A 51,424-nucleotide genomic window follows, 5' to 3' on the forward strand; every position below is an offset into this window, starting at 1 on the left:
CGCAGCTTTGTCGTCGCTGACGCCCTCGGCGCCGCCGCCGTTCGACGCCATCACCGCAAGCCCCTCAGTGAACCATTGCGGCGGACGCGGCGCGGCCAGCGGCCGCCAGCTCGAGAAATGCACATGCGACAATTCATGCGTGAGGACGCCTTGAAGACGATCGCGCTCCTTACTGCAAAGCGTCGGCGACAAAAGCGCGGCGCCAGCGCGCGTCACGGCGGCGATGCCGGGATCGTCCATGCCGTTGGCGTTCGCGTAATTCTCGAAGGACGCGTAGACGCCCACCACAGGCGGGCGTGCGAAAGGCCTTCCGTGCGCGGACTCGATTTGCGCAATGGCGCGTGGCGCTAAGCGCGCAACGGCTTCGGCGCAGGCTCTCGCTTCAGGCTCGTAACGTATGCGCGCATCGTCATTGAAAGCGGGAAACAGGCGCGGATCGTTCCAGGCGGCGCGCGCGGCGAGGCGAAGCTCAGGTCGCAAAGCCAGCGCCAGCACGGCCGCTGCGATGAACGCAAGCCCGAAACCCCAAGCCCTAGCCATGATACGCGGCATGCCTGTCTTGCGCCTTCTTACGCAAATTTATCGTCTGGCCGATATTCAAGAATGTCGCCCGGCTGACATTGCAGAATTTCGCAGATTTTTTCGAGCGTGTCGAAGCGGACGCCCTTCACCTTGCCGGATTTCAGGAGGCTCACATTCTGCTCGGCGATGCCGATCTGCTGGGCGAGATCGCGCGAGCGCATTTTGCGCTTCGCCAGCATCACGTCGAGGTTGACGATGATCGGCATCAGACGATCTGCGAATGTTCGTCGGCGATGTCCGCCGCGGTTTTCTGGACATGCGCGAGCGCGAGAAGCGTCGCGAGCAGCATGAGCGTCGAAAGATCCTCAGGTCGCAAATAGACGGACACCATATGTGCGCCCGCCGCCTTATGCGCCGTGAGGATCAGCGACATCACCGGTCGAGCGGCGATATCGACGAGCGCTGCGCTGAGGCCCATCAGCGCAAGAGAGCGCAGCCATCCCGAAGCATCAGGCGTGAAGATGCGCCCCTCAAGATAGCCTGAGAATAATCTCCAGCCGGCGTAGCAGGCGACGACGAGCAACGCCCAGATTGCGAAGCTGAGGCCGAAGGCCGCGAGGCGCTGATAGACCGACATGCCTTCGACATCGACCTTGAGCGACGCAAATCGCGAGATGATCTGCGCCTCGTCGTTCCAGAATCTCACGATCGTAAAGAGTATCCAGAGGCAATAGACGACGAGCGCGAAGCGCAGCGCCTGGCAAAGCCAGCCGATGCGGCCGCGCAGCGAGTCGAGACGGCGGTCGTCGAGTGAAAGGACTGAATGATGGCAGTCGGTCATGTTGGTTTCTCCTTGAAGCCCTGACGTTGACACACGAAAAATTTAATGTCAAACATTAAAAAATAATCGATAAACATGAGTCACTCCATGTCGCGCATCGTCTGTCGCTTCTCCGCCATTGCATTCGCCGTATCCCTTGCCGCTTGCAGCCATGTGCCGGTCTCGACGATGTGGGCGCTGCGCAATTTCGACGCCGCCTCGGTTGACCCGACTGTGCTGCGGGCGGCGGTGCGCCTGCCCGAAACTTTCGAGCCGCAAAAGGGCGGCGTGACTTTGAAAATCGGCTGGTGGCGCGACGGCGAGGAGAAGGCGAAGCATGAGATGAGTTTCGCGCTTAAGGAAACTACGGCGCCCGAAGACGTCGCGCCGCTCGCTGGCGAGACGAAGGCCGGAACGCGCATTTACGCCTATCGCGTCGACCCGACTGATTATGCGGCGATCCGCGCCCGGCAGAGAGAATTTCTCGAAGAGAAGGCGCGCAATCCCGGCAAGACGCATGGTTCCTTCGGAGTCGGCGCCGAGGCCTGCCGACGCGGCGCATTCCCCGAAGGTCCGCTGCTGACGACAACTTTTCTGCGCACGCAGCCCGCCGGCGATTATCTCACCGTGCTCAGGAATGCCGACATGCGCGAGGCGGCGACCAAGGAAAAGCCGCTCGATGAACTCGTGCCGCTCTGCGTGTAATTCGTAAACAGAGCGCCGAGCGCTGTCACCACGACAAACTGACCATTCTCAGAACATCGATGCAAGCGGCTGCGGCAGTAGGTCGAACTCGACAGCAAGCAGCGCGATAAGAGTGGCAATCAGCGCAAAGTAGATGCTTTGACGCACGCGCGGCCGGAATACCCGAGCGAGTTCCGGACTTCCCTCAGGATAAATTACCTCGACAACGGCGTCGCGCGGCAGCCATGGCAAGCTTTTATACACACCGTCGACGAAGATGTGCTCATTTCCGGCGTCGTCAGCAAATTGCACGATCATGCTGTATGTGTCGCCGCTTTCGTTGCCTTGAACACGATGACCGCGCACCTCGCCAAATACGGTTCGAGTAGCACGGCCAACCCAACGCAAGTCCTGCCACGTAATATAGGCTAGCGTTGCAGCTACCAAAAAGGCGAAGACGCCCGCTGCGGTCACGCCGCCCGCGCCTTCTCCATCATCTCGACGAAGCGCTTAAAAAGATAGTGGCTGTCCTGCGGGCCGGGCGAGGCTTCGGGATGATGCTGCACCGAAAAGGCCGGCCGGTCGGTGAGCGCAATGCCGCAGTTTGAGCCATCGAAGAGCGAACGATGCGTCTCGACGGCGTTTTGTGGCAGGCTGTCGCGATCGACCGCGAAGCCGTGATTCATTGAAACGATCTCGACCTTGCCGGTGGTGAAATCCTTCACCGGATGATTGGCGCCATGATGGCCCTGCGGCATTTTCTTGGTCTTCGCGCCGACCGCGAGCGCCATCATCTGATGGCCGAGGCAAATGCCGAAGGTCGGAATTTTCGCTTCGAGCAAATCGCGGATCACCGGCGCGGCATATTTTCCGGTCTCGGCCGGATCGCCGGGGCCGTTCGAGAGAAAGACGCCGTCGGGCTTTAAGGCCAAGATTTCCTGACTCGTCGCCGTCGCGGGCGCGACCATGACTTCGCAATCCTGTTCGGCAAGAAGGCGCAGGATGTTGCGCTTCACGCCATAGTCGATCGCCACGACGCGATATTTGGGCGCGCCATTGCGCGCGCCATAGCCGCCGCCAAGACGCCATGTCGTCTCGCGCCAATCATAGCGCTCCTGTGAGCCGACGCTCGGCACGAGGTCCATGCCGTCGATTCCCGGCCAGGCGGCGGCCTTGGCTTTGAGCGCCGCAATGTCGAAGCGGCCATCCGGCGCATAGGCGATGACGGCGTTCTGCATGCCGCGCTCGCGAATAAGCGTCGTCAACGCGCGCGTGTCGATTCCGCAAAGGCCGACAATGCCGCGCGACGCGAGCCAATCGGCGAGGGGCGTCTCGGCGCGGAAATTCGAAGGATCGGTCGCCGGCGCGCCGAATATGGCCCCGACCGCGCCGGCGCTTCTGTCGAGATCGACGGTCTCGATATCCTCTTCATTGGTCCCGACATTGCCGATGTGCGGAAAGGTGAAGGTGACGATCTGCGCGGCGTAGGACGGGTCCGTGAGGATTTCCTGATAACCGGTCATGGCGGTGTTGAAGCAGACTTCGCCGACCGCTTGGCCGACGGCGCCCAGGCCATAGCCTTCGATCACCTCGCCGCTGGCGAGAACCAGCACGCCGGTGTGTATAGGTTTCTTCCAGCCATTATCTTGATCGAGGGTCATAAAAGGTCTCAGCGCTCCGGCGCGCCGCTCGCTTGACAGCGCTCTCGCCGCGCGTCATGGCCGGACTTGATCCGGCCATCCATGCCTGCGGCCTTACGTGGATGCCCGCGACAAGCGCGGGCAGAATGCGTTGGCTGCGGATGTAACGCATTGGCCCCAAAAATGGAAACCCCCAAGGATACAACATGCGCGAGAAGATTGCGGCGGACCTCAAGACGGCGATGAAGGCGGGCGAGCGCGCCAAGGTCGACGCGCTGCGGCTCATCAACGCCGCCTTAAAGGACAAGGACATCGAGGCGCGCGGCTCCGGCAAGACGCTCGGCGACGACGACGTGCTCGCGCTCCTGCAGAAAATGATCAAAAGCCGGCAGGAGTCGGTGGAAATCTATGAAAAGGCCGGCCGCACCGATCTCGCGGACAAGGAGAAGGGCGAGATCGCCGTTATTTCCGCCTATCTGCCGCAGCAGCTTTCGGAAGATGAAGTCGCCGAGGCGGTGAAGGCGGCGATCGCCGAGGTCGGCGCGACGTCGATCAAGGACATGGGCAAGGTCGTCGCCGCGCTCAAGTCGAGATACACAGGCCGGATGGATTTCGGCAAAGCCAGCGCGGCGGTGAAGGCGGCGCTGTCGGGGTAATTGCTAGCGCCACAGAGCATAAAAATGATGCGGCGGGCCGCGGCCGTCGCCGAGGCGAAGGCTATCCGCAGCTTCAAGTGCGCCTTCGAGCCAGACTTTCGCTGCAGCGATGGCGTCGATGAGCGGCGCGCCCTTGGCGAGTTCGCAGGCGATGGCGGAGGACAGGGCGCAGCCCGTCCCATGGGTGTTGCGCGTCGGAATGCGCCTCCCGCGAAAAATGCGCTTTTCGCCAGTCTCGAAGAGAACGTCGATCGGCTCGCCCTCGAGATCGCCGCCCTTGACCAGCACGGCGCGCGCCCCGGCCTCGCAAAGGAGACCCGCCTGCGCCGCCATCTCATCCGGGGTTTTTGCGAGCGGCGTTTGCGTGAGCGCGCTCGCCTCATGGAGGTTGGGCGTCACGAGTCGCGCAAGGGGCAGGAGGGTATCGACCAGCGCGCGCTCCAGCCCGGCCGAGGCGAGGGTGACGCCTTCAGTCGGGACAAGCACCGGATCGAGCACAATGTTGCGGGCCTCGTAACGTGAGAAGGCCTCAGCAACCGCATGCGCGATATCGGGCGTCGCGACCATGCCGATCTTGATGGCGTCGGGCGGAATGTCCGACAGCACCGCGTCCATCTGCGCGGCGACAATGTCAGGCGCGACAGGGTAGGCGGCTGTCACGCCGCGCGTGTTCTGCGCGGTTAGCGCGGTGATCGCCGCCATGCCGTAACAACCGAAGGCGGAAAACGTCTTCAGATCCGCCTGAACGCCGGCGCCGCCCGAGGGATCCGAGCCGGCGATAGAGAGAAGACGAGGGATTTTGGGCATATTCGTCACCTATCCGCCGTCATGGCCGGGCTTGGCCCGGCCATCCACGCCCATCGTGGCGGCAACTACTGCACCTATATGCAGCGTTCGTTCTTTTTCTCATGTGCAACGTTTTGGCGTGGATGCCCGCGACAAGCGCGGGCATGACGCTTCCCTAGGGCGGGCAGTCACCCCTTCGGCAGCGTCAGCACGCCGGCGTCGCCGTTTTCCGCGCCGAAGGCGAGCCGCGCGCCCTTCTCGTCCCAGGCGAGCGCGCCGATCCGCGCCTGGTCATGGTCCTGCGCGGGGCGGCGAACCAAAATTTCGGACCCGTCGGAAAGGCGCGCGAGCATGACGAGACCGTCGTCATAGCCGATCGCGACGACCAGAGCCGCGGGATGAAACGCGACGCGCGTCACGGTCGCCGAGTGGACGCCGCATTCGCGCGGCGCCTGGCCCATCGGCCCCTCCTTGCCCGAGAATGGCCAGACGATGCAGGCGTCGGCGCCTGACGTCGCCAGCCATTTCCCGTCATGCGACCAGGAAAAGCTGCGAGTCTTCCCCGGATATCCGGCCATGCGCATATTTTTGCCATCGGCGAGGCGCCAGCCATGGAGCGCATTCTCCTGCATGGAGGTCACAAGAAAGCGCCCATCGGGAGAGATGGTGGCGTCGAGGTGCGAGCCTGCCCAGGCGAGCGCTTCCGGCTTGCCAGCGTTTGGAAACCACAACGTCGCGCCGCCATAATGGGCGATGGCGAGCCGATAGCCCTTGGGAAAGAAGGCGAGGCCGCGCGAGGTCGAAGGCAGATCGAGCGATTTCTCCTCGCCCTTGGCTGAGCGCGCCCGCGCCGTCTTCCCAGCCGTCCAGGCGACCGCGCCGCCATGCGCGGCGAGGGCGTCGATCCATTTGCCTTTTTCGTCGCCGACGATCTCCATGACGCCATTGGCGTTGGTCGCGACGACGCGTCCGTCATCGCCGCCGGTGATGAGCCGGTCGCCGTCCTGCGCCGCGACGAGTATGGCGGCGTCCTCATGCGCCGGAATGCGACGTCCCTCGACGCCTTCGCCGAATTGGAGCGTCCCGTCGGCGAGCGCAAAGACAGGCTCGCCGCCGAGGAAAGCCGCGGCTGCGACGGGCTCGCCAAGCCCGATCGTTTCGACGTTGTCGGTGAGCGTCGATGACAGCGCCACGGCTATGGGCTGTCCTCGGCAGGCGCGCCCCAGCCGATGGGCAGACGCGGGCGACGTTTGCGGAACTGGCCGCGCATGACCAGCGCAAAGGCTATGGCGTCGAGACCGGCGAGCGTCAGCCACCAGAGCTGCTCGGCCGCCGGGCCGAAGAGACAGATCGCGAAGCCCGCGCCGAGCCCTCCGAGAAGGAAGGGCGCGAGCGCCGGACGCGACTCGCCAACGAAAAGACTGATGCGGGCAGCGACGAGGGCCGCGGCGGCCGCGCCGAGCACGCCGAGATCAAACCAGATTTTGAAGATGAGGCTGCGTGGAGTCGCTGGCGTGAGATAGCCCCCGAGCACGCCCCAGGTCGCCGAACCGAAGCCATGCCCGATCAGCGTGCGCCAGCCGTCGGCCTCAATCATCTGACCCCACAGCGCGAGATGCCTGAAAAAGCCGGGGGGACTCTCGGGCCAAGCGAGATATGCCCCATACGCGGCGAGCGGCGCGAGCAGCACGATCGCCGCCATTAGCACGGCAAGAATAATGGACATCGGCCGCGCGCGGCCAAATGCAGCCGCGAAGACCGCCGCTCCCGTGGCGAGCGCCGGCATCGCATTGGGGGCGCGCGAGAGATAGCAGGCAAGCGCCGTAGCGACGGCCAGCGCCGCAGCTGAATACCACCGGCCGCGGACGGCAAGCGCCCCCATCGCCGGCCATACGAGCAGGGCTAGCCCGAGGCCGGCGCGCCCCAATGGGCCCACATCGAGAATATCATCGAGCGTATACCGGGGCTTCAGCAGCAAAGTGACCGCGGCGAGCGCGATCGTCGCCGCGGCGACTCCGATGGGCAGCAGATTTAGGTTCGACGTCTTGGTGCGCAGTGGGAGAAATCCGGTGGCGAGCGCGACCAAAGCGAGCGTTGCGGCGATTTTTGCGAAACGTTCGGTGGGGCCCTCAAACGGAGTCCAAAGCAGCGATAGCGCCGTCCAGGCGGCAAGCAGTAGAGCCGCCAGGAAGGGCGGAGACAGTAGGATGGAGCGCATCGAACGCGCAGGGCCTTCCTCTGGCGTGATCGTCGCCGCGACGAGCAGCAGCGCCGCCCCGACCGGCAGCAGCACATAAACCGTCTGACGCGCCAAAATGGGCAAGGTCAGCGAGATCACGAACAATAAAAACACGCCGATCCGCAGCAGGAGGCGCGAGGCCTCCTCTGCGGGTTCGTCATTGTTGCGGCGCGAGAGGACAGACATGGGTAGGATGGGTCGAGATCTTATTTAGAGATTAGAACGAAATCGTCGCGGAGTAGCCCGCCGCACTGCAGTAAATCCGGGAAACGGCGCAATTTTTCGGCGACTGTGGCGCTTTTGCTATTGTCTAGGCCGCTTGGCGCCACTCCTGACGAACGATCTCGTCGGCTTCGCTCGCCAGTCTCTGGAGACGGAGTTCCGCCAAACGCGCTGGCGCCAGCCTGCCGAGCGCCCAGATGGCGGCTCCCCGGACGATAGCGGCGGGTTCTTCGACCAGCCGCTCGGCCTCGGCGGCAAGCTGCGGCCGGTCTGAATTGCCGATCGCGATCAGAACATTGCGCAAGAAGCGGTCACGCCCGACGCGTTTGATCGGCGAGCCGGCGAAGAGCGCTCGGAACGCTGCGTCGTCGAGCCGCGCCAATTGGGCAAGCGGCGGAGATTCGAATTCCGATCGCGCGGCGAGCTTCGCTTCGCGTCCCGCGCTTGCATATTTGTTCCAGGGGCAGACCGCGAGACAATCGTCGCAGCCGTAGATGCGATTGCCAATCTTGGCGCGAAATTCGAGCGGAATAGAGCCCTTGTGCTCGATGGTGAGGTAGGAAATGCAGCGCCGCGCATCAAGCTGATAGGGCGCTGGGAAGGCGGCGGTCGGACAGACATCGAGACATTTGTGGCAGGAGCCGCAATGGTCGCGTTCCGGCGGGTCGGGCGCAAACTGAAGACTCGTGAAGATTGCGCCAAGAAAGAGCCAGGAGCCGAAATCGCGCGAGACGAGATTGGTGTGTTTGCCTTGCCAGCCGATTCCGGCGGTCTGGGCGAGCGGCTTTTCCATCACGGGCGCCGTGTCGACGAAAACCTTTGCGTCGCCCGCGCCAGCGCGCCTGAGCATGAATCCAGCGAGCTGTTTCAGCCGACCCTTGATGAGGTCGTGATAATCGCGGTTACGCGCATAGACGGAAATGGTCGCGCAATCCGGCTTCATGAGAGACGCGAGCGGATCTAATTCGGGCCCATAGTTTAAGCCGACCATCACAACGCTTGTCGCTTCGGGCCAGAGCGCGCGTGGCGCTGTGCGCCGCTCAGCCGTCTCGCGCATCCAGTGCATGTCGCCGTGCGCGCCGTCCTGCAGCCATGTGCGCAGCCGATCGCCGTGCTCGGTCGCCATGTCCGCGCCCGTGAAGCGGCAGATGTCAAAGCCGAGATCGAATGCCTGAGCGCGGACCGCCTGCTCAAGCGTTTCCGTCGAAGGTCGTCGACAACCATGACCTGCCGGCGATGAGGCGTTCGAGACAGGCGCGTGCATGTCAGGAGGACCCTTGCAGAGGAATCGAGACGATGAACTCCGCGCCAGGATTGCGCCTTTTTATTTCGATCGTTGCGTTGAGCTGGCGCGTAAATGACGAGATGATCCGCATGCCGAGCCCTTTACGGTCGCGGGGATCAATATCGTCAGGCATTCCGGCGCCCTCGTCGCGCACTGACACGATGAAATTATTCTCGTCGGCCCGTGCGACCTTCACCGCGATAACGCCTGAATGGTTTTCATAAGCGTATTTCGCCGCATTGGCGATAAGTTCGTTGACGATGAGCGCGGTGGAAACAGCACGGTCTGTCGGAATGACAATGCCTTCGTCGATTTCAGTGCGCACGTCGCATTGCGCGACGCTTTCATCTAAGTCATGACAGAGCGCTTCGATGTATTTACCGATATCCATGCGCTCGACGTCGGAGCCCTGAGATAGCTGATCATGCGCCTTTGCGATGGCGTCGACGCGGTGTGACGCCTTATTGAGAAGTTCGGCGACCTGCCCGTCGTCGGCGTCATTCGCTTGCAGGCGAAGCATGCCGCCGACGATGGAAAGGCTGTTCTTCACACGATGATTCATTTCCTTGAGCAGCGCTTCGTTGCGCGCGAGCGCCGCTCTGAGCTTGCGCTCTTCGCGCTCGCGTTCGATCGCCATGCCTAGAATATTCGCGGCGCCCTGCAGAAAGGCGATGTCCTGCTCCACGAACTCTGTCTGTGAGCGGCTAGCGACCTCCAGCACGCCGAAAGGTTTCCCATCTCCCTGCAAGATCACATTCATGGCGCGGCGTACGCCGTGCCGATGCAGTATTTCAGGGGTCTTGAACCGCGTCTCGCTCTCGAGATGATTGGAGATGACCGGTTTGCCGCAGCGCAACGCGTATCCGGCGGGCGAATCAAGATTTGCGCTAATTTTGGCGACGCCGACGACGCCGGGACTCCAGCCCACGCCGGCGCGCACGCGAAACGTGTTCTCGGAGGGAAGCAGCTCCAGCACTTTGCAGAATTCCGTCTCAAGTCCTTGCGCCGTCAGCCGCACCGTGTCGTCAAGCAGCTGATCGAGCGAAGCCCTTTGAAGGGCGGTGACGCCAAGCTCCGCTAGTATCTCCTGCTGCCGAATGCACTGCTGTAGTCCGCGCGCTGGATCGCACCCTTCAGCCGCCTTCGACTGAACCTTTTCACTCCTGCGCTGGCTGGGTGCGCTCATACGATGGTCCCAGTTGGACGTTTACTTGCCTCATTCCACGAAATGCTTGTCAAGCGCGGCCACACATGGCCCATTGCAACAGCGGCGACTGAGCCGTTTGATCGACTGCGGGCAATCAAAAATCCAATTCCGCGTAAAAGCGGCCAGGCGTGAGGCCCGGCGCTCGGTAGGCCAAAAGCGGGCGAAAAGCGGGACGCGACTTGATGCGCTGATACCAGTGTTTCGCTGCTTCATCTTCCTCCCACGGCGCGTCGCCAAGATAGTCGGCGCACGAAATATGTGCAGCCGCAGCGAAATCGGCGTAGGTCAAACGATCTCCCGCGAGCCAATTGCGCGTATTAGTCAGATAGCCGATGTAGCGCATATGGTGACGAATATTGGCGCGCGCTACCCGCACCACGTCCATGTCTGGCGCTCCGCCGGAAGGAGCGTATCGTTTGTAAACTTTTTCAGTCATCAGCCAGTTGGTGACCTCGTCGAAAAACTTGACGTTGAACCAGTCGACGAGGCGACGCGTCTCGATGCGCGCAGCCATTTCCTGCGGTAGGAGCCTTTGCGAGCCGCGTTCGGCGCCATAGGTCTCGTCTATATATTCGGCGATGAGATTGGCGCCTGGCGCGACGGCGCCGTCATCGTCGACAAAGACCGGCGTGCGGCCAGCTGGGTCGAGCGCGAGAAATTCAGGTCGGCGGTCGCTCGCGCGCTCTTCGATGAGCGTGGCGTCTATTCCATATTCGGAAAGAATGAGCCGGATAAAGCGCGAATGAGGGCAGAGCGGGTGATGATAAAGCGTAGGCATGAGACTTTATTCGAGAGGGCGCGTAGCGACGATCGTGCCGCACTTCTGTATGATGTTTGGATTAGCGCCGCTAGCCGGCGGTTTTGCGGCTTTGATAAGCTCTTTGCCGCTCAGCTTTTTCTTGGATATGCCATGATTCGTTCACTCTTCGCACTTTCGCTCGGCCTGATGCTGTTCACGGCGGCGGCCGTCGCCGACACGCTAAAGGACGGCGTCCCAAATCTCTCTGTAGTCGGCGAGGCTTACGAAGACGTTGCGCCCGACGTGGCGGTTCTGCGTTTTGGCGTCGTCACTGAAAGGCCTTCCGCCGCGGACGCGACGGCGGAAAATGCGCGCGCGGTCGACGCTGTTCTTGGGGATCTGAAGAAAATGGGCGTCCCGAACGCCGAAATAGCGACGCAGGGCGTGACGCTCGCGCCGGTAACAACGGAAGAGCGGGATCCCAAAACCGGCAAACTCAAGGCCTCCCAAAAATTTTTCCGCGCTCGAAACGATTTGCGCGTGAGGGTGACGCCAGTTGAGAAGGCTGGCGAAATCGCCGGCAGTTTAATCGAGAAGGGCGTCAACAGCTTCGAAGGAATCGATTTTGAAATCGCTCATCCCAGGGAGAGGCTCGACGCATTGCGGCGCGAAGCGGTCAAAGATGCGGAACGCCAGGCGAAGATCTATGCGGAGGCGGCTGGGCTGCGGCTCTCCCGCGTGCTGGAAATTCGTCCGATTGAGGAGAGCGAGGTGCGCCCGCGCGCCTTCGCCGCGAAGGCCGCCGCGCCGTCCGGAACCATGGAAATCCCTCTGCGCCCAGGCCTCCAGCGCCTCTCGGCGCGCGTAAACATCGTCTGGGGACTCTCGCGTTAGATTGCGTTTGCCTCCTCAAGCGGCGAAGCGCCCGCAATTTGCTCGATTGAGGCCATTTCGCGCTGCACAATTTTGCGCTAGGCTCTCGTCAGCGACTGGTGGGCGCTGTGAGGGGTCGCGGATGGCTCACGTCATTTTCTATGAAAAGCCGGGCTGCGCTGGAAACGCGCGGCAGAAGGCGCTGTTACGCGCCTCAGGACATGAGGTCGAGGCGCGAAACCTCCTGACCGAGCCCTGGAGTCCGTCTAGCCTGCGCCCTTATTTCGGGGCCAAGCCAGTGCCGGAGTGGTTCAACGTCTCATCGCCGCGCATCAAATCCGGCGAAATCGATCCCGACAAAGTCACCCCGCAAGAAGCGCTGGTGATGATGATCCTCGACCCGCTGCTCATCCGTCGGCCGCTCATGCGCATCGGCGACCATTGTGAGGCGGGTTTCGATCAAAAGGCTGTCGATCGGTGGATCGGACTGAAGCAGACCGACGAGGCGGTTGGCGATGACTGCGTGCGCTCAATCGCGAGCGACGCCGCCTAGCCTGATTAGCCATAAACGAGCGATCAAAGGTTGTGGCGCGGGACAAACGCGCGCCTTCAGGCGTTCGCGCGATGGCTCCAAGAGGCGCACGAAGCCTATGCGCGAGCGGCCGCCAACTTATTGGCGACTTCGCTAGGCGTGCGTAACGCGTCTCCGGGGGCAAATCTGGGGACGATGGCGACTTCGCCGGCTTCGCCGCGCTTAAATGGCTGATTTCTTGGTGGGCCGGGCAGGACTCGAACCTGCAACCAGACCGTTATGAGCGGCCGGCTCTAACCATTGAGCTACCGGCCCCGAGACGGGGACGCCCCTCCTATACCGCAACAAGAGCGCGTGCAATATCGCTTGCTTGGCCGGCCGCTTGTCATTCGCCGCGTCGCGCCTGTAAGGCTTCTCGCATGAACGAGCGCGACGAACGCGCGGCGATCGTCGACGCCGCGCAGGAGATGGAGCGGCTGGGGCTAAATCACGGCTCGGCAGGCAATCTGTCGGTGCGCGTTGGCGACGCGGCGCTCGTCACGCCGAGCGGCGTTCCAAGCCGCGAACTCTCGCCAGAATTGATCGCGCGCATGCCGCTTGCGGGCGAGGGAGACTTCGACGGGCCGCTGCCGCCGTCGAGCGAGTGGCGCTTTCATCTCGACATCTATCGCGCCCGGCCGGACGTGAACGCCATCGCGCATATGCATTCGCCCTATGCGACGACGATCGCAACCTTGCGGCGCGAGATTCCCGCCGTGCATTACATGATCGCGGCTTTCGGCGGTCCGACGGTGCGCTGCGTCGATTATGCGCCCTATGGCACGGCGGAGCTGTCGCGGCTCGTTGTCGCCGGGCTTAAAGATCGCGACGGCGTGCTCCTCGCCAATCACGGCGCCATCGTCACCGGCGCGAATATGCGTAGAACCCTGTGGCGCGCCGTTGAGCTCGAAGCGCTTGCGCAAGTCTTCTACCTTGGAGCGCTTGCTGGCGAGCCTGTCGTGCTTTCCGATGATGAAATCATGCGCACGGTGGAGCGCTTCAAGAATTATGGAACGCGCGAGACATTGAAATAGTGGCCGCATGTCATTCCCGGCGAACCGGAGGTTCGATCGGAAATCGGGCGGCGCTTTGTTCTGGATTCCGAGCGCGTTACGCGCGTTGGGAATGACAAATTCGAGCGTCGATGACAGCTAACCGGCAAGATCGGGAAACAACCCCTTGAGACCTTCCTCGGTGGCGGCGCAAACGCCGCGCTCGGTGATCAATCCCGTAACGAAACGGGACGGCGTCACGTCGAAACCGAAATTGCGCGCTGGCGAACCGTCTGGCGTGAGCTGAATTTCGATCGGCGCGCCGTCGGCGCCGCGGCCGCTGATATGGGTGACTTCTCGCGCGCTGCGCTCTTCGATGGGAATATCGCGTATTCCGTCGGCGATACGCCAGTCGACGGTCGAAGACGGCAGCGCGACATAAAACGGCACGTCATTGTCGTGCGCCGCGAGCGCCTTGAGGTAAGTGCCGATCTTGTTGCATACGTCGCCGGCGCGCGTCGTGCGGTCGCTGCCAACGATGATGAGATCGACGAGGCCATGCTGCATCAAATGGCCGCCGGCGTTATCGGCGACGACAGTGTGCGGGACCTCTTCGCCTAAGAGTTCGAAGGCCGTGAGGCTCGCGCCTTGATTGCGCGGGCGCGTCTCGTCGACCCACACATGAATCGGCGCGCCCTGCCGCGCGGCGGTGTAGATCGGCGCGAGCGCCGTGCCCCAATCAACCGCGCACAGCCAGCCGGCGTTGCAATGAGTGAGAATGTTGACGGGGCCGTCGCTGCGCCGCGCTTTGTGGATGAGCTCGGCCCCCGCGCGGCCGATGGCCTGGCAGGCGGCGATGTCTTCTTCCGCGATCTTAGCGGCTTCGGCATAGGCGAGATCGGCGCGGTCGGAGACCGGAGCCGCGAGCAGAAGCGCACGCAGCCGGTCCAGCGCCCAGCGCAGATTGACGGCTGTCGGCCGCGTGGCGAGCAGCGTGGCATGGGCGCTCTTGATGGCCGCGTCGCTCGGATCGCGCCATGCGGCGAGCGCCATGCCATAGGCGCCGGTGACGCCGATCAGCGGCGCGCCGCGCACTGTCATGTCGCTGATCGCGGCGGCGGCGTCTTCGCAACTCGCGAGCGTTCTGGTCTCAAAACGATGCGGCAGGCCGGTCTGATCGATGACATGAACCCGCCGCCCGTCCGAGACGGGCCAAATTGTTCTGTAGTCGCGGCCGTTGATTTTCATGCTTCTCGCTTTTTGTCTGCTCAAAAGTCGCGCTTGGCGGATTTCGCCAGCCGCGCCATGTTAGAGGGCGCCGCGACGCCATGCTAGAAGGCTTTAAACCGCGGCTGCTTCACTGGACACATGACGCATAAATTTTTGGCGCAAAGATTTTCGGTTCGATACGCCGAATCGCTCGGATCGATTACGGCAAAAGACTGGGACGCCTGCGCGAATCCGCGAGGCCCGCCGGATTCGGTCGGCGAGCGATACAATCCTTTCGTCTCGCATGCGTTCCTGCGCGCGCTTGAAACGTCAAAATCGGTCGGCGGCCGCACTGGCTGGACGCCGGCGCACGCGCTCGTCGAGGATTCGCTAGGGCGTCTTGTCGCCTGCGCGCCGGCCTATATCAAGACGCATAGCCTCGGCGAATATGTCTTCGACCACAATTGGGCGCGAGCCTATGAGCTCGCCGGCGGGAGCTACTATCCGAAAATTCAGGTCGCGGTTCCCTTCACGCCGGTGGCGGGGCGTCGCCTGCTGATTGCGAAGGATGCGCCCGACGGCGCGCGCGAGGCGCTGATCGTCGCCTTGCAGGGATTGCGGAAAGCGAGCGGCGCATCCTCCATCCATGTCACATTCTGCACCGAAGATGAGCGCGTCGCCTTGAGCGGCGCCGCGTTCGTCTACCGCGCCGGAGAACAATTCCACTTCGTCAACGAAGGTTACGGCGACTTCGAGGATTTCCTGTCTCGTCTCACTGCGCGCAAGCGCAAGGTTATCAAGCGCGAGCGGCGTGAAGCGCTTGGCGATGATATCGCGATCGATCTTCTTACCGGCGCTGACATTCGTTCAGAGCATTGGGACTCGTTTTTCGAGTTCTACATGGACACTGGCGCGCGCAAATGGGGCAGCCCCTATCTGACCCGCGCCTTCTTCGACGAGATCGGCGCGCGTATGCCGGACCGCATCTTGCTGGTGATGGCGCGACGCGGCTCCCGGCACATCGCCGGCGCGATCAATTTCCTTGGAGACGACGCGATCTATGGGCGGAATTGGGGCGCTGTAGAGGAGGTCCCATTTCTGCACTTTGAGGTCTGCTACTATCAGGCGATCGAATTTGCGATCCGACACGGCTACAAGCGCGTCGAGGCCGGCGCCCAGGGCGAGCATAAAATCGCGCGCGGCTATCGGCCGGTGATCACCCATTCGGCCCACCACTTCGCCGACTCTCGCTTCGCCGAGGCGGTTTCGGACTATTTAGCGCGAGAGCGCGAGGCGGTGACGGACTGGGCCGCCGAGCACACGGCCGAGCTTCCTTATAAAGTCGAGAATGGCGGCTGATTTTGTCGCCCTGTGGCTCCGCCGCACTTGTGCCCTGGCCTGAAACTTGTAAGTCCTGGACCGTTTGGCGCGAACGGCTGCGGAATCATATGACCTATTGTTGCGGCATTCTCGTGCGCGATGGACTGGTGATGATCGCCGATACGCGCACCAACGCCGGGCTCGACAACATCTCGACCTTCCGCAAGCTGTATCTCTTCGAGCGGCCGGGCGAGCGCGTGCTGATGCTTGCCGCCTCGGGCAATCTCTCGGTGACTCAGGGCGTCGTCAATCTGATCAGCGACGGAATCGAGGATTCCGAGAGCGGCGTCGTCGAAAACGTCATGAACTCTCCCAACATGCTGCATGCCGCGCAGCTCGTGGGGCGCGCCGTGCGCCTGTCGCGCGCCCAGACGGGCAGCGCAGAGGGGGAGCCAGCGGCGCAAGGCGTCAATTTCGACGTGTCGCTGCTGCTCGGCGGTCAGATTGCCAGCGGTCCGCTCCGTCTCTTCATGATCTACACTGCCGGCAACAGCATCGAATGTACTCCCGACACCAACTATCTGCAGATCGGCGAGCACAAATATGGAAAGCCCATTCTCGACCGTGCGGTCACCTATGACACCGACATTTATGACGCGCTGAAGATTGGGCTCATTTCCATGGATTCGACCATGCGCTCGAATCTTTCGGTCGGCATGCCGATCGATATCGCGCTGCTGCGTCGCGACGCGCTGCAGATCGAAGTCTCGACGAGGATCAGTTCGGACGACCTCTATTTTCGTGACTTGCGGAACAGCTGGTCGAAGGCGCTGCGCGAGGCGCATATGGCGATCCCGAAGCCGCCTTATCGCGGCCACAACGCGTGACAGTCGTTTTGCCGGCCGACGCCGCAGCGATCGCCCGCGCCGCGGCGATCCTGCGTGAGGGCGGGCTGGTCGCCTTTCCGACCGAGACCGTCTATGGCCTGGGCGCAGACGCCACGGAGGCATGGGCGGTCGCAAGGATCTATGACGCCAAGGACCGGCCTTCGTTCAATCCGCTGATCGCTCATGTCGCCGATCTCGACGCCGCGCGCCGGGAGGCGGCGCTGCCTGAGCCCGCATTGCGTCTCGTCGAGGCGTTCTGGCCGGGGGCGCTGACGATCGTCGCGCCTGCCGCGCCGAGCGGGTCGGTCTGCGATCTCGCCCGCGCCGGCCTGCCGAGCGTCGCGGTTCGTATTCCCGCACATCCTGTCGCGCAAGCGCTGTTGGCCGCGGTGGGCCGGCCGATCGCCGCGCCGTCAGCCAACCGCTCCGGCCATGTCAGTCCGGTGACGGCCGCGCATGTCGCCGAAGACCTTTCGGGCAGGGTCGACATGATCCTGGACGGCGGCCGTACCCCGGCGGGATTGGAGTCGACGATCGTTTCGTTCTGCGAAGATTCTCCCGCTCTGTTGCGCCCCGGCGCGGTCGCGCGGGAGGCGATCGAGAAAATCCTCGGCGAGAAGCTCGCGGCGCCGGAGCGCGCTGAAATCCTGGGGCCAGGCATGACGCCCTCCCATTACGCGCCGGCTGCGCGCCTGCGGCTTGAGGCTCACGAACTCGAAGAAGGCGAGGCGGCGCTCGATTTCGGCGGCAGACTTGCAGCGCGCGCCCAGGCCGGCGTTTTCGTTCTCGACCTCTCGCCATCGGGCGACCTCGTCGAGGCGGCGGCCAATCTCTTCGCATATTTGCGGGAATTCGACGCGCGCCGCATCGCCAATGTCGCCGTCGCGCATGTGCCTGAGCGAGGACTGGGCGAGGCGATCAATGATCGGCTGCGGCGCGCCAGCGCGCCGAGGCTCGATTAGATCAGCTGCGTTGAGGCGGAATCGCCTAAACGCAGCGTGATCGATTTCAAAAGCTTAGAGCGCGCTCTAGGCCGCGAGCGCCGTCGGCGTCGCCGCGCGCAGGCAGAAGTCCTGCGTCGCTGGCGTCGGCTGACCCTTGACATAGGGGCACTCGTAGCCGCGCGCCGCGAAGTCGCCCGCGCCAACGGCGCACATTTCCACTGCTAGCCGCGTCAGGCGATTAAGCACGGGCTCGCGCACCCATGAAAACCGCGGCGCATCGTGCGAAACCGCGTGCATCGCCGCCTTGCGGCTCACGTTATTCTCATAGCTCATGCGCGCCTGCCAGCCAGCCTGCGGCTCCTGCCAATCGTTGACGACGATGACGGGTCCGCGCAGAACGCGCGCATCGCGTTCCGTGCGCTCGATCAGCGCCATCTCTCCGCGTCTGACGCCCGCGAGGGTGAAGAGCGTCGGACGCGCGAGAGGCGCGCTGGCGATGCAATCGACGGCCTCGTCGAAATTCGCGCAATTTTCAAACGCGTAGCGCAGCAGATGGTCCGACGGCCAGCCTTCGCTTGCAAAGGCGTCGTGGAGATTAAGCGCGGCGTCATAAGCGAAGCCGAGCGCGCCTTGAGTGCGCCGCTTCATCGGCGCCTGATTGATCGAGGCGCAAAAGCGGCCAGGCGCCATGGCGCTGAGCACGCCGACGGCGCCAGGCCAGGTGGCGTTATAAAATTCGCCGGCTGCGCCAGATTGCCAAGCGATTTCGACAGCCTTGCCGAGACCGTGGAATGGCCAGTCGAGCGTCCGGCGCAGGCGCGGCAGACCGCGTTCATCCTCATAGGCTTGCGTGGTGCAGGCGAAGAGATAGGACATGTTCAGCGTCATCGCGCCGGGAAAGCCGAGAATGGCGGCGATGCGTTCGAGTTCGGCGCGATAAGCGGAGGCGGAGCGCTTCAGCCAGTTCGCCGCAATACGGTCGATCGGCGAAAGGCAAACTCGGCTAACCGGCGCGACCATGCCAAGACAGGCCTTGCGAAGCGCCGCCGCCGCATCAATCCGCGCCTGCGCATGGGCGACCGGTCCGCCGTCACGCACGTCGAGGAAGGGAATCGCGTCCATGGTCGTCCTGCTGTCAGAAAAGCGTCATGCAACGGATATGGATTTCACATCCCGCTGTCACAATACAGTAAAAATTTAGGGGCCGTCGCCGCGCTGTAAAGAGGCGGTCTTTGCTGTCGAATCTGTTACAAAACTTGCCGAGGATGCTGCTTGCTTATCGAGAAACGAATGTCGGACGCCGTTGCCGTCGCTTTTGACGCATTGAAATTTCACGCCTCCGCTTTGGAGCGGACGCGGACGCTCGATCTCTTTGCTGAAGACCCGACACGCTTCAAAAATTTCAGCGTCAAGCTCGATGATCTTCTCTTCGATTTCTCGAAACACCGAGTGACTCGCGAGACGATCGCGCTGCTGATTTCATTGGCCAAGTCACGCAACCTCGACGCAAGGCGCGAAGCGCTATTCTCTGGCGAACCCATCAACAATACCGAGAAGCGCGCCGCCATGCATATGGCGCTGCGCGATCTCTCGCCTCGCCCGCTTCTTGTTGGCGGCGAAAATATGCGCCCGCTGATCGAAGCTGAGCGCGAAAAAGTTTTCGCCTTCGCGCGCGCGGTTCGCGCTGGCGAGGCGCGCGGCGCGACGGGCGAGGCATTCAGCGACGTCGTCAATATCGGGATCGGCGGTTCTGATCTCGGCCCTGCGATGGCCTCGCGCGCGCTCCCGCCCTTTTCGGGCGAGGGACCGCATATGCATTTCGTCGCCAATGTCGACGGCGCCGATCTCGCCGACACGCTGCAAGATCTCGACCTTGCGCGCACGCTGTTCGTCATCTCGTCGAAAACTTTTACGACGCAGGAGACGATGGCGAATGCAAGAAGCGCGCGCGCCCGCGTGGTCGCGGCGCTTGGCGAAACGGCGGTGAAAGCGCATTTCGCGGCCGTCTCGACGCGGCTCGACAAGGTCGCCGAATTCGGAATCGATCCTGCGCGCGTTTTCGGGTTCTGGGATTGGGTTGGCGGGCGCTATTCGCTTTGGTCTTCGATCGGCCTTGCGCTCGCTATCGCCGTAGGGCCCGAACACTTCCTGGGGTTTCTGCAAGGTGGCAACGATATCGATAGGCATTTCGTAGAAGCGCCGCTGGAACAAAATATCCCCGCGCTGATGGCGCTGCTCGGCGTTTGGCACAGGAACGTTAAGGGGCGCGGCGCGCATGCGGTCATCCCCTATGATCAACGTCTCGCGCGCTTTCCTGCCTATCTGCAACAGCTCGACATGGAATCGAACGGCAAGTCGGTGACGCGCGAAGGCGCGCCCGTCCGCTATAAAACCGGCCCCGTGATTTTCGGCGAACCGGGCACAAATGGGCAGCACGCGTTCTTTCAGCTTCTGCATCAAGGAACCGATATTATTCCGATCGATTTCCTTGTCGCCGCAGAACCGACCGCTGCCGATGAACATCATCATGAACTGCTTTTCGCCAATTGTCTGGCGCAGGCCGAAGCCTTTATGCGCGGGAGAACTCTCAAAGAAGCAAAGGCGCAATTGCGCGGGCAGGGGCTGAGCGAAGAAGAAGTCGATCGGCTTGCGCCGCACAAGGTTTTTCCGGGCGATCGTCCATCGAGCGTGCTGCTCTATCGCCGGCTCGATCCGCGCACGCTTGGTCGCCTCATCGCGCTTTACGAGCACAAGGTCTTCGTTCAGTCGGTGATCTGGGACATTAACCCTTTCGACCAGTGGGGCGTTGAACTTGGCAAGGAACTCGCCAACCGTCTGGCGCCGATCATCGAGAACAAGGACGAATCCACGCAAGGGCTGGACGGATCGACGGCCGGGCTAATCGAGTGGCGGCGTTCGCACTAAGCCAACCATCATTGCGCCTTCGCCTTGAACTGGATTCCCGATCGGGCCTTTGGCCTGCCGGGAATGACATTCCAGTAGTTGTCATTTCCGACGCACGCAAAGCGCGCGATCGGGAATCCAACTCAAGAGCCTCACACCGCCTTAGCGACGAGGATGCTTGCAAGGGCAGGCAGCGCGCTGCGCAAGAGTCGAAACTGGCCAAAGCCTGCTTCGCGCAGCAGCGCCTCGATCTCTTCGACACGGCGCGGCTCGCCGCGGCCCATCGCGAGCGTGTAGAAACCGTAATAGGCGTCGAGCGGCTCGGCGCCTTTGACGCCTGACATGCCTTCGATGATGAGCAGCGTCGCGCCGGGCGCGAGCGCCTTCCGCATATTGCGCAGGAGCTTGAGCGCGGAAGCGTCGTCGTGGTCGTGCACGATGCGGATGAGCGTCGCGACGTCGGCGCCTTCCGGCAGAGGATCGTTGAGAAAGTCGCCGCCATGAATGTCTGCGCGATCGAGCAGGCCGACCTCTTCGAGTCGCTCTTTTGCGCGCGCCGCGACGGCGGGAAGATCGAACAAAGTGAGCTGCAAATGCGGCGCGCGCGCGGCTGCGGCCGCGAGAAACACGCCTTCGCCGCCGCCGATGTCCAAGAGGCGCCGATGACGCGAAATATCGTAGGCGTCGAGCGCTTCCTGCGCGACCATCGGCTGCGTCGCCGCCATGAACGCGCTGTAGGGCGCGACTTGCTGCGCCGATAGCGTTTGGGGCGCGTCGCCATCGGAATAGGGCCAATAGTCGGCGAGCCGTCCGCGCTTTTCTTGGCGTAGCAGCGCGACGGGATCAATAAGATCGGCGTAAAGCAGCGGCTGGTGTTCGATGACGGTGAGCGCCTGCGGATTGCCGGCGAAGGCCGCGCCGAGCAGACCAAGCCCGTATGTATCGCCTTTGCGTCGTTCGGCGAGACCGAGCGAAGCGGCGGCGTCGAGAAGGCGGCGCGTCGCGGGTTCGGAAAGCGCAAGTTTCGTCGCGAGCGCGTCGACGCTTAAGGGGCCGTCGCGCAACACGTCGAAGAGCTTGAGTTGCGCGCAGGCGACGAGAACCTGCGAATAGACGAAGCCGGCCGCGAGATCGAGCCCGGCGCGCGCGCCGCGCCGCGCCAGCGGGCGCGTGACTGGATTCTTCAGCGCCCAGCGTTGAAATTGCGGATTGGCCACAATCCTGTCGCGCGCGCTGCGCAATTGTTCGAGCCATTGGTCGAGAAAGTTCAAAGCGCTCCCCCAAAGGTGACGGTCTTCGCCTTAGCACGGCGCCGAGGGCTCGTCTCAGGGCGAGGGTTTCGTCTTAGGGCTCGAGCGGCGTTGCGGCGCAGCGGCCGTTCCTGTAGAAAAGCTGCGCGCCTGCGCCCGTAGCTCAGCTGGATAGAGCGTTGCCCTCCGAAGGCAGAGGTCAGAGGTTCGAATCCTCTCGGGCGCGCCATGCGGCTTTGCAGCGTCACAGCTTGTAATTTTGCCCGTCTGCATTAAGTGTAACGTATCGAGTTTTCGGCCGAACGATCTTGCTTTCGCTCCCTTGGCGCGCCGGCTCCTGACTTCCTCTCCAGAACTTCGATCCTGAAGCGCTACGCAAGTCGTGTGGCGTAGACGGCTTGTTCTTGAAAGGACATGTCATGCAGACCGGTACAGTAAAATGGTTCAACGCCCAAAAAGGCTTTGGCTTCATCCAGCCGGAGTCCGGCGGACCGGACGTATTCGTCCACATCAGCGCGGTTGAGCGCGCCGGCCTGATGGGCCTCGCGGAAGGCCAAAAGCTCAACTACGAAATCGCCATCGATAGGCGCAGCGGAAAGTCCTCGGCGGACCAGTTGCAGATCGCCGCCTAGCCATTGTGAACCCCTGACGGTCCATCCGTCAGGGGTTCAACTTTTTTGCCTTGCAGAAGCGCTTCGAGCATCGGTGCAAGGAATTACAGCCGGGCGGTGGCGCGAAGCCCAACATATGAGGGGCGAGGTATGGCTAAAGGCCAACGGCGCAGCAATCGCGAAGCAAAGAAACCGAAGAAAGACAAAGCTCCTGACGCGGGTTCCGCAGCCGTCAAGGGCTCGTCTTGGCTGACCGTCGAAAAGCTCCAGGCCCGCGAAGCCGGAGCGAAGCGACGGAGGTGATTAGAGCGCGGCGCGCTTTGGGGCGACGACGCGTTCACAGCAGCTCAAGGAGCGCGTCCAATGACGAATGACAACGAAACAAGCCGGCGCTTTCGGCGTCCGGCGCCACGGCTTGCTGCCGTCCCTTCACATAAATTTCCCATCGGCGTCCGCGTGATCCAAAAGTTCGGAGCGGCCACCGGCACGGATTCGTTCCACGTCACTCGTCATCTCCCCGACGCCGGCGCCGGACTGCAGTATCGGATGAAGAGGGATCGCGACGGTCAGGAAAGGGTCGCCGTAGAGTCCGCTCTCGAACGCGTCGCGGGGGACGATTTGATCCAATAGCTCCTGGAGGCGGAAGATGGACGCGAAAGATTATAGAAACGAAGCTGTCCTCTTTTTTTGCAAGGCGACAAATTCAAAATCCAAGTCGCTTATTTTCAGGCGCTTCCCCCACGCCTCGGACGCCATTCGCTACGCGGTAGAGGAACTTACACCGAAAGCGCTCGCAAGTTGTTCCTTGGAAGTGGCTGAGCAGCACTTTTTCGGCAGCGAAATTCGACCTCTTTACGATAGCTCCGACTACCCATTGCGCCGCCGGTCAATGAAGGCGCGCCCATAGCGCGTGACGGCGCGAAAAATCTAGATCAGCTAAGCTCGGGGCGGCCCTTGGCAAACGCTGCTGGGAGGCGCCAGGTCCGCTCGCTTCCCTTTTTGGCGAGCCGCGCAATATTTGATCTTGCAGGCGCAGTCAGGCGAAAAGCCTGAGCGCAAGCGAGGATCAGAAAATGGCCGAGACAAGGAAAGTGGCCAGGACATATGCCAGGAATGTCGTCCACGGGACGACTCCACTCGCATTCGCCGGAATTGGCGCCGCGCTCGCCGCAGGTTTGGGCGTCGCGGCTGCAGGGATATCCGTCGCATTCGCAGGCGCCCTCGCCGGCGCGATAGGCGGAACCATCCTCGGCATGTGGTTAGACCGCCGCTGAGACGACTCTTGCTCATGCCGAGCAAATCGCGTCGCGTGCGGATTCGCACATTCGCTCGGCTACGGAACCGGTAGCGTTCTCTCCATCAAACAGGAGGACGTTATGTCGAAGTTCACCAGCACGATCATTGGAGCCATCATCGGGTCGGCCATTTTCCTTGGAGTCGGCATTGGCCTGGCTCATGCGCATACTGCGCCTCAGCAGACGGGCGTCGTCGTCTACGTTGACGAACCCTGAGATTCCCAGGCAAAGGCGAGCGGCAGCTAAGGCGACCGACGCCGAAACAGCAGATGGTCCAATGATAGTGCGCCGGGTCCGCGAGCGATCAAAACGATGAGAATCGCCGCCCAATAGGCGTGGACGGTCCACCATGCGTCAGGGAAGACGAAGATCTGAATGACCAGCGTCATCATCAGAAGTCCGAGCGCCGACAGGCGCGTCAAAAGACCGATGAAGAGCAGCAGCGGCAGAATGAATTCCATGGCGCTCGCCATATAGGCGGAGACCGTCGGCGAAATGAGCGGCACCTTATATTCATCGGCGAACAAGGCGAATGTCGCGTCGCGGATCGCTGTCGGGATCTGGAACGACATATCGACGCCTAAAATCTCGCCGCCGATCGTCGGTCCTTCAATCTTGGTCTGGCCGGAGACGAAGAAAGGATGCGCGGCGACAATCCGTAGAAAAAGCGCGATCAGAGAGTAGGGGATCGCATCCAACCACCCTGCAGTTCTTCTTATGATGTTCATGAGGCCTCAAGCTCCATCAGGATCGGGTAGGCCGCGGCTATAATTGTTCCTCTTCCATCAATGCGCGACCCTAATGGCGACGAAAGCCTCGGCCAAGATCAACTCGCGCAGGCAGGCTGTCAGATCAAAATCCGTCGCTACGGCGGTTGCCGCATTCACAGCCTCGCCGAACGTTTGTCTGTCCTGAAGCGCGTCCACGAAGACTGCGCCGCCCGCGGGGAGCGTTGACACTCTGATCTCCAGCTCAGGCCGAACGACAAGCGCCTCTTCGCCGCGATTCAAATCAAGGGGCGTCATCTCTTCACCCGACATGTGTTGTCGCCAGATTGAAACAATCGGATATGTCGACGCGATGACTTGGGTCGAGGGATGCAGGGTCGCCGTTGCGTTCTCCAGCCGATCAGGAGGAAGGGCGCGTACGGATCCTATTGTCAGCGGCGCGGCGTCCTCGGCGTGATAGGCTTGGCCGACGGCATATTCCAGCCGCGCGACATCCGACAGATAGGAAAGCTCGCGCGCTGGCTCGAACTGCGAGACAAATGTCGCGAAGCCCCCTCCATACTCAAATAGCATCGGCGCGCAGGGAAGGAATTCGCGCATATAGCAATGCGCCATGGCTCGGAAAAACTCTTCTCCAACCAATTGCCAGCAAACCGGAAATCGTTCGGATAGCGCGTCGACGAGTCCGACGCATACATTGTTGCGATAGACCGCGAAGCGTTTCTCCGGCGAAAAGCCGCGGGGCGTTTCGAGCCCGTTCGGCGGCGGCAGCTCGGGATCAAGCAACGCGCGGACAAATGCGCCTTGATCGAAGTCGGCCGGCGCCGTCATTGGATCGCCGCCGATATCGAGTTGTCCTCGACGGCGGATCGCCGCCTCGCAAGGAATGATTCCGCGCGCATGGCTTGCGCAAAGAGAACCTTCCACGGCGGAACGTCATTGTCCCATTCGATCAGAGTCGCGACTGGGCGGCATCGCGAGAGGGCATGAACATAGAGCCGCCAAACCCCTTCTTGGACTGGCGCGCAATGGGCGTCGATCAGGAGAGGATCGCCGACCTCGTCGGCATCCTCGGCATATCCGGCGAGATGGATCTCTTCGACAAAGGACATCGGAAAGGCGTCGATATAATCCTCCGCCGAGAAGCCGAGATTCGTCGCGCTGATATAGGCGTTGGTAACGTCGAGCAGCAGCCGGCAGTCCGTGCGGCGGACGACCTCTCGCAAGAATTCGATCTCGGAATAATCCGAGGATTGGAAGCGGAGATAGGCTGCCGGATTTTCGATGAGGATGGGTCTGGCAAGCGCCTCTTGAATTTCATTCACATGAGCGACGACATGCGTCAGAGTCGACGCGTTGTAGGGCAGGGCGAGCAAGTCATTGAGAAAGCGGCCGCCCTGCGTCGACCAGGCGAGATGTTCGGAGAACGCGGCGGGCTTGTAGCGGTCGACAAGAGTTTTCACGCGGGCAAGATGCTCGCGATCGAGTGGCTCGGCGCCGCCGATCGAGAGTCCGACGCCATGAATTGACAGCGGAAAGTCGCGGCGCAGCCGCGTGAGCTGTGCGTGTGGAGCGCCTCCCGCGCCCATGTAATTCTCGGCGTGGATTTCGAAGAAGCCGACATCGGGCGCCGAGGCCTCGATGTCGGCGAAATGCACGCTCTTAAATCCAACCCCCGCGCGAGCAGGCAGCGAGGACGCCGCATGCGCGCAGCTATGAGCGGGAAGGGAAGGCGCTCCCATATGGCTCTAGTTCGGGAGCGGCTCGAGGCTGCCCTTGCCTTTGGGCGTCACGATCGCCGAGCAAGTGCCCTTTGGGACATATTTCCATGCGCCGCCCTGATAATCCGTCTTCGACGTTCCGGCGCAACTGGTTCCCGGCCCCGCCGCGCAATCATTCTTGCCCTTCAAGGACACGCCAAAGCACTTCTCCTGCTCGGCCTTTGCGGCTTTCGCGGTTTCGGCCAGGGTAACGGCCGTCGCGAAGGCGCCCGCGATAGCGATGGCGGCGCGAAGCTTCTTATCTGACATTCTGATCTCCCTCTGCTTTCCATCAGGTTATTCACAAGAACAGGCAGTCGGTTGAAAATCTGACGTTTTCGGAGCGTTGATCGAGTTGACCCCCGCAGCTTTAAGGGTCAATTCGTCATGACGGCGGCAAAGGTTACAACCAAAGGCCGCAGACTGGACAGCCCAAAGCCCGAATAGGAAAGATGGCGCGTCGACGCCTAAGTGACTAGAACTGGCGTCGTCAACTATGCGCTCCGGCCTAGTCCGAAATCGGGCTGCGGAGCGTCAGAGCCAAGCCAAGCAGATTCGCAAGCGGACATGGGCGAATTGGGCGATACGTCGAACGATCGGGAAAGTCGCTGGCGCGCGCTGATGGCGTCAGCGCAGGACGGCGATCACGCGGCCTACGGCGAGCTTTTGTCCGATCTCTTTCCCGTCTTGCGGCGCTTCGTCTTGCGAAGATGGCCGAATGCGCATGATACGGAAGATGTGGTGCAGGAAATCCTGGTGTCTATTCATACCGTGCGCCAGACATACGATCGTCGGCGGGCCTTCACGCCCTGGCTTATGACCATCGCCGCGCGGCGCGCCGCCGACGCCGCGCGAAGGCGTTATGCGCGAGGCGCCAATGAAACGACAGTCGATGTTTTGCCTGAAACCTTTTACGGCGACGGCGCGAAATCCGAACAGGAGACGAGCGACGATCAGGAGGCTATTCGTCGAGCCATGGCGCTTCTGCCGGCGGGCCAGCGCCAGGCGATTGAACTGGTCAAGATCCAAGGTCTCTCGCTGGAGGAGGCGTCTCAGGTCACGGGGAAGAGCGTCGGTTCTCTGAAAGTCGGAGTCCATCGAGCAATCAAAGCGATGCGGCAGGCGTTGGAGCGGAATTGCTAGGCGAATGTTGAAGGAAGACCTGATCCGGACCTTGACCGAGAATTGCGCGCCCGTACGCCCTCTTGCGCATCCCGCATGGCGCGCGCTCGTTTGGTTCGCGGTTTCTCTTTGCTATGTCGCGGTCGTGGCGGCGGTCATGGGGATCAGGCCAGATTTGCTCGCCAAGATCGCCGACCCGCGGTTTGCGACGGAACTGGCTGCGGCGTTCCTGACGAGCGTCGTGGCGGCGGCTGGCGCTTTCAGCGCCGGCTGTCCTGCGCGCCCGGTCTGGGAACGATTCGTCTTCGTATTTTTCTTTCTGATCTGGGCCGGCGCTCTCGCCGTCGGATGCTGGAGGGACGTCGAAGCCTTCGGACTGACTGGCCTCTTGTCTCATTCGGACATTTATTGTTTGCCGACGATCCTCGCCATCAGCATACCGACGGCGCTTTTAATCCTTTCGATGGTCAAACGCGGCGCGCCTATCGCGCCATTCGTGACGATCGGACTTGCGGCGCTCGCATCCACCGCCTTGGCGGCGGCGGCGCTGCGTCTGTCCTTCAGAGAAGATGCGGCGGCGTCAGTCTGTATCTGGCAATTCGGCTCCGTCGTCCTGCTGACGGGAATCGCATCGCTTTTCGGCCGAGTGCTGCTGCACTGGACGATGCGCGAAGAGTTGATCGCCTCTTTTCAAGCGCATCGGCGTTGATCACGCCTGCGCGGCCCTTCTGCGGCTCAGGAAATTCGCAAGGAGCGGCGCGGATCAGACCAAGAGAATGATCCGTCCGCGCCGCTTTGATCACATCTCGACGACCTTGCCGCCCTTCTCCTCGCAAGCTTTTGCGGATTTTTCGGGCAGCCACCCCTGACCCTTGCAGGAGTTCATGCCTTTGCAGGAGTTGTTCGCCGTTTTGCAGGCGCTCGTCCCCTTGCATGAATTGATTCCGCTGCAATGGACAGTTTTGCTCATTTTTTTGGCAAGCGCCGGCGCTGTCGCCGCGCCGCTGATAACCAGAGCGATCGCCGCGGCGGCCACCGAGGCGCCTGAAATGATTTTGGCGTTCATTTTTAGTCTCCTTACAAATCAGCTCGCCGGGCGAGCGGGTTGGGGCCTCTTGGGAACCCGCTCACGCTATTCGTCGCCATTATAAATAAGGTTACACTGCGAACCGCTTCAGGAACGGGCATAATCGGCCTGCAGTTTAAATCCGCCGCTGCGGCGACTTGCAGTTCGACCGCACAGCGCCGTCGCATTCCGCGCCAGGCGAAATACGAACGCATATTTTTAGCGGCGAATTCCGCTCTTCCTGAGCTGCGAAGAATAAATAAGCTGCGTAAAGAGCTTACTGCTTCCCATCCCAGGCGTCAGTCTGCGTATTTCGACAAGGCTTGGTCGGGCTGACAAAAAAGCTCCGCGCGCGATTTGCCTTCTGACGGCGCTGATCTTACTTCGTGTCTGCGTGTTGCGCCGGTCAAAAATGACAGGTTCAATGCGAATGTCGAAACCGGAGGTGAGATGACGTTATTGGCTTTTGTGGCTGCGCGCGGCGGCGACGGTCACGGGAGAGTCGTCCGCATACTGCACAAAACATTCGTGGCGTTGCTGATTTTCGCGCAGCCGTCCGGGGCGCGCGCCGAAGGTCCGACTCCGGAAGTGGTGGTCTCCCGCCCTCTCGCCAAGACGATTCCGCATTGGGAAGAATATACGGGCCGTTTCGAGGCCTTAAAGCAGGTCGAGGTGCGCGCCCGGGTCTCAGGCACTCTAGAGAAGATCAATTTTACGGACGGGCAGTTCGTCAAAGCCGACGACGTTCTTTTCGTCATCGATCAGCGCCCATATCAGATCGCTGTCGACAGCGCGCGCGCGGAACTCGCCAGGACGCAAGCGCAGGCCGCGATGTCGACCCGCGACTACGCGCGCGCGCAGGAGATGACTCAGGGGCGGACCATCACCGCACGCGACGTCGATCAGCGCAAAGCGAGCAGCGAGATCGCCAAGGCGCAGGTTGCGAGCGCAGAAGCGGCGCTTCGAAACGCCGAGCTCAATCTCGAATGGACGCAGGTTCGCGCGCCCATCTCCGGGCGGGTGTCCGACCGCCGCGTCGATCCGGGCAATCTCGTCCAAGGCGGACAGGCCGGCGCGACCTTATTGACGACGATCGTGACGCTCGATCCCATCCACTTTGTCTTCGACGCCTCGGAAGCGGATTACATCCGCTATGCCCGCGGGTCGGAAAATCAAAAGAAACCGGAGCGCGAATTCAACAATCGCGTTTCCGTGCGGCTCGCCGACGAGACGGAATGGACGCGCAGCGGCGTCATGGACTTCCTCGACAATCAGATCAATCGGCGCTCTGGCACAATCCGCGGCCGAGCCGTCTTCGACAATAAGGATTACTTCCTCACGCCCGGCGCCTTTGGTCGTCTGCGCCTGTTCAGCGGCGACGTCGCCGCGTTGCTCATTCCCGACGCCGCGATCGTCTCCGATCAGACGAGCAAGACCGTGCTCGTCGTAACGGACGACAATAAAGTCATCGCCAAATCGGTGGCTCTCGGTCCCATCCATAGGGGCTTGCGCGTGATCCAATCCGGCCTTGACGCCAAGGATCGCATCGTGATCGGCGGACTCGCGAACCCGATGGTTCGGCCCGGCGCGTCCGTGCGGCCGAAAGAAGGCGAGATCAAAGAAGCGCCCGTCGCGCTTGGCGGCAGATAGACTCCAGATCCAGGGACGCCATGCGCATTTCGCATTTCTTCATCGAGCGGCCGATCTTCGCGACAGTGCTTTCCGTTCTTCTGATGCTTGCGGGGGCGATCGCGCAGGGCGCCCTCCCAGTTTCGGAATATCCGGAAATTGCGCCGCCGACGGTCAATATCAGCGCGACCTATCCAGGCGCCTCGGCGGACGTCATCGCCGAGACTGTAGCCTCGCCGATCGAGCAGGAGGTCAATGGCGTCGACAACATGCTCTACATCACGTCGCAATCGACAGGCGACGGACATGTGTCAATCGACGTCGTGTTCAAGCCGGGCGTCAATATCGATCTCGCCCAGGTGCTCGTCCAGAACCGCGTCGCCATCGCCAATCCGCGCTTGCCGGAAGAGGTGACGCGCTTCGGCGTCGTCGTGAAAAAAGCCTCGCCGGACCTGATGATGGTGGTTCACCTGCTGTCGCCGGATGGCTCGCGCGACCAGCAATATATTTCAAACTACGCGACGCTTTACGTGAAGGACGCGATCGCTCGAATAGATGGCGTCGGCGACGCGCGCCTCTTTGGCGCGAGAGACTATTCGATGCGCGTCTGGCTTGATCCGGCGAAAGTCGAGGCGCGCGATCTGACGCCGGGCGACGTCGTCGCCGCCCTGCGCGCCGCCAATCTGCAAGTCGCCGCCGGCGCGGTCAATCAGCCGCCCGCGGCCTCGGCGGGCGCCTTTCAGCTTTCGGTGCAGACGCTCGGACGGCTCAGCACGCCGGAGCAATTTGGCGATATCGTTATCCGCGCCGACGCCGACGGCGAGATTCATCTGCGCGACCTCGCGCGGATAGAATTCGGCGCGCAGGACTACACGCTCAACGCCTATCTCAACCACGACGTCGCCACGGCGCTCGGCATTTTCCAGCGTCCCGGCTCAAACGCCTTGCAGACCGCTGAAGCCGTCAAGCAGGAGATGGAGCGGCTCAAGAAGAATTTTCCCGCCGGGGTCGATTACACGGTCGTCTATAATCCAACGGAGTTCATCCAGCAGTCGGTGGACGAGGTCGTCCACACGCTGCTCGAAGCGATCGTCCTCGTCGTTCTCGTCGTCATTCTGTTTTTGCAGACATGGCGCGCGGCTATCATTCCTGTGGCGGCGATCCCGGTTTCGCTCATAGGCAGTTTCGCCGTGATGAAGGTCGCAGGGCTGAGCTTCAACACGTTGTCGCTCTTTGGTCTTGTGCTCGCGATCGGCATCGTCGTCGACGACGCGATCGTCGTCGTTGAGAACGTCGAGCGCTATCTCGCGCAGGGGCTTTCGCCGAAAGAGGCCGCGCACAAGACTATGGATGAAGTCGGCGGCGCGCTGATCGCGATCGCGCTGGTGCTTTGCGGCGTCTTCATTCCGGTAGCCTTTATCAGCGGCTTGCAGGGCGCCTTTTACAAGCAGTTCGCGATCACCATTGCGAGCGCCACGATCATCTCGGCCTTCGTTTCGCTGACGTTGTCGCCGGCGTTGGCGTCGATCTTGTTGAAGCCGCATGACGCGGAAGAGAACGCGAACCATCGGCTGGGCTGGGCGCATGCGCTTCTGCGTCGCTTCTTCGACGGCTTCAACGCCGGCTTTGACCGGCTCTCGACATCGTACGGCGCGGCGACGGCGCGTCTTGTCCGCCTGGGCGTCGTCATGCTCGCCGTCTATGCAATTCTCATCTTTTTTGCCTTGGATCTGTTACGCCGGACGCCGACGAGCCTCATCCCGCAGCTCGATCGCGGCTATGTCATCGCCGCCTTTCAATTGCCGCCGGGCGCGACGCTCGACCGGACCGACAAGGTGATGCGCGAGGCGACCGACATCATCCTGAAACGGGACGGCGTAAAGGACGCTGTCGTTTTCACCGGCTTCGACGGCGCGACATTCACCAATGCGCCTAACACAGGCGTGATCTTTGTCACGCTGGAGGACTTCGAACAACGCGCGAAAAAGGGGCTGACGTCGGACGAGATCCAAGCCGATCTTTATGGACAATTGTCGAAACTGACCGATGCCTTCTCCTTTGTGCTGGCGCCGGCGTCGGTTCCCGGCATCGGCACTGGCGGCGGTCTCAAGGGCTATGTGCAGGACCGCGCTGGTCGGGGACTTCCAACGCTTGAAGCCGCGACGTGGACGCTTGCAGGCGCTGCCGGGCAATCGGGCGAATTCACCCAGGCGTTCACGTTGTTCAACACGCGCACGCCGCAAATTTTTGCCGACGTCGATCGCACGAAGGCCGAGCTCATCGGCGTGCCGATCTGGCGGGTGTTCGAGACGCTGTCGATCTATCTTGGCTCGACCTTCGTCAATGACTTCAACGTGCTTGGACGCACCTACCGCGTCATGGCGCAGGCGGACAATCCATATCGCCTTACCTTGCGCGACATCGCCAATCTCAAGACGCGCAGCGCCTCGGGCGCAATGGCGCCGATCGGCGCCGTCGCCACATTCCGCGACACCACGGGCGCGTTCCGTGTGCCGCGCTACAATCTGTATCCGGCCGCAGAGGTTCAACTCAATCTTGCCCGCGGCGTTTCTTCCGGCCAGGGCATTGCGTCGGTCGAAAAGCTCGCATCTGAAAAACTGCCGCAGGGTTTCGGCTTCGAGTGGACCGAAATCGCCCTGCAGGAAAAGCTTGCCGGCCACACCGCGGCGGTCGCCTTCGGCCTCGCGGTGGTGTTTGTGTTTCTGCTCCTCGCCGCGCTTTACGAGAGCCTGCTGCTGCCGGTCTCAGTAATCCTCATCGTGCCGATGTGCATTCTCGCGGCGATGCTCGGCGTCGTGTCGCGCGGCATTGATCGCAACATTTTGGTCGAGATCGGTCTCGTCGTGCTGATCGGATTGGCTGCGAAGAACGCGATTCTCATCGTCGAATTCGCCAAGCAGGCGGAGGACGCCGGCCAATCCAAGTTTGAAGCGGCGGTTACCGCCGCCCGGACGCGTCTTCGCCCTATTCTGATGACGTCGCTCGCCTTCATTCTCGGGGTGCTGCCGCTCGCCGTCGCTCAAGGCGCGGGCGCTGAGATGCGTCAGTCGATCGGCACCGCCGTGTTCTTTGGCATGTTGGGCGTCACTCTGTTCGGACTGATCTTCACGCCGACCTTCTACGTCATCGTGCGCATTCTCGCGCGGCATCTCCCTGAGAGCCTTAGGAGACGCGTCGCTCCTGCAACCGCAAGATCAGGCGACGGTTTCGCGCATGAGATCGGATTTCACGAAGCCAAAAAGATCGACTTTAGCCAAGTGAAGACGTGGCTGGACCAATTTCGGCGCAGGCTTCAATGATTCAGGCGCGGCGAGCCGCGCCTGACAGGCTTATTGGAAATGTTCTGGGCGCAGCTTGGTGCTGTTTGTGGCGGCGAACTCGCGGCGGCAGGCGGGGCTCAACCGCGCCATATTCTCTTGCAGGCAAGATTCGATCTCTTCGACGAAAGGAATATCGGAGCTGCAGAATCTGAAGGCGTCGCCCATGCAATCGGAGCGTTCCTGAGCCGTGCCCTGAGCCGCGGCGGGAGAGACGGCGAACGCCAGGAGAAGCGAAAACGGAATGAGCTTGCGCATGTCGTTCCTTTCAGACCGATGAGTTCTGATAATGCGCAAAGCTACCGTAGAACCGTCGCTCAGAAAAGGCGCTGAACCTCAAAAGCGAAGATCCCTTTGTTAATCACGACTTCGCTGAGCCGAATCTTGTTGGGCAGGCTTGTTCGGCAAGTGCGGCGCGCGCCAACTTAAGAATGTCATCGAGAGATGGATTCGATAGGGCGTCGCCTGAGGGCTCGAAGCGCACGACGGGATCGCGCGTGCAGAGTCGCAGACAGTCGCGCGTCGCGATGACGAGCTGGCCGGATGACAGTTCCTGCGGGAATGTTTGGGTAAAAACCATCTCGGCTGACGCCAGCAGCGCGCGGCCTTTCCCCTCGGCGTCGCAGCATGGGCCGACGCAGACGAGAAGACGCACGGGGAGAGCGTTCACGGGCGTGATTGATAGATTGGGTGTTTTGCGCAGAGCGCGGCGACGTCTTTGCGTGTGGCGCCAATCAACGAGTCATTGTCAGGATTTTTCAGCACGCGATCGATCCATTGCGCAATCATTTCGAACGCGCTGACGCCGAAGCCGCGCGTCGTTCCGGCGTTGCTCGAAAGGCGCAGACCGGATGGCGCCTCAGGCGGACGCGCGTCGAACGGTATCACGTTCTTGTTCACAGCGAGTCCGGCCAGCTCCAGCGCTTTTGCGGCGACATCGCCCGTCAAGCCGCGCGCTGCAAGCTCGACGAGCATTAGGCCGGTGTCCGTGCCGCCTGTGACGATACGCAGGCCGGTATCTGCAAGAGCGCGCGCCAGCGTCTGCGCATTGTCGATCACCGCGCGATTATATGCCGCAAACTCGGGTCGCATGGCTTCGCCAAGGCAGGCCGCCTTGCCGGCGACCCCATGCAACAGCACCGAGCCTTGCACGCCAGGAAATATTCCGGCGTTGATCCTGCCGCTGAAGGCTTCGTCGTTCCACAGGACCATGCCGCCGCGCGCGCCGCGCAGCGACTTGTACGTCGTCGTTGTCACGACATGGGCGTGGGGCAAGGGATCGGGATAGAAGCCTGTTGCGACAAGGCCGGCGAAATGCGCCATGTCGACGAGGAGATAAGCGCCGACCTCGTCGGCGATCGCGCGCAGGCCGGCGAAATCGATCGCGCGCGAATAGGCCGACCCGCCGGCGATGACCATGCGCGGGCGCTCGCGCCGCGCGAGATCGCGCACCTCGTCGAGATCGATGCGCTCGCTTTCGCGGCTGACGCCATAGGAGACGATTCTGTAATCACGCCCGGTCAGCGTCGCGGGATGGCCGTGGCTGATATGACCGCCTGCGGCGACATTCATCGAAAGGATCGCATCGCCGAGTTTCAAGAGTCCGAGAAAGACGCCGGCGTTGGCGTTGGAGCCGGAATGCGGCTGCACATTAACGAAGCGGCATTTGAAGAGTTTCCTCGCCCGCGCGATAGCGAGCCCCTCGACCGCGTCGGCAAATTCCGCGCCGCCGTAATAGCGCGCATAGGGCAATCCCTCCACGGTCTTGTTGGCGAGGATCGACCCCTGCGCTTCGAGCACGAGTCGCGAGACAATGTTTTCCGAGGCGATGAGCTCGATGCAGTCTTGCTGTCGCCGCAACTCGCCGGAGATCGCCGAGGCGAGTTCTGGATCGGAGTCCAGGCCGGCGGCAAAGTAACCTTTATGCGTGACGTTCTGCTCATCCTCCACGGTCGCCTGTCCTTTCCAACCCATAAGAGCGCGCTATGGTCGTCACAGCCAGCTGACGAAAGCGCCGCGTAAGGCGCGCGGCGCTGGTGGCACGATGCAGAGGTCTTTTGTAAGGGAAGAGGAGGCGGGCTGCGAAGAGCCCGCCAGGAGTTGGCGGCAGGCGCCGCCGCTTGGAAACAGCGCCTGCTGCTTGACGCACGATCTGAGTGCGGGAGTTGTCTAGCAGAACCGCGCCGGCGCGTCTTTGCTGCGTTGTGTCCCAAATGTTTCTATAATTGCTCTGGGCGCAGCGCGGGGTGTATTCGAATTGCTACTCGGCGAGCGCAATTTGCGTCTGTGCAGGCGTCATTGGCGCGCTAACGCCTCCTGCCCGTGGCGTGACCCGCCGTGGGCCACGCGGATCTGCTGTAGACTGGCCTCGATCATCGGCGCGATTCCGGCGACCATTCTCGCTGTCCCCAAGGCGTTAGGATGCTCGTTGTCGCTCTGCATGAGCCACGGATGACCGTATACGCCGGCAAGCATGAACGGATACAGCGGCACGCGCTGCCTCTGCGCGAGGGTCGGGTAGATATTGTTGAAGCCGACGATGTAGTTCGGACCGTTTTTCGGCAGCGAAAGCATGCCGGCAAGGATAACTCGGGCGCCGCGCGCCTTGAAGATCCGAATGATGGCGTCGAGATAGCGGTATGTGACGCGCGGATCGGTATGATCCAGCATGTCGTTGGCGCCAAACTCGACCAGCACAAGATCGGGATTGGTTTGCAGCGCCTGATTGATGCGCGTGTAGCCGTTGCCGCTAGTGTCGCCAGGCTCCGATCCGTTCCACACGAGAACGTCATAGCCGTCGGCGTGGAGCCTGCGGCTGAGTTGCTGTGGAAAGCCCTGCTCTTCGGGCAGATCGAAGCCATTAGTGAGGCTGTCGCCGAAAATAAGCAGGTTTATAGGCTGCGCCAGGGCCGGCGGAGCCAGAAAGGACAGTAAAAGCGCGAATGCCGCGACTTTAGATGAAAATGTGAACGGCGCCTTTGTCATCGCCGGCTCCTTTAATTAGCTCTGCAATACAACTAGGGCGACGTGACGCCTCAGCCAGAATCGAAACTCAATGAAGTTTTCGCGTAAGACGAAACCAGCGCAAGTTTGATCGGACCCGAAGCGCGCGCCGACTGCCCTTCAACTGAAAAATCAATTAGTCGCTAAAGTTGCACGCCTGATTTCCGCCGCGAGCTTGCGGCGAACGGATGGTTCGCGCGGGCTATTTAGTGGGATAGGGCGGGCGAGGTGGAGGAGGGCGCGGCGCCGGGCCTGGGGAGGCGGTCATCGCCGTAAAGAGTCTCTGGAGGAAGCACCTCGAATCATATGGCGTCACCCCCATGTTGCAGTCGGGGTCGGGAATATAGAGAGGCGGTTGGAGCGTATCAGAAAGCGCCGTGCAAACCGGGTCTGTGTACGGAGCTCCGATGCTGTCTGTGACGATCGGGTGACCGCATTTGTCGACAGGCGGCGGTCCCTCTTCGGCTTGAGCGCTGGAGAGCGCAGCGGACAAAATCGCAATGGCCAAGGCGTTTCTCATGAACCCACCGCTTCGGTGGGGATCTCGTCGCGGACGCCCCGCTGAAAACATGAGACAAGCGCCTTCCTGTGAAGATCTCACGATATTCCTCTCTCGAAAGCATCAGTCGGTGACGCAGCCATCCTAGAATCCAGCCACTCCTTATAGCCCATCCAGCTAGGTCATCGAAACTGTCGTCGTCGCAATCGCGGGCGGACCGAAGCTCCGTCTCACCGACGTCTCTCAACCCATATCCTGCAGCGCCGTTAGCGACTCAGGCAGCACCTGCCCGCCGTCGATCACCAGCGTTTGGCCGGTGACGTAGCCGGCTTCGTCGCTGGCGAAAAACAGCGCGGCGTAAGCGATGTCCTCGACGCTCCCGAGGCGGCGTTGCGGGATGGAGGCCGTCATCTTGGTCAGATATTCCTCGCCGAGTTCGTCGAGTCCTTCGGTGTGAATGTTGCCAGGCAAAACGGCATTGATGGTGATCCCGAACGGCGTCAGTTCCAACGCCGCCGTGCGCATGAATCCGAGCTGTCCCGCCTTACTCGCCGCGTAGTGCGTCCAGCCCGGATAGCCTGTAATCGGGCCAGTTATGGAGGAGGTGAGCACGATGCGCCCGCGGCCGCCCGCCGCCAGCGCTGGCGTGCAGGCCCGCACGCAAAGGAAAGCGCCAGCAAGATTGGTGGACAGCACCTCGTTCCATTGCTCCAGGGTCATTTCCATCATGCGGGCGGCTGGAAAGACGCCGGCGTTGGCGCAGAGAATGTCGATGCCGCCATGCCGCTCGAGCGCCGTGGCGGCCATCCTCTCAACATCGTCCGGGTTGCCGACATCGGCGGCGAAACTGCTCGCGCGTCCGCCCTCCGCCCGAATCGCGGCCGCCGTCGCCTCGGCCTGCGCGAGATCCCGGCCAACCACCAGCACCTGCGCGCCCCTGGACGCAAAGACGCGCGCCATGCCGCGGCCAATGCCGCGGCTGCCTCCAGTCACGATGACCGATCGATTGGCGATGGAGGTGAGCATCGAACGACGCCTTTCTGCGGTTGCTCAAAGGGGGTGGTCCCAGAAGAATCACGCGCCTTGCGGGAGAGAGAAGGACCTCATCGGCGTCGTCAATGCGATGCAGCAACGCGGCTGAAGGTTACGCGGCCGGCTCAGCAGAACAGTGAACCTGTGGATTTCGCCCAATAAGAGGCGTTGCGTGAAGCGCCTTACAAATTGCGGGAGCATGGCTCTTGCGGGCTTTGTCGCCGGGGCTTTATCGCGCGCCCGAAATGTTGCGCAACTGCCACAGTTGCCCAGAAAGCATGCGGCAATGCCCGAATAGCCGTCATTATCCTTTGACTGAGCAGCAGGTTTTTCTCTATCGACTTGAGTCCAGGGAAGTCAGCCCACCAAGCATTCAAATGCTAACCCTTTAGGAGAAGGCGCATGAAGAAGGCAAGTTTTGCCGCCACGGCCTTAGTGCTGATAGCCGGATCGGCCATGGCCGCCGACCTTCCGTCGTATAAGGCGCCGCCGCCGCCTCCGCCGCCGATCATGACCTGGACAGGTCTCTATGCCGGTCTCAACTTCGGCGTTGGCTTCTACGACAGAAACTCGTCCAACGCGTGGGGCGTGGGCTGGGGCAATCACGGCGGCAGCCGGGCTGGCGTCGTCGGCGGCGGTCAGATTGGTTACAACTACCAGATCACGCCGATGTTCGTCGTCGGCCTCGAGACTGACTTCCAGGGCACGAGCATCGGCTCTGGCGCCGGCGGCAACAGCTGGGGCTGGTTTTTCGGTCTGCCTCCGGTGACGACGGCGACGCTGAACTGGTTCGGCACCGTTCGCGGCCGCGCCGGCATCACGGTGCTCAACTCGAAGGTGCTGATTTACGGCACGGGCGGCTTCGCCTATGGCGAGGTGCAGCGCAACGGCTGGTGGAACCAGAACAGCGCCGTGCAGACGGGCTGGACCGCCGGCGGCGGCGCCGAGTGGATGGTCATTACGAACTGGTCCCTCAAGCTCGAGTATCTGTATACGCAGATCAGCGGCACGGGGAACAACAACAACTGGTTCTGGGTGTTCAACCCGGGCTGGGGCCTCAACAGCCCGAACAACCGCACGCGTTTCCACACGATCCGCGCGGGCGTGAACTATCACTTCAGCTTCGGCTCTCCGGCGCCGGTGCTGGCGAAATATTGATCGACTCGTTCGCAGCAGGTCGATCCTGGAAAGCCCAGCCCTCGTGGCTGGGCTTTTTTTGCGTTACGGGACGAGAGCGTTTGTTATTCGCATTTCGTCAGCTGGAGGGCTGTTGGCCCATAGGCCTACCGACCCACTTTATTCATCAGCACGATTGCACGCATCGATCCCTTGTAAGGGTGGGGGTGTAAGCGCATCGGAGAGCCAATGAATGACAACTCCTCCCCGCATTGTCGCAACATGACGCCCCGACGCCGGATGTAAGCGCGGGGCGTCTTTGCGTTCTCGGCTACTTCTGCGCCGCTTCTAGATGCGTCAACGCCTCTTCGGCGTGGCCAGTCGCCGCGGAGGCGTCCTTTTTCTTGCCTTCCACAATTGACGCCTTCAGATGCGTAATACCTTCCTTGGTGTGCTCATTCTTCTTCGCCTTTTCCGCCGCCTCAGCATGTTTGAGCGCGGCTTTGGCGTGCGTCACCAGCTTGTCTGCATGACCTTCCTTGCCCTCATCGATCGCTTCCTTGGTGTGGCTGATCGCCTCAGCCAAATGATCTTCGGCCAAAGCGATGCGAGGCGCGAACAGCGCTGCGACGCCAATACCAAACGCGAGTGCAAAAATTCTGCGGTTCATTCCAAAACCCTCCCCAATACCATTCCTCTGAAGGGAATGCGTGTGGGATCATAATCCACGATTTGTAGGAGTCGATTGCCGCAATTGACGCGGCAGCGCCGTGAACATGCAAAAAGGCGGCACAAGGAAGTCCCCGCGCTCCGGGCATCTCCCTTTCAGAGATTGGCATTTCATTGCAACGCATCTCTGAATGGCGCGATCTCCGCGACGCAGGCGAGGGCGACATAACACCCTGCCGCTCTCGAAGAACGAACCGGCGCGCCGCACCAAAAAGCATACCCGTCGTGGCTGGTATCTTTACGTATGGCGGTTGCTATCCCAAATGCTAATCTCCAGCCGGGGTGGAACGGCAAAAACTGCGCACGCTATGAAGCGCCTTGTTCTCGTCGACAGGAGAAGCAATCGAGTCTGCGGCGATACTGCGGCTTCAGGCCTCTTTGCGCCAATTTGGACGACGATCGCCGATCGTGACGAGAATATCGCAGGATTGGCCGCTTCAGCCGTCCGGCTTCTAGACGAGAGCCTGGGCAGGACAGTCCGAGACTACATCTTCACGCCATTCGCCTCGGACCAAGATTCAGACGGCTATTTGATTTTTGATTGCAGCGGCTGCAAAGACGCTCCGGCTCCACCGATTGCCTCTGAAACGCCAGAGCCCGACGAAACGATTTACTCCATCATGACGAGTTGCTTTTATGTCGGCTACATCCGTCGCGACCATTGACGCGTCGGCTTTGGGAGCCGAAGACGCGAATCTAAAACTGAGCGAGCGCACAACGGCTCTGAAGCCACTCCCACTATCCTAAATAACGCTTACTGGCTTCTTTGATCAAATCTCGAAGCTGCTTCCTGAGAAGCGATCCGTAAATCTGACGTCCGTCATAGCCTTCGCGATCAAGGCGTTTCACCAGAGCGGCGACGCAACTGCACTCTCCGGAGCGCGCCAGAATGAACGCGCGTTCAAGAGTCGTCATGTTTGTGAGCGTGGCCGCTGCGCTCACCGGACGCATCAGTCGTGCCGCCAACAGCATTGGAGTCGCCGCGCCTTCGTTTCATCTCGGTATCAATTCGGTCATCCTCTCTGCGCTCGACGCCGCTTAGCGCCCACTGCGGTTGCGAGCGCGGTGCCGTCGCAGTTCATCCAACAGAGCCGTCATCCGCTCTGGCAACGGCGCTTCGGGGGTAGTGGCATTTTTGGCTAGGCGCTCGCCGATCCTGTGAAGCACCATGGCGAATTGCTCATCAAGTTCTCTGGCAGTGAAGTTCTGCCAGCCGTCCGGTGCTTTGCCCGGCATCACGCATACTCCCTTGAAGGGAGGGGAACCCGCCTCGCAGTCGGATTGTTCCGCGAAAATGCTAAAAAAATATAGTGTTAGAATGGCCAAGAGCGAATCTCGCGCCGCGGCGCAGCCTGTCACCCGGCGACAATCGCCCGCTCGATCAGGGTTGGATCGTCATCGCCGACGTCAGACCTGTTGACCCGTGGCGAGACGACGTGGCGGCGAAGCAGTGTCGCGTAGGAGAACTCGCCGGCGTCGACAGCGCCTATGCAGTCAAGTGCGTAACAGCGCCAAGCGCCACGAAAGCAACCCAAAACAACATTGAGAAAATGGAAGTTGCGTCGATCTTGATCATAGGTCTGCCCTCTCGTTGTGTTTCCACCATAGGAAAGAGCCTCAGGATCGGATGTGCCGTGACGCACAACTCATGGCGGCGCGCCGGGCTTTTTCGTGCGGGAGGGCGGCGAGACTAATGGCGCGCTCGCTTCAATCGATGTGCTGTCCGCCCAGCGAGGCAAATTGCCAATTCTGCTTACCGAGCGCTTACCGGAATTTATAGCCTATAAGCTTGCCAGACTTTTTTGATCATAAGCAATTGATTTTAATGGCAGGAGTGGAGGGGCTCGAACCCCCAACCCCCGGTTTTGGAGACCGGTGCTCTACCAGTTGAGCTACACTCCTGCAGGCGCGGTAAAGCGCGCGCCTTCAATGCCGCAACGGCGCCCATGACGCAAGGGGCGCGGCGCGTCCGGTCAAGAATTGCCGCCGGAAAGCACCGTGACCACGCGACGGTTCTGCGACCAGCAGGAGATGTCGTCGCAGACGGCGACCGGGCGCTCCTTGCCGTAGCTTACCGTGCGGATGCGCGCCCCCGAGACCCCGCGCGAGATGAGATAATTCTTCGCCACTTCGGCGCGCCGCGCCCCGAGCGCGAAATTATATTCGCGCGTGCCGCGCTCGTCGGCGTGGCCTTCCATGGTGAAGCTGTAGCGCGAATAGCGATTGAGCCACTCGGCCTGCTTGTCGAGCGTCGCTTGCGCCGTCGGGGTCAGCTCGGTCGAATCGGTTTCGAAGAAGATGCGGTCGCCGACATTGACCACGAAGTCCTGTTGGCTGCCCGGACTTGCGACGCCGCCGCGACCGCCCGCGTAGCCGCCGCCTGCGAGATCGCCTGCGGCCTCATCCGCCGTGTTCTTGGCGCAAGCCGAAAGCGCCAGGACCGCCGTCAGCGCGACGACGAATTTGACGCTCGAGGCGCGTTGCGAAAGCAGCATGAGGAACTCCTGTTACGACCACCGAATGGCGGTAGTCCTAGTCTTTCACGGTTAAGCGAAGGTTCCGTCAACCTTGATCGCAGGTATCTCGGACCTGTAGCATTTGAGCAAAGTTGCGCCTTCGTTAATAAACAGTTAATTGGTTAACGGAAGCTTAACGCTCTGTTTCGGCAGGAATTTGACGACCTCGGCTAAGCCGCCGGGTCTGATGTGGGAAGCATCCTCCCAATTTCTGGAATGGCGCGGCCAGGAGAGGATTTCGGCCAAGCCCGTGGAAAGAGAACATCCCCGACGCCGCGGCGAGGCCTGGTTGCTTTGGTGAGAGCCTCGCTCTTAATATTAATCAAGAATCGCGCGTAGCGGCGGCGGGCGCGATTGGGAGCGTGGGATGAACGAAGGTATCGCGCCCTTCCTGTCGCCGTTGACGCTGCTGCTTGGCGGCGGGCTTTTGGCGATCGGATTTCTATCGCTACTCGATCTGCACTTCTTTAAGACCAAGTGGCAGGGCAAGGTGGCCCTGGCGTTGGGCTTGCTTTTTATCCTCGCGACCGAGGCGATGTTCGTGACCAGTGGCGCCAGCGGCCGCTATTTTGAAGGCCAGAAACTCGACGTCACCGACTGCGAATTTCAGGCGGAACGAGATTTCCCGTCGGAGCGCCGCTCCAACCCGAAGATCATCCACGACAAGATCGTCGCCTGCATGGGCACGCTTGGCTACGATTGGAGCGACGAGCACTATCACTGCGCCGAAGCGCCCATCTCCACGAATGTCTTCTGCTATCTGCCGCGCGCGCCCATGCAGCGCAGCATCGTCGCTTGGCAAATGAGATTCGAGTAGGTCAGAACAGCGATCCCTGATCGTCGCTATCGATCCTTCTGATGCGCCGGCGGGGGCGCGGCGGCGCAGGCGGCTCGGGGATGGCGATTCCGGCGCGGGCCGCGATTCTGCCGTCGGCGATCTCGATGTCGAGACCTGTTCCTGGCGAAGCCTGCGCCACGCTGCGCACCAGCGCGCCGTTCTCGTCGCGCACGAGCGCAAAGCCGCGCGCAAGCACTGAACGATGGCTGAGGGATTCCTGCAGTCGGGCGAGCCTGTCGAGCCTATCCTGGCTGCGGCCGATCAGACCGGAAATTGCGCGATCGAGTCTCTGCGCGGCGACGGCGAGGCGTTGCTTGGCCGAGGCGTTCTGCTGACGCGCCAGAACCTGCTGTGCGCGATGGCCTTGCTGCAACCGGGCGGCTAGGCCGCGCAGTCTCTCGCGCACGCGCGCCAGTTCCGCTTGTGGAGAGTGACGGGCGAGCAGCGTTGCCGCGCGCGACAGTCGCAGCCGCCGTCCATCTCTGGCGGCGCGCACGCCGGCGCGCAGCCGCTCAGCCGACCGGTCGAGGCGCTGGCGAGGATTGGCGAGCAGCGCGTCGCCGGCGGGCAGCAGGCGCGCGAAGGTTGCAAGCTGCGTGCGGCGAAGATCCATCGCGCGTCGGCGCGCGCCTTCGAGCCGGCTTGCGCGTATCGCGAGATGCTCAAAAAGCTCGATGCGAACGGGAACGGCCTTCTCCGCGGCGCCAGTCGGGGTCGGCGCGCGCAGGTCGGCGACGAAGTCGATGAGCGTCGTGTCGGTCTCATGGCCAATCGCTGAAATGAGCGGAATGGCGCTCTCCGCCGCCGCGCGAACGACTAGCTCCTCGTTGAAGCCCCAAAGGTCCTCGAGCGAGCCGCCGCCGCGCGCGACGATCAGTACATCCGGGCGCGGAATGGCATCGCCCACGGTAAGGGCGTTGAAGCCGCGAATGCCAGCGGCGACTTCCTCCGCGCAGCTCTCGCCCTGCACCCGCACGGGCCAGAGCAGCACGCGTCGCGGGAAGCGGTCGTTCAGTCGGTGCAGAATGTCGCGGATGACGGCGCCGGTCGGCGAAGTCACGACGCCGATGACGCGCGGCAGGAAGGGCAGGGGGCGTTTGCGCGCCTCATCGAACAATCCCTCGGCCGCAAGCGCCTTGCGGCGGGCGTCGAGCAGCGCCATCAGCGCGCCGAGGCCGGCCGGCTCCAGCGACTCGATGACGATCTGATAGGAAGACTTGCCGGGAAACGTCGTGACGCGGCCGGTCGCGACGACCTCCAGCCCCTCCTGCGGCCGGGTGCGCAGGCGCAGCAACGTCGATCGCCAGATCACCGCGTCGAGGCGCGCGTTCTGATCCTTCAGACAAAAATAGGCGTGGCCGGAGGCGTGTGGGCCCCGATAGTTGGAGATTTCGCCGCGCACGCGCACGCGCCCGAAGCGATCCTCAATCGTCCGCTTCAGCGCATTGGCGAGTTCGGAGACGGTAATCTCCGGCGTATTGCTTTGAGGAGTCTCTCCTCCGATCTCGGTCAGGTCGGACATGACCGAGAGATATGGTCCAATCCGGCTCCCTAGGCGAGGGAAATGAAAAAAGACCGGGATCGCTGCGATTTAGTTCTATGTGGATTGCTGCGCCTTAGAAGCGGCGGGCGCTCAAATCCACAGCTTCGACATAGGGACGGAACTTATGCAAATCAGGGAGTTTGGAGTCGAACGCTGGATGTATCTCTATGAGAATGTTTGCGAGCTGAACCTTGCCGAAACCTGCGTAGAATCGCTGTCAGTCGCCGAGTTATTGAAGATCGCCGGCAAGGAAGATGCGTTGCTCGGCGAGATTCTGCCGATGAAGCTGACGTACGGCGAGATCGACGGCACGGACCGCCTGCGCGGCAATGTCGCGTCATTATACGAGAACCAACGCGTGCCAAATGTGCTGATTACACATGGCGCGATCAGCGCGAATGCCCTCGTCTATGAGGCGCTAATCGAGCCAGGCGATCACATGATATCTGTGCTGCCGACGTATCAGCAGCACTACTCTATTCCCGAGAGCTACGGCGCAAGAGTCGACATTTTGCGCTTACGTGAGGAAAACGCATTCCTGCCGGACCTCGACGAACTAAAACGAATGGTCACGCCGTCGACGCGCGTGATCGCCTTCAGCAATCCGAACAACCCAACCGGGTCACTAATGGAACCTGCCTTTCTCGAGCAGGTCGTCCGGATTGCGCGTTCATGTGGAGCCTATGTGTTGAGCGACGAAGTATATCGTGGCGCCGATCAGCAAGGAGCCGGCTTCACCACGTCGGTCGCGGACCTTTACGAGAAAGGCATCAGCACGGGCAGCATGTCGAAGACCTGGTCGCTCGCGGGCTTGCGAGTAGGTTGGATCGTTGCGCCTGTCGAGGCGATTCATCGCGTGCAGATCCATCGTGACTACAACACGATCAGCGTCGGCATGCTGAATGATCTGCTCGCGTCTATTGCGCTTGAAAACCGGGGAGCAATTCTGGAACGCAACCACGGCATTTTGCGAACAAACCTCTCCCTGCTCGACGCCTGGATCGCCAAAGAGCCACGCTTGTCCTATGTGAAGCCGAAGTCGGGCACGACGGCATGGGTGCGGGTCGACGCCAGCATGACGTCTCGTGATTTTTGCGTCGCCTTACTCGAAAAGACGGGCGTGATGTTCACGCCGGGCAGCGCCCTGGATGGCGAAGGCTATATTCGGATCGGCTACGGCAATAATCGTGACGTGATCGTGGCGGGTCTGGCAAGAACGTCGGAATTTCTGCGCCGCGCCGACGCCTAGAAGGTCGGTGCGGCTAGAGGCAAAAAAACAACGCGAATGGACCTTGTACACCGTGCCGTGGGGTCCGCTTCTGGCGCATCGCCGGGACGCAAACATCGGCCCGCTTAAGGAGTAAAGCAGGACACCAAGCGTTAGGTGGGCGTAGAAGATCCGAAAGAAGCTGCGCGGTTCCGGCGACTAAGGAACCTTGTCTAGCTTGTGTGAAGGGAAATGCCTGAAAGTGTGATCCCGATCTTCCAGGGGACCCGGCGAGATAAAAGGCGCCGAGAAACGAGCGAGACGGTTAAAATAGAGGGTTAGAAGCAGCACTATGCCGCGGGGTGCGACGCAATGAGTGCGCAGGTTTGCGAATCGGTAATGAAATCGCTACCAATCGCCTATGTACGGTCGGTTATGATCACTCCATTATCTACCGAAGGACAAACTATGGCCAAGGCAACAGTTCGGAAGGCGCCGCTGAAGAAGACCACGAAAGCAGAGCCGGCGACGATTCGGCCGCTTAAGGAAACGTATTCGAAATCAGCGCTTATAAATCTGATCGCCGAAGAAAACGATATTCCTCGCAAAACCGCTGTGGGGGTATACTCCACGCTGGAGAGGGTTCTTCTTGGGTCCGTCCATCCGCGAGGCGTAGGCGAATGCACCCTGCCGGGCCTCCTCAAAGTCACGCTTCGCAAAGTGCCGGCGCGAAAGGCGGGTACATTGGTTCGCAATCCGTCTACCGGCGAAATGGTGCCTGCGGCCGCCAAGCCGGCAAGCGTGCGCGTCAAAATCCGTCCGCTCGCCAGATTGAAAGCAGCGGCGATGAAGTAAAGATATCGTCGTTCAGTGCCGCAGTTTGTGAAGCCGTGAGCGAGCCCGCATTGATAGATGCGGGCTTCTTGTTATTCGATGTCTCGATAATCTGCTTTGCGAGTGGGCGGCGCGGTCGGCGACGGGTTGGAGAAGAATAACAAGAGCGCGTATAAATAGCTTGCTCAGAATTACCTCGCGGGCGACCATATATATTTTTCGGCTTTAGCCGTGGGGCATACACGGCTCGCTACGTCGCTGGAATCATCTGCTCCTACGGTCTAACGGACTTCTCAACAAAAACGCCATCCGATGAAGTCATGTGGCAGCAGGTCGACCGAGTCTTCGAGGCTTGCCGAAACAGGCCAAGCCGCTAAGCCTCGCGGACCTAACCTTCTTTCATACGCCCGCAGGCGAGTCGCCACAGAATAAGATGGAGATTCATTTTTTGGGGGTGTGGGATACAGTCGGGTCCTTGGGCATACCTAACGAGCGTATTCCGCCGACAATTTGCCGCATCTATTCTCGGCGTTCGACTGAAATTCGCCGAGGTGTAGAGCTATGTTGTTTCGATAAAGGTTCGCGGAAACATACAGGGAGGCCGTCAATGCAATGGCGTAATTCTCAGGGAGGCTACGGCGCAGCCGCGCAAATTGTTCATTGGTTTTCCGTGCTTCTTGTGGCCATCGCTTGGGTCCTCGGGACTGTCGGCGAAGACTTGCCTCGTGGGAGCGCCCGTGATTTCGGGGAACAAATCCATGTTTCAGCGGGCGAGTTGATCGCGATCCTATTGATCGTTCGTGTCGGCTGGCGTCTTTTCGATCCGCCGCCGCCTCCGGAGCCGACGCCGTTGGGAAGCTTGGGCGATTTGGCCGCAAAAATCGTCCATCTTGCGCTATACGCGCTGCTGGCGGCTGTCGTCGCTTTCGGCGTCGCGACGCAATTCGCGGATGGAGACGCGCTTTCCTTGCTCGGGATAGTCGATATCGCATCGCCATGGGCCAAGGACAAAAGCTTTGCGCACGACATGAAGGAAATTCATGAGGCTCTAGCGAATGGACTTATCATCCTCGCCACGATCCATGCCAGCTCGGCATTGGTCCATCATTTTCTTTTTCGCGATCGCACCCTGAGCCGAATGGCGCCACATTTCTCGAAGTCCCGCTGATCGAGAACGACAACACAAATCGAGCCGCCGTCGTCCTGACGCTCCCGGCTGCCCGCCGCCGGGACCGGAAGTCAATGCCGCCGAGACTCGCAGACTTATTTGTCCTTCTTTGGCTTGGTTACGCATTGGCGGCGTTCGCAAGCAGCTTCAGTGTCGTCCAGAGACGTCCCAAGGCAGAAGGGGAACGCTCTGATGAGCGCTTCCTTCGCGTCATCGACGTGAGTTGAGTTCACGGCCAGACCAGATCGACAGGGAACCGAAACAAGCGCGCAATCTTTCTTAGACTTGCAACTGAACCATTCTGCAAAAAGATTGGCCTCTACCCTTATGCGTGCGTCATAGTTATCGAGATGATGCGCCGACGCGTCGTGAATGAACGCGAGCAAAGAGATGATAATCAAAATCGGTTTCATAGCATCTCCGTGAAATGACGCGGCGCATCAGTCTTTCGTCGGGTTAATCCTCGCAGCTCATTATCAATCCCGCGCATAGCTGGGACCCGCGGCCTAATCAATCTTATTCGCGTTCCGGATTTTTAAACTCTAGCGTTCGTCGCTCATCGAATAATCCGCAGGTCGGGCGGCGCCATTCGGCAGATCGGCGAGAATGTCCGGCTGGAGATACGTCCGCCCTTCGGTTACCTGCTGGGCGACGTCGATATTGCCTCGGAGATACCAACCGCTGACATCGAGGGGCGGCGGAGTCGGCAGGTTTTCGGCGCGCGCATTTAAAGCCCCAGCGACGACCGCCGCCGACAGTAAGAGCGCGATGAAACGGCCCATGATTGGTCCCCTGCTTGAACGCGCGATCGCGTTCATGACGCGGCGATGACGAGGAAGATGTGCGGCAACGATTAAGGGAAGGTTAACCTTATCTTTTAACCATACATCTTAACCAAATGCCTGCAACCTCAATGGCGCGCACGCATACGTCATCGAAAAGATAAACGGCTTTGCGTCAGGCCGCCTCGGCCGATTCCTTCAGCACACTGCAAATCTGAGCGACGAGCGATTCGACGAGTTCGCGGTCGTCGCCTTCACCCATGACGCGTATGACGGGTTCGGTGCCGGAAGGTCGAACGATAAGTCTCCCGGAGCCGCCGAGTCGCTCCTGAGCATTGGCGATCGCAGAAGCGACCGCGGCGCGGTCTAATTCGCGACGCTGCGCGCGGACATTTTGCAGGACCTGCGGCAGCGGCTCGAATCGGTGGCAGACTTCGCTCACCGGACGGTTCTGGCGCTTCACCACCGCGAGCGCCTGCATCGCCGTCACCAGCCCATCGCCGGTCGTGCAGTAGTCGGACAGAATGACATGGCCCGACTGTTCGCCGCCGATATTGTAGCCGGCTTCGCGCATGCGCTCGATCACATAGCGATCGCCGACCGCCGTTCGCTCGAGAGTGAGTCCGAGCGAACCGAGATGACGTTCTAACCCGAGATTCGACATGATCGTCGCCACAAGACCCGGCTTCGATAGCAGTCCCTGATCGCGCCAGCTTTCGGCGACGACCGCCATCAGCTGATCACCGTCGATGAGATGTCCAAGTTCGTCGACCATGATGACGCGATCGGCGTCGCCGTCGAGCGCGATGCCGACATCGGCGCGCAATTCGCGCACCTTGTCGCGCAACGCCTGCGGCGATGTGGATCCGACGCGGTGGTTGATGTTGAAGCCGTCAGGGTCGACGCCGATGGCGATGACCTCGGCGCCAAGCTCCCACAGCGCTTCTGGCGCAACCTTGTAGGCGGCGCCGTTCGCGCAATCGACGACGACGCGCAAACCGTCGAAGCTCATATTGCGTGGCAGCGTGCGTTTGGCGAATTCGATATAGCGCGCGCGCACATCGTCGATGCGCCGCGCGCGGCCGAGATCCCTGGGGCCCGCGAGCTTGCGCGTGATGTCGCCGTCGATCAGGCGCTCGATCTCGTGTTCGATCTCGTCCGAAAGCTTATAGCCGTCCGGTCCGAACAGCTTGATGCCGTTGTCTTCGAAAGAATTGTGAGAGGCGGAAATCATAACGCCGACGTCGGCGCGCATGGACCGCGTGAGCATCGCGACGGCGGGCGTCGGCATCGGTCCCAGAAGCAGCGGATCCATGCCAACCGACGTGAAGCCGGCGACAAGCGCATATTCGATCATATAACCTGAGAGCCGCGTGTCCTTGCCGATGACGACGCGATGGCGCCCCTCGCCGCGATGAAAGATCAGCCCCGCCGCCTGACCAACCTTGAGCGCGAGCTCCGGCGTGATCTTCTCATTGGCGAGGCCACGAATCCCATCGGTGCCGAAATAAGTGCGGGTCATCGAACGTCCTCAGCGAGCGGCGTCTTGGCCAGTTCGCATCCTCTCACGCCATGTCGGCGCATTTATGAACATAATGTCATATTGTGAGGGGCCGTATTCTCGCCAACCTAACGAAAGGTTAATAAACACTGGCATATCGCCCGAACGGATGTCCACATGGAAGTCAAAATCTACCACAACCCGGCCTGCGGCACCTCGCGCAACGTTCTCGCTGCTTTGCGGGATGCCGGATATGAGCCGCAGGTGATCGAATACCTTAAGAATCCGCCTAACCGGGCGACCTTGAAGGATCTTCTGCGGCGCATGGGAAAGAGCGTGCGCGATATCCTGCGCAAACGCGGCACGCCCTATGATGAACTGGGCCTTGATAACCCGGCCTTGTCCGACGACGAGATCTTTGCCGCTATCGAGAAGCATCCGATTTTGATCGAGCGGCCGATCGTCTCGATGGGCGAGAAGGCGGCGCTCTGTCGCCCAGCCGATACGGTCAATGAATTGATCGCGCAGAAAAAAAAATAGATCGCCCCACAAGCAAAAAACCCAGCGGAGACAGCTGGGTTTTTCTACTTCTCAGATCGGATGCGGCTCCAGCCCGCCGACGTCGGGCTCTGGCTTCTGTCCAGTCGAGGGCACCGCCGAGCCGCGCGGCGGAGGAGTCGGCGTCGACTCTTCACGCACGGGCCGTTTGCCGGCGAGCAGACCCTTGATTTCGTCGCCTGTCAGCGTCTCGAATTCGAGAAGCGCATTGGCGAGCGTATCGAGATCGACCCGCTTGTCGATGAGGATTTGCCTGGCCTTGTCATAGGCCTCCTGCACCAGCCGGCGCACCTCAGCGTCGATCGTCTCCTGGGTCTGTTCAGAGAAGGTCTGCGTGCGTCCGAGCGAGTAGCCGAGGAACTGCTCCTGCTGCGGATCAGCATAGGCGACCGTGCCGAGCTTATCCGAGAAGCCAAGCTGAGTGACCATCGCGCGAGCGATGCGCGTCGCCTGCTGAATGTCCGACGCCGCGCCGGAGGTCGTCTTCGCTGAGCCGAAGATCAACTCCTCAGCAACGCGCCCGCCCATCGCCATCGCCAACATCGCGATGAGCTGCTCGTAGCTTTGCGAGATCTGATCGCGCTCGGGAAGGCCCTGCACCATGCCGAGCGCTCTGCCGCGCGGAATGATCGTCGCCTTATGGATCGGAATCGATCCCGGCATGTTCAAAGAGACGAGCGCGTGGCCGCCTTCGTGATAGGCGGTGAGCTTCTTCTCCTCGTCCGTCATCACCAGCGTGCGACGCTCGGCGCCCATCATGATCTTGTCGCGCGCGTCCTCGAACTCCTGGTTCGTCACG

At 61.4% G+C, this 51,424-nt stretch carries 57 protein-coding genes, 3 tRNA genes and 1 pseudogene (1 of these 61 running past the window's edge); 25 read left to right on the forward strand and 36 right to left on the reverse strand.

From position 1 onward, the window contains the following. The 3 genes in view from FEV16_RS04555 to FEV16_RS04565 are tightly spaced (at most 17 nt apart) and all read right to left on the reverse strand, a layout consistent with a single transcriptional unit that may run on beyond the window. Nucleotides 1-552, reverse strand: the 5' portion of a protein-coding gene (locus FEV16_RS04555; RefSeq protein WP_138166364.1) for a hypothetical protein. The gene continues 330 nt to the left of window position 1, outside the view; 552 of the gene's 882 nt are visible here — the first part of the coding sequence; the start codon lies at nucleotides 550-552; its stop codon lies off the left edge, out of view. Between the two features lie 17 nt (nucleotides 553-569). After that, nucleotides 570-788 (reverse strand): helix-turn-helix transcriptional regulator, encoded by a 219-nt coding sequence (locus FEV16_RS04560; protein WP_138166365.1) that lies wholly within the window; start codon nucleotides 786-788, stop codon nucleotides 570-572. Beyond that, nucleotides 788-1,363, reverse strand: coding sequence for a DUF2975 domain-containing protein (locus FEV16_RS04565; protein WP_138166366.1), 576 nt, complete (start codon nucleotides 1,361-1,363; stop codon nucleotides 788-790). Before FEV16_RS04565 ends, FEV16_RS04560 begins: the two co-directional genes overlap by 1 nt. 87 nt (nucleotides 1,364-1,450) lie before the next feature. Here FEV16_RS04565 and FEV16_RS04570 point away from each other — a divergent pair, with 87 nt between their 5' ends. Beyond that, nucleotides 1,451-2,047 (forward strand): hypothetical protein, encoded by a 597-nt coding sequence (locus FEV16_RS04570; RefSeq protein WP_138166367.1) that lies wholly within the window; start codon nucleotides 1,451-1,453, stop codon nucleotides 2,045-2,047. A 48-nt stretch (nucleotides 2,048-2,095) separates the two neighbouring features. Here FEV16_RS04570 and FEV16_RS04575 read toward each other — a convergent pair whose 3' ends face one another. Together FEV16_RS04575 and carA are read right to left on the reverse strand one after the other, a co-directional pair. Continuing rightward, nucleotides 2,096-2,500 (reverse strand): DUF3592 domain-containing protein, encoded by a 405-nt coding sequence (locus FEV16_RS04575; RefSeq protein WP_138166368.1) that lies wholly within the window; start codon nucleotides 2,498-2,500, stop codon nucleotides 2,096-2,098. Beyond that, the gene (gene carA, locus FEV16_RS04580; RefSeq protein WP_138166369.1) at nucleotides 2,497-3,687 is read right to left on the reverse strand and encodes a glutamine-hydrolyzing carbamoyl-phosphate synthase small subunit; all 1,191 of its coding nucleotides are present in this window, start codon (nucleotides 3,685-3,687) and stop codon (nucleotides 2,497-2,499) included. Before carA ends, FEV16_RS04575 begins: the two co-directional genes overlap by 4 nt. A gap of 185 nt (nucleotides 3,688-3,872) precedes the next feature. Here carA and FEV16_RS04585 point away from each other — a divergent pair, with 185 nt between their 5' ends. Beyond that, nucleotides 3,873-4,322, forward strand: a complete 450-nt coding sequence (locus FEV16_RS04585; RefSeq protein ID WP_138166370.1) for a GatB/YqeY domain-containing protein — start codon at nucleotides 3,873-3,875, stop codon at nucleotides 4,320-4,322. 3 nt (nucleotides 4,323-4,325) lie between these two features. Here the strand turns inward: FEV16_RS04585 and thiD are convergent, their stop codons facing one another. From thiD to FEV16_RS04615, 6 genes are all read right to left on the reverse strand, one after another. Continuing rightward, the gene (thiD, locus tag FEV16_RS04590) at nucleotides 4,326-5,129 is read right to left on the reverse strand and encodes a bifunctional hydroxymethylpyrimidine kinase/phosphomethylpyrimidine kinase (RefSeq protein WP_138166499.1); all 804 of its coding nucleotides are present in this window, start codon (nucleotides 5,127-5,129) and stop codon (nucleotides 4,326-4,328) included. A gap of 167 nt (nucleotides 5,130-5,296) precedes the next feature. Then, the gene (locus FEV16_RS04595) at nucleotides 5,297-6,301 is read right to left on the reverse strand and encodes a WD40 repeat domain-containing protein (RefSeq protein WP_138166371.1); all 1,005 of its coding nucleotides are present in this window, start codon (nucleotides 6,299-6,301) and stop codon (nucleotides 5,297-5,299) included. A 2-nt stretch (nucleotides 6,302-6,303) separates the two neighbouring features. Beyond that, nucleotides 6,304-7,533 carry a hypothetical protein gene (locus FEV16_RS04600; protein ID WP_138166372.1) on the reverse strand — a complete coding sequence of 410 codons (1,230 nt, stop codon included), beginning with the start codon at nucleotides 7,531-7,533 and terminating at the stop codon, nucleotides 6,304-6,306. Between the two features lie 124 nt (nucleotides 7,534-7,657). Then, complete coding sequence (queG, locus tag FEV16_RS04605; RefSeq protein WP_138166373.1) at nucleotides 7,658-8,833, reverse strand: tRNA epoxyqueuosine(34) reductase QueG; 1,176 nt, start codon at nucleotides 8,831-8,833, stop codon at nucleotides 7,658-7,660. A 1-nt stretch (nucleotide 8,834) separates the two neighbouring features. Next, complete coding sequence (locus FEV16_RS04610) at nucleotides 8,835-10,040, reverse strand: histidine kinase dimerization/phosphoacceptor domain -containing protein (RefSeq protein WP_138166374.1); 1,206 nt, start codon at nucleotides 10,038-10,040, stop codon at nucleotides 8,835-8,837. A gap of 115 nt (nucleotides 10,041-10,155) precedes the next feature. After that, entirely contained in the window at nucleotides 10,156-10,839 is a 684-nt protein-coding gene (locus tag FEV16_RS04615; protein WP_138166375.1) for a glutathione S-transferase family protein, read from the reverse strand. Nucleotides 10,840-10,971: 132 nt separating this feature from the next. On the opposite strand from FEV16_RS04615, the gene FEV16_RS04620 reads away from it, so the two are divergent. Both FEV16_RS04620 and FEV16_RS04625 read left to right on the forward strand, forming a co-directional pair. Next, entirely contained in the window at nucleotides 10,972-11,694 is a 723-nt protein-coding gene (locus FEV16_RS04620) for an SIMPL domain-containing protein (RefSeq protein WP_138166376.1), read from the forward strand. A 121-nt stretch (nucleotides 11,695-11,815) separates the two neighbouring features. Further along, nucleotides 11,816-12,226 (forward strand): ArsC/Spx/MgsR family protein, encoded by a 411-nt coding sequence (locus FEV16_RS04625; RefSeq protein WP_138166377.1) that lies wholly within the window; start codon nucleotides 11,816-11,818, stop codon nucleotides 12,224-12,226. A gap of 218 nt (nucleotides 12,227-12,444) precedes the next feature. Here the strand turns inward: FEV16_RS04625 and FEV16_RS04630 are convergent. Next, nucleotides 12,445-12,520, reverse strand: a tRNA-Ile gene (locus tag FEV16_RS04630). A 104-nt stretch (nucleotides 12,521-12,624) separates the two neighbouring features. Here FEV16_RS04630 and FEV16_RS04635 point away from each other — a divergent pair. Then, nucleotides 12,625-13,278 carry a class II aldolase/adducin family protein gene (locus FEV16_RS04635; RefSeq protein WP_138166378.1) on the forward strand — a complete coding sequence of 218 codons (654 nt, stop codon included), beginning with the start codon at nucleotides 12,625-12,627 and terminating at the stop codon, nucleotides 13,276-13,278. A 117-nt stretch (nucleotides 13,279-13,395) separates the two neighbouring features. Here FEV16_RS04635 and mtnA read toward each other — a convergent pair whose 3' ends face one another. Continuing rightward, nucleotides 13,396-14,484, reverse strand: coding sequence for an S-methyl-5-thioribose-1-phosphate isomerase (gene mtnA, locus FEV16_RS04640; RefSeq protein WP_138166379.1), 1,089 nt, complete (start codon nucleotides 14,482-14,484; stop codon nucleotides 13,396-13,398). 120 nt (nucleotides 14,485-14,604) lie between these two features. On the opposite strand from mtnA, the gene FEV16_RS04645 reads away from it, so the two are divergent. The 3 genes from FEV16_RS04645 to FEV16_RS04655 all read left to right on the forward strand — a co-directional run bounded on the left by FEV16_RS04645 (nucleotide 14,605) and on the right by FEV16_RS04655 (nucleotide 17,614). Further along, nucleotides 14,605-15,804, forward strand: coding sequence for a GNAT family N-acetyltransferase (locus FEV16_RS04645; protein WP_138166380.1), 1,200 nt, complete (start codon nucleotides 14,605-14,607; stop codon nucleotides 15,802-15,804). A gap of 89 nt (nucleotides 15,805-15,893) precedes the next feature. After that, nucleotides 15,894-16,652, forward strand: coding sequence for a peptidase (locus FEV16_RS04650; RefSeq protein ID WP_138166381.1), 759 nt, complete (start codon nucleotides 15,894-15,896; stop codon nucleotides 16,650-16,652). Next, on the forward strand, nucleotides 16,649-17,614 hold the full coding sequence (locus FEV16_RS04655) for an L-threonylcarbamoyladenylate synthase (RefSeq protein WP_138166382.1): 966 nt from the start codon (nucleotides 16,649-16,651) through the stop codon (nucleotides 17,612-17,614). Before FEV16_RS04650 ends, FEV16_RS04655 begins: the two co-directional genes overlap by 4 nt. Before the next feature lie 66 nt (nucleotides 17,615-17,680). Here the strand turns inward: FEV16_RS04655 and FEV16_RS04660 are convergent, their stop codons facing one another. Further along, entirely contained in the window at nucleotides 17,681-18,718 is a 1,038-nt protein-coding gene (locus FEV16_RS04660) for a hypothetical protein (protein WP_138166383.1), read from the reverse strand. A gap of 168 nt (nucleotides 18,719-18,886) precedes the next feature. Here FEV16_RS04660 and pgi point away from each other — a divergent pair, with 168 nt between their 5' ends. After that, nucleotides 18,887-20,521: a glucose-6-phosphate isomerase gene (gene pgi / locus FEV16_RS04665; RefSeq protein WP_138166384.1), complete on the forward strand. Its 1,635-nt coding sequence runs from the start codon at nucleotides 18,887-18,889 to the stop codon at nucleotides 20,519-20,521. 131 nt (nucleotides 20,522-20,652) lie between these two features. Here the strand turns inward: pgi and FEV16_RS04670 are convergent, their stop codons facing one another. Next, nucleotides 20,653-21,771 carry a methyltransferase gene (locus FEV16_RS04670; RefSeq protein ID WP_138166385.1) on the reverse strand — a complete coding sequence of 373 codons (1,119 nt, stop codon included), beginning with the start codon at nucleotides 21,769-21,771 and terminating at the stop codon, nucleotides 20,653-20,655. 131 nt (nucleotides 21,772-21,902) lie between these two features. On the opposite strand from FEV16_RS04670, the gene FEV16_RS04675 reads away from it, so the two are divergent. Further along, nucleotides 21,903-21,979: transfer RNA gene (locus FEV16_RS04675), tRNA-Arg, on the forward strand. A 190-nt stretch (nucleotides 21,980-22,169) separates the two neighbouring features. Then, a complete protein-coding gene (locus FEV16_RS04680) occupies nucleotides 22,170-22,382 on the forward strand; it encodes a cold-shock protein (protein WP_138166386.1) in 213 nt (70 codons plus the stop codon). Between the two features lie 408 nt (nucleotides 22,383-22,790). On the opposite strand, the gene FEV16_RS16800 is transcribed toward FEV16_RS04680, so the two are convergent. Then, nucleotides 22,791-22,988, reverse strand: a complete 198-nt coding sequence (locus FEV16_RS16800) for a hypothetical protein (protein WP_171015125.1) — start codon at nucleotides 22,986-22,988, stop codon at nucleotides 22,791-22,793. Nucleotides 22,989-23,007: 19 nt separating this feature from the next. Here FEV16_RS16800 and FEV16_RS04690 point away from each other — a divergent pair, with 19 nt between their 5' ends. The 3 genes from FEV16_RS04690 to FEV16_RS17415 all read left to right on the forward strand — a co-directional run bounded on the left by FEV16_RS04690 (nucleotide 23,008) and on the right by FEV16_RS17415 (nucleotide 23,872). After that, complete coding sequence (locus FEV16_RS04690) at nucleotides 23,008-23,268, forward strand: hypothetical protein (protein WP_138166388.1); 261 nt, start codon at nucleotides 23,008-23,010, stop codon at nucleotides 23,266-23,268. Between the two features lie 184 nt (nucleotides 23,269-23,452). Beyond that, nucleotides 23,453-23,635 (forward strand): hypothetical protein, encoded by a 183-nt coding sequence (locus FEV16_RS16805; protein WP_246657168.1) that lies wholly within the window; start codon nucleotides 23,453-23,455, stop codon nucleotides 23,633-23,635. 102 nt (nucleotides 23,636-23,737) lie between these two features. Beyond that, nucleotides 23,738-23,872, forward strand: coding sequence for a hypothetical protein (locus FEV16_RS17415; RefSeq protein WP_281404839.1), 135 nt, complete (start codon nucleotides 23,738-23,740; stop codon nucleotides 23,870-23,872). Nucleotides 23,873-23,898: 26 nt separating this feature from the next. On the opposite strand, the gene FEV16_RS04700 is transcribed toward FEV16_RS17415, so the two are convergent. Genes FEV16_RS04700 through FEV16_RS04715 form a run of 4 tightly spaced genes read right to left on the reverse strand, consistent with a single transcriptional unit; the run spans nucleotide 23,899 to nucleotide 26,414 of the window. Then, nucleotides 23,899-24,384, reverse strand: coding sequence for a DoxX family protein (locus tag FEV16_RS04700; RefSeq protein WP_138166389.1), 486 nt, complete (start codon nucleotides 24,382-24,384; stop codon nucleotides 23,899-23,901). A 57-nt stretch (nucleotides 24,385-24,441) separates the two neighbouring features. Continuing rightward, on the reverse strand, nucleotides 24,442-25,215 hold the full coding sequence (locus FEV16_RS04705) for a putative DNA-binding domain-containing protein (protein ID WP_138166390.1): 774 nt from the start codon (nucleotides 25,213-25,215) through the stop codon (nucleotides 24,442-24,444). Then, nucleotides 25,212-26,126 carry a DUF692 domain-containing protein gene (locus tag FEV16_RS04710; RefSeq protein ID WP_138166391.1) on the reverse strand — a complete coding sequence of 305 codons (915 nt, stop codon included), beginning with the start codon at nucleotides 26,124-26,126 and terminating at the stop codon, nucleotides 25,212-25,214. The genes FEV16_RS04705 and FEV16_RS04710 overlap by 4 nt, the downstream gene beginning before the upstream one ends. Before the next feature lie 6 nt (nucleotides 26,127-26,132). Beyond that, complete coding sequence (locus tag FEV16_RS04715; RefSeq protein ID WP_138166392.1) at nucleotides 26,133-26,414, reverse strand: DUF2282 domain-containing protein; 282 nt, start codon at nucleotides 26,412-26,414, stop codon at nucleotides 26,133-26,135. Between the two features lie 297 nt (nucleotides 26,415-26,711). On the opposite strand from FEV16_RS04715, the gene FEV16_RS04720 reads away from it, so the two are divergent. After that, nucleotides 26,712-27,287 carry an RNA polymerase sigma factor gene (locus FEV16_RS04720; RefSeq protein ID WP_138166393.1) on the forward strand — a complete coding sequence of 192 codons (576 nt, stop codon included), beginning with the start codon at nucleotides 26,712-26,714 and terminating at the stop codon, nucleotides 27,285-27,287. Between the two features lie 4 nt (nucleotides 27,288-27,291). Further along, on the forward strand, nucleotides 27,292-27,975 hold the full coding sequence (locus tag FEV16_RS04725; RefSeq protein WP_138166394.1) for a DUF1109 domain-containing protein: 684 nt from the start codon (nucleotides 27,292-27,294) through the stop codon (nucleotides 27,973-27,975). A 90-nt stretch (nucleotides 27,976-28,065) separates the two neighbouring features. Here the strand turns inward: FEV16_RS04725 and FEV16_RS04730 are convergent, their stop codons facing one another. After that, on the reverse strand, nucleotides 28,066-28,332 hold the full coding sequence (locus FEV16_RS04730; protein ID WP_138166395.1) for a hypothetical protein: 267 nt from the start codon (nucleotides 28,330-28,332) through the stop codon (nucleotides 28,066-28,068). 450 nt (nucleotides 28,333-28,782) lie between these two features. On the opposite strand from FEV16_RS04730, the gene FEV16_RS04735 reads away from it, so the two are divergent. Together FEV16_RS04735 and FEV16_RS04740 are read left to right on the forward strand one after the other, a co-directional pair. Further along, entirely contained in the window at nucleotides 28,783-29,982 is a 1,200-nt protein-coding gene (locus tag FEV16_RS04735; RefSeq protein WP_138166396.1) for an efflux RND transporter periplasmic adaptor subunit, read from the forward strand. A gap of 20 nt (nucleotides 29,983-30,002) precedes the next feature. Further along, nucleotides 30,003-33,281 carry a multidrug efflux RND transporter permease subunit gene (locus FEV16_RS04740; RefSeq protein ID WP_138166397.1) on the forward strand — a complete coding sequence of 1,093 codons (3,279 nt, stop codon included), beginning with the start codon at nucleotides 30,003-30,005 and terminating at the stop codon, nucleotides 33,279-33,281. Between the two features lie 30 nt (nucleotides 33,282-33,311). On the opposite strand, the gene FEV16_RS04745 is transcribed toward FEV16_RS04740, so the two are convergent. The 5 genes from FEV16_RS04745 to fabG all read right to left on the reverse strand — a co-directional run bounded on the left by FEV16_RS04745 (nucleotide 33,312) and on the right by fabG (nucleotide 37,827). Next, entirely contained in the window at nucleotides 33,312-33,557 is a 246-nt protein-coding gene (locus FEV16_RS04745; protein ID WP_138166398.1) for a hypothetical protein, read from the reverse strand. 103 nt (nucleotides 33,558-33,660) lie between these two features. Next, entirely contained in the window at nucleotides 33,661-33,969 is a 309-nt protein-coding gene (locus FEV16_RS04750; protein ID WP_246657169.1) for a (2Fe-2S) ferredoxin domain-containing protein, read from the reverse strand. Further along, nucleotides 33,966-35,273 (reverse strand): serine hydroxymethyltransferase, encoded by a 1,308-nt coding sequence (glyA, locus tag FEV16_RS04755; RefSeq protein ID WP_138166400.1) that lies wholly within the window; start codon nucleotides 35,271-35,273, stop codon nucleotides 33,966-33,968. The genes FEV16_RS04750 and glyA overlap by 4 nt, the downstream gene beginning before the upstream one ends. A gap of 321 nt (nucleotides 35,274-35,594) precedes the next feature. After that, entirely contained in the window at nucleotides 35,595-36,284 is a 690-nt protein-coding gene (locus FEV16_RS04760) for an arylesterase (protein ID WP_138166401.1), read from the reverse strand. A 760-nt stretch (nucleotides 36,285-37,044) separates the two neighbouring features. Then, a complete protein-coding gene (gene fabG, locus FEV16_RS04770; protein ID WP_138166402.1) occupies nucleotides 37,045-37,827 on the reverse strand; it encodes a 3-oxoacyl-ACP reductase FabG in 783 nt (260 codons plus the stop codon). A 408-nt stretch (nucleotides 37,828-38,235) separates the two neighbouring features. Here fabG and FEV16_RS04775 point away from each other — a divergent pair, with 408 nt between their 5' ends. Beyond that, nucleotides 38,236-38,991 carry an outer membrane beta-barrel protein gene (locus FEV16_RS04775; RefSeq protein WP_138166403.1) on the forward strand — a complete coding sequence of 252 codons (756 nt, stop codon included), beginning with the start codon at nucleotides 38,236-38,238 and terminating at the stop codon, nucleotides 38,989-38,991. Nucleotides 38,992-39,280: 289 nt separating this feature from the next. Here FEV16_RS04775 and smbP read toward each other — a convergent pair whose 3' ends face one another. Continuing rightward, a complete protein-coding gene (smbP, locus tag FEV16_RS04780) occupies nucleotides 39,281-39,619 on the reverse strand; it encodes a small metal-binding protein SmbP (RefSeq protein ID WP_138166404.1) in 339 nt (112 codons plus the stop codon). A gap of 367 nt (nucleotides 39,620-39,986) precedes the next feature. Here smbP and FEV16_RS04785 point away from each other — a divergent pair, with 367 nt between their 5' ends. After that, nucleotides 39,987-40,343, forward strand: a complete 357-nt coding sequence (locus FEV16_RS04785) for a hypothetical protein (protein WP_138166405.1) — start codon at nucleotides 39,987-39,989, stop codon at nucleotides 40,341-40,343. 73 nt (nucleotides 40,344-40,416) lie between these two features. Here the strand turns inward: FEV16_RS04785 and FEV16_RS04790 are convergent, their stop codons facing one another. The 4 genes from FEV16_RS04790 to pal form a co-directional block, all read right to left on the reverse strand. Then, complete coding sequence (locus FEV16_RS04790) at nucleotides 40,417-40,650, reverse strand: hypothetical protein (RefSeq protein ID WP_138166406.1); 234 nt, start codon at nucleotides 40,648-40,650, stop codon at nucleotides 40,417-40,419. 66 nt (nucleotides 40,651-40,716) lie between these two features. Next, complete coding sequence (locus FEV16_RS04795) at nucleotides 40,717-40,914, reverse strand: hypothetical protein (protein WP_138166407.1); 198 nt, start codon at nucleotides 40,912-40,914, stop codon at nucleotides 40,717-40,719. A 590-nt stretch (nucleotides 40,915-41,504) separates the two neighbouring features. After that, nucleotides 41,505-41,580, reverse strand: a tRNA-Trp gene (locus FEV16_RS04800). A 71-nt stretch (nucleotides 41,581-41,651) separates the two neighbouring features. Next, nucleotides 41,652-42,173, reverse strand: a complete 522-nt coding sequence (gene pal / locus FEV16_RS04805) for a peptidoglycan-associated lipoprotein Pal (protein ID WP_138166408.1) — start codon at nucleotides 42,171-42,173, stop codon at nucleotides 41,652-41,654. Between the two features lie 388 nt (nucleotides 42,174-42,561). On the opposite strand from pal, the gene FEV16_RS04810 reads away from it, so the two are divergent. Further along, a complete protein-coding gene (locus FEV16_RS04810; RefSeq protein WP_138166409.1) occupies nucleotides 42,562-43,011 on the forward strand; it encodes a hypothetical protein in 450 nt (149 codons plus the stop codon). Between the two features lies 1 nt (nucleotide 43,012). On the opposite strand, the gene xseA is transcribed toward FEV16_RS04810, so the two are convergent. Then, nucleotides 43,013-44,554: an exodeoxyribonuclease VII large subunit gene (gene xseA, locus FEV16_RS04815; RefSeq protein WP_138166410.1), complete on the reverse strand. Its 1,542-nt coding sequence runs from the start codon at nucleotides 44,552-44,554 to the stop codon at nucleotides 43,013-43,015. 145 nt (nucleotides 44,555-44,699) lie between these two features. On the opposite strand from xseA, the gene FEV16_RS04820 reads away from it, so the two are divergent. The 3 genes from FEV16_RS04820 to FEV16_RS04835 all read left to right on the forward strand — a co-directional run bounded on the left by FEV16_RS04820 (nucleotide 44,700) and on the right by FEV16_RS04835 (nucleotide 47,784). Beyond that, nucleotides 44,700-45,824, forward strand: a complete 1,125-nt coding sequence (locus tag FEV16_RS04820) for an aminotransferase (protein WP_138166411.1) — start codon at nucleotides 44,700-44,702, stop codon at nucleotides 45,822-45,824. Nucleotides 45,825-46,250: 426 nt separating this feature from the next. After that, the gene (locus tag FEV16_RS04825) at nucleotides 46,251-46,637 is read left to right on the forward strand and encodes an HU family DNA-binding protein (RefSeq protein ID WP_138166412.1); all 387 of its coding nucleotides are present in this window, start codon (nucleotides 46,251-46,253) and stop codon (nucleotides 46,635-46,637) included. 586 nt (nucleotides 46,638-47,223) lie between these two features. Continuing rightward, the gene (locus FEV16_RS04835; RefSeq protein ID WP_246657170.1) at nucleotides 47,224-47,784 is read left to right on the forward strand and encodes a cytochrome b/b6 domain-containing protein; all 561 of its coding nucleotides are present in this window, start codon (nucleotides 47,224-47,226) and stop codon (nucleotides 47,782-47,784) included. A 95-nt stretch (nucleotides 47,785-47,879) separates the two neighbouring features. Here FEV16_RS04835 and FEV16_RS04840 read toward each other — a convergent pair whose 3' ends face one another. The 3 genes from FEV16_RS04840 to glmM all read right to left on the reverse strand — a co-directional run bounded on the left by FEV16_RS04840 (nucleotide 47,880) and on the right by glmM (nucleotide 50,088). Beyond that, complete coding sequence (locus FEV16_RS04840) at nucleotides 47,880-48,197, reverse strand: hypothetical protein (RefSeq protein ID WP_138166414.1); 318 nt, start codon at nucleotides 48,195-48,197, stop codon at nucleotides 47,880-47,882. A gap of 129 nt (nucleotides 48,198-48,326) precedes the next feature. Beyond that, nucleotides 48,327-48,566: a hypothetical protein gene (locus FEV16_RS04845; RefSeq protein ID WP_246657171.1), complete on the reverse strand. Its 240-nt coding sequence runs from the start codon at nucleotides 48,564-48,566 to the stop codon at nucleotides 48,327-48,329. A gap of 175 nt (nucleotides 48,567-48,741) precedes the next feature. After that, on the reverse strand, nucleotides 48,742-50,088 hold the full coding sequence (gene glmM / locus FEV16_RS04850; protein WP_138166416.1) for a phosphoglucosamine mutase: 1,347 nt from the start codon (nucleotides 50,086-50,088) through the stop codon (nucleotides 48,742-48,744). Between the two features lie 156 nt (nucleotides 50,089-50,244). On the opposite strand from glmM, the gene arsC reads away from it, so the two are divergent. Further along, nucleotides 50,245-50,607, forward strand: a complete 363-nt coding sequence (gene arsC / locus FEV16_RS04855) for an arsenate reductase (glutaredoxin) (RefSeq protein ID WP_138166417.1) — start codon at nucleotides 50,245-50,247, stop codon at nucleotides 50,605-50,607. Nucleotides 50,608-50,658: 51 nt separating this feature from the next. Here the strand turns inward: arsC and FEV16_RS04860 are convergent. Beyond that, nucleotides 50,659-51,424 (reverse strand): annotated as a pseudogene (locus FEV16_RS04860) (cell division protein FtsH); the annotation flags it as partial.

This window comes from Methylocystis sp. B8 (assembly GCF_005771425.1).
GTDB lineage: Bacteria > Pseudomonadota > Alphaproteobacteria > Rhizobiales > Beijerinckiaceae > Methylocystis.

Coding starts and splice junctions, on each gene's coding strand:
- FEV16_RS04560 (WP_138166365.1), bottom strand. CDS start 788: ATGCCGATCATCGTCAACCTCGACGTGATGCTGGCGAAGCGCAAAATG.
- FEV16_RS04565 (WP_138166366.1), bottom strand. CDS start 1,363: ATGACCGACTGCCATCATTCAGTCCTTTCACTCGACGACCGCCGTCTC.
- FEV16_RS04570 (WP_138166367.1), top strand. CDS start 1,451: ATGTCGCGCATCGTCTGTCGCTTCTCCGCCATTGCATTCGCCGTATCC.
- carA (WP_138166369.1), bottom strand. CDS start 3,687: ATGACCCTCGATCAAGATAATGGCTGGAAGAAACCTATACACACCGGC.
- FEV16_RS04585 (WP_138166370.1), top strand. CDS start 3,873: ATGCGCGAGAAGATTGCGGCGGACCTCAAGACGGCGATGAAGGCGGGC.
- thiD (WP_138166499.1), bottom strand. CDS start 5,129: ATGCCCAAAATCCCTCGTCTTCTCTCTATCGCCGGCTCGGATCCCTCG.
- FEV16_RS04600 (WP_138166372.1), bottom strand. CDS start 7,533: ATGTCTGTCCTCTCGCGCCGCAACAATGACGAACCCGCAGAGGAGGCC.
- queG (WP_138166373.1), bottom strand. CDS start 8,833: ATGCACGCGCCTGTCTCGAACGCCTCATCGCCGGCAGGTCATGGTTGT.
- FEV16_RS04610 (WP_138166374.1), bottom strand. CDS start 10,040: ATGAGCGCACCCAGCCAGCGCAGGAGTGAAAAGGTTCAGTCGAAGGCG.
- FEV16_RS04615 (WP_138166375.1), bottom strand. CDS start 10,839: ATGCCTACGCTTTATCATCACCCGCTCTGCCCTCATTCGCGCTTTATC.
- FEV16_RS04620 (WP_138166376.1), top strand. CDS start 10,972: ATGATTCGTTCACTCTTCGCACTTTCGCTCGGCCTGATGCTGTTCACG.
- FEV16_RS04625 (WP_138166377.1), top strand. CDS start 11,816: ATGGCTCACGTCATTTTCTATGAAAAGCCGGGCTGCGCTGGAAACGCG.
- FEV16_RS04635 (WP_138166378.1), top strand. CDS start 12,625: ATGAACGAGCGCGACGAACGCGCGGCGATCGTCGACGCCGCGCAGGAG.
- mtnA (WP_138166379.1), bottom strand. CDS start 14,484: ATGAAAATCAACGGCCGCGACTACAGAACAATTTGGCCCGTCTCGGAC.
- FEV16_RS04645 (WP_138166380.1), top strand. CDS start 14,605: ATGACGCATAAATTTTTGGCGCAAAGATTTTCGGTTCGATACGCCGAA.
- FEV16_RS04650 (WP_138166381.1), top strand. CDS start 15,894: ATGACCTATTGTTGCGGCATTCTCGTGCGCGATGGACTGGTGATGATC.
- FEV16_RS04660 (WP_138166383.1), bottom strand. CDS start 18,718: ATGGACGCGATTCCCTTCCTCGACGTGCGTGACGGCGGACCGGTCGCC.
- pgi (WP_138166384.1), top strand. CDS start 18,887: ATGTCGGACGCCGTTGCCGTCGCTTTTGACGCATTGAAATTTCACGCC.
- FEV16_RS04680 (WP_138166386.1), top strand. CDS start 22,170: ATGCAGACCGGTACAGTAAAATGGTTCAACGCCCAAAAAGGCTTTGGC.
- FEV16_RS04690 (WP_138166388.1), top strand. CDS start 23,008: ATGGACGCGAAAGATTATAGAAACGAAGCTGTCCTCTTTTTTTGCAAG.
- FEV16_RS17415 (WP_281404839.1), top strand. CDS start 23,738: ATGTCGAAGTTCACCAGCACGATCATTGGAGCCATCATCGGGTCGGCC.
- FEV16_RS04700 (WP_138166389.1), bottom strand. CDS start 24,384: ATGAACATCATAAGAAGAACTGCAGGGTGGTTGGATGCGATCCCCTAC.
- FEV16_RS04705 (WP_138166390.1), bottom strand. CDS start 25,215: ATGACGGCGCCGGCCGACTTCGATCAAGGCGCATTTGTCCGCGCGTTG.
- FEV16_RS04710 (WP_138166391.1), bottom strand. CDS start 26,126: ATGGGAGCGCCTTCCCTTCCCGCTCATAGCTGCGCGCATGCGGCGTCC.
- FEV16_RS04715 (WP_138166392.1), bottom strand. CDS start 26,414: ATGTCAGATAAGAAGCTTCGCGCCGCCATCGCTATCGCGGGCGCCTTC.
- FEV16_RS04720 (WP_138166393.1), top strand. CDS start 26,712: ATGGGCGAATTGGGCGATACGTCGAACGATCGGGAAAGTCGCTGGCGC.
- FEV16_RS04725 (WP_138166394.1), top strand. CDS start 27,292: ATGTTGAAGGAAGACCTGATCCGGACCTTGACCGAGAATTGCGCGCCC.
- FEV16_RS04730 (WP_138166395.1), bottom strand. CDS start 28,332: ATGAACGCCAAAATCATTTCAGGCGCCTCGGTGGCCGCCGCGGCGATC.
- FEV16_RS04735 (WP_138166396.1), top strand. CDS start 28,783: ATGACGTTATTGGCTTTTGTGGCTGCGCGCGGCGGCGACGGTCACGGG.
- FEV16_RS04740 (WP_138166397.1), top strand. CDS start 30,003: ATGCGCATTTCGCATTTCTTCATCGAGCGGCCGATCTTCGCGACAGTG.
- FEV16_RS04745 (WP_138166398.1), bottom strand. CDS start 33,557: ATGCGCAAGCTCATTCCGTTTTCGCTTCTCCTGGCGTTCGCCGTCTCT.
- glyA (WP_138166400.1), bottom strand. CDS start 35,273: ATGGGTTGGAAAGGACAGGCGACCGTGGAGGATGAGCAGAACGTCACG.
- FEV16_RS04760 (WP_138166401.1), bottom strand. CDS start 36,284: ATGACAAAGGCGCCGTTCACATTTTCATCTAAAGTCGCGGCATTCGCG.
- fabG (WP_138166402.1), bottom strand. CDS start 37,827: ATGCTCACCTCCATCGCCAATCGATCGGTCATCGTGACTGGAGGCAGC.
- FEV16_RS04775 (WP_138166403.1), top strand. CDS start 38,236: ATGAAGAAGGCAAGTTTTGCCGCCACGGCCTTAGTGCTGATAGCCGGA.
- smbP (WP_138166404.1), bottom strand. CDS start 39,619: ATGAACCGCAGAATTTTTGCACTCGCGTTTGGTATTGGCGTCGCAGCG.
- FEV16_RS04785 (WP_138166405.1), top strand. CDS start 39,987: ATGAAGCGCCTTGTTCTCGTCGACAGGAGAAGCAATCGAGTCTGCGGC.
- FEV16_RS04790 (WP_138166406.1), bottom strand. CDS start 40,650: ATGCTGTTGGCGGCACGACTGATGCGTCCGGTGAGCGCAGCGGCCACG.
- FEV16_RS04795 (WP_138166407.1), bottom strand. CDS start 40,914: ATGCCGGGCAAAGCACCGGACGGCTGGCAGAACTTCACTGCCAGAGAA.
- pal (WP_138166408.1), bottom strand. CDS start 42,173: ATGCTGCTTTCGCAACGCGCCTCGAGCGTCAAATTCGTCGTCGCGCTG.
- FEV16_RS04810 (WP_138166409.1), top strand. CDS start 42,562: ATGAACGAAGGTATCGCGCCCTTCCTGTCGCCGTTGACGCTGCTGCTT.
- xseA (WP_138166410.1), bottom strand. CDS start 44,554: ATGTCCGACCTGACCGAGATCGGAGGAGAGACTCCTCAAAGCAATACG.
- FEV16_RS04820 (WP_138166411.1), top strand. CDS start 44,700: ATGCAAATCAGGGAGTTTGGAGTCGAACGCTGGATGTATCTCTATGAG.
- FEV16_RS04825 (WP_138166412.1), top strand. CDS start 46,251: ATGGCCAAGGCAACAGTTCGGAAGGCGCCGCTGAAGAAGACCACGAAA.
- FEV16_RS04835 (WP_246657170.1), top strand. CDS start 47,224: ATGCAATGGCGTAATTCTCAGGGAGGCTACGGCGCAGCCGCGCAAATT.
- FEV16_RS04840 (WP_138166414.1), bottom strand. CDS start 48,197: ATGAAACCGATTTTGATTATCATCTCTTTGCTCGCGTTCATTCACGAC.
- FEV16_RS04845 (WP_246657171.1), bottom strand. CDS start 48,566: ATGGGCCGTTTCATCGCGCTCTTACTGTCGGCGGCGGTCGTCGCTGGG.
- glmM (WP_138166416.1), bottom strand. CDS start 50,088: ATGACCCGCACTTATTTCGGCACCGATGGGATTCGTGGCCTCGCCAAT.
- arsC (WP_138166417.1), top strand. CDS start 50,245: ATGGAAGTCAAAATCTACCACAACCCGGCCTGCGGCACCTCGCGCAAC.